Source organism: Paenibacillus tritici, assembly GCF_013204885.1.
Taxonomy (GTDB): domain Bacteria; phylum Bacillota; class Bacilli; order Paenibacillales; family Paenibacillaceae; genus Paenibacillus_AQ; species Paenibacillus_AQ tritici.
Genome location: NZ_JABMKX010000011.1, coordinates 57,075 through 114,745 on the forward strand (window position 1 = coordinate 57,075; position 57,671 = coordinate 114,745).

The following is a 57,671-nucleotide window of genomic DNA, read 5'->3' on the forward strand; positions in this document are numbered from 1 at the left end:
CCGCGCTTGATTTCGAGAGCATCCGCCAGCTCTTCCGTGTGCTGTTCCTGGTGCCGGATCGGGATGATGATGACCTCGTTGAGCCGGCACAGCTGTATCACGGGTACGCAGAGCTGTTCGAGGAGATTAAGACCCGTTCCCCGATTCCTGCACAAGGACAGGCTCTCTCCGGCAATCCGAAGGAATATTTATGGAAGTCCGACAGCGCCATCAAGTCGGCCATGGACGGAATGATGAAACGGCTGGGCCACCTGAGCAGAGCGCAGCGGGATGCAGTGCAGAATATGCTGCTGATCGCTGCAATTTCGGTGCAGACCTGTTATTTTCAGGCGATGGCCCGCCAATATTTCAATGCGGTGTTATTCCTTGATTTTTGAACCATCCGATTCTAGAATGTGTAAGAGAAACTAGTCCGAGGTTGCAGGATTCGGGAATTAGGGGAGAGGGGCCTTAAGTCATGTTCAATCAAATGTCGCTGCTGCAGAATCGGAAGCAGAGAAAGCTGCTGTTCAGTGCAGGGCTTAGCTGGATGTTCGACGCCATGGATGTCGGGATGATCTCTTTTGTCGTGGCTGCATTAGCCAAGGAATGGTCGCTGGGACCAGAGAAGATCGGATATTTAACCAGTATCAACTCGGTGGGAATGGCGGTAGGTGCGGCAGCCGCCGGGATTCTGGCGGACCGCTTCGGACGCAAATCCGTGCTGCTGTGGACGCTGCTCATCTTCTCCGTAGCAAGCGGGCTATCCGCCTTCGCCGCAGGTTATGCTGTACTGTGTGTGCTGCGCTTCATTGCCGGCTTCGGACTGGGCGGGGAGCTGCCGGTAGCTTCAACTCTGGTATCCGAGAGTATGCCGGTACAAGAAAGAGGAAGGGCCGTTGTGCTGCTGGAGAGCTTCTGGGCGTTAGGCTGGATTCTGTCAGCGCTGATCGCTTATTTCGTCATTCCGGATTACGGCTGGAGGATTGCCTTCGCCATTGGCGCGGTACCGGCGCTATACGCGCTCTATCTGCGCAAGGCGATTGATGACTCCCCGAAGTTCGCGGAGATCAAGAAGGCTCCTCCGGTGCCGCTGAAGGCGCGTGTGGCGGCTGTCTGGTCCGCAGAATACCGCCGCTCGACCATCATGCTATGGATTCTGTGGTTCACCGTGGTGTTCTCTTATTATGGAATGTTCCTGTGGCTGCCGACGGTGATGGTGCTTAAGGGCTTCAGTCTGGTCAAAAGCTTCGAGTACGTGCTGATCATGACACTCGCCCAGCTTCCGGGATACTTCACCGCCGCCTATTTCATCGAGAAATTCGGCCGCAAGTTCGTGCTCGTCATCTACCTGCTGCTGACAGCGGTCAGCGCGGCGTGGTTTGGGAATTCCAGCACCGAAGGCATGCTGATGGCCGCCGGGATCTGTCTGTCCTTCTTCAATCTGGGAGCCTGGGGCGGGATGTACGCCTATACGCCTGAGTTGTATCCGACCACCATCCGCTCGACAGGGGCCGGACTCGCCACCTCCTTCGGACGGATCGGGGGCATTATCGCGCCTACGCTGGTCGGCGTAATGGTCGGCAATTCGGTCGGGATCGGCTCCATCTTCATGATATTCTTCGGGACGATTGTGGTCGGCGCACTGGCGGTGCTGTTCCTGGGGAAGGAAACGAAGGGATTGGAATTACAGTAGGCAGTTAGTGAAATAGAGCTGTTTTATCGGGCCAGCCGGAAGAATCCGGCTGGCTTTTGCCTTACTTATTTGATATAACACCTTACTTTTCTGGATTTACCCTATGGCAAGGCATCCGTATAATCAGTGATGTAACCGCTTACTTTCGTGTGAATCGCACGGGAGAAAATGATGAGGAGGCAACAGATGACAATCAAAAGGATAAAGGGGCTTGTCATGTTCGTCCAGTGGGGCGAATTCACCGCAAGGGACTGAAGCCACAGCCAAGACGGAGGGCTCGGCATCTGCGGTTGAGCTGCGTATGACCTGGTGGGGCTCACAGACCCGCCATGATCTGACCACCAAGATGATCAAGCGGTCCGAGGAGAAGAATCCCGGCATCACGATTAAGCACCGGGCGCAGCCCGGCGGAATTTCTGAAGCACTGACGGGAAAGCCTCAGCACGCAGGGCATCCTTTACTCTGCTATTGCAGCCCGCAGGGTGAGTATAGTATATTCTTATGGAGACACAAACGAACGTTCTCATTGCCCGTCATGATGCGGTGCGGTGACAGACGGTCTATTCCAAGATCTTGAGGAGCCGGTCTCTCAAGGTCTTTTTCCCGATGATAACGGGAGAACGATCAGAGACGGCTGCATTGCCGGATAGGGCATATGGTATAATGGTACAAATTATAATGACACACTAATGGAGCGGGTAAGTATGGCTAAAGACAGGCAGGGTCTGCATTTCTCGGAGCTGGTCTGGGAGAGTACGGAGCAGAATATGGCGATTCCGCCGCGCAGTTCCGCAGATGCGGTTAACCCGAAGCCTCCGGCAGATCCGGGCAAGAAGAAACCTTCCCAATACGGAACCGTGCAGCTTCAGCTATGGGATATGGAAGAGACTGCGGAGCCGGTTACCACGACAGAGAGCCAGTTCGTCCAGCGTGCCCATGAGCTTGTGGAGCGTAAGGAGCCTGCGGCGCTGTTCGTCCCGTTCAAAAGCTATTGGCCGACCTACGGGCATATGACTGGCGCGCAGAGCAGGTGGTATTTCTTCTGGCGGGATGAAGTCCGGCAAGGGAGATACCCGCAGACAGATCTCTCTTATATCTTCCTGCATATCTATGAGCTGATTAATGGTGTGGGCTGGGATGAGCCTGCGGAGGGCTGCCGTCAGCTCTGCTTGCTGTGGGAAGCCTACCGCGACAAGTATAAGCGCCTGGATCAGTACCTGGGCGGATGGATTGCGGATTTCTCTTTTGTCCATAAGCTGGATATCCCGCTCTCGGAGATTGTGGCCCGTTCACGCGGGCTGGCGGGGGATCTCGCGGAGCTGGAGCTTGTCCGCTGCCTGTCGGCTGCTCCGGAGCAGCTCAGCATAGAGGTCCTGAGTGTGATGTCAGACTATGATATCAGCAAGTCGAAGTTCTATACCGGTGAAGGCAAACGGGCTGCGGACCGTTACATCCCCCAGGTTGTAGCCTTAATTGATGCTTATGTCGCACGGAAGCACGGCTCGAATCTGCTTACAATGTTCCCTCCCGGCCCACCGGTGGTCCGTGAGCGGTATTTATTCCGCAGCGCCGTATATGATATCTCCCTGTATGGCTATTCTGTTCTTGTGCCTGTCATCCGGGTCAGCAAATCCCCGCCGCTGCGCAGCCTGATTACCCGCCTGTTCCGGCTGACCGAGAACAAGCTGCGGGCGCTAATGGGGTACCGGGGAAGGCTCAAGGATGTGAGAGTCGATGCCGACATGGAGGATCTCGTCACCCGGTTCCTGCAGCGTGAATTCCGTAAGGCGGAGCAGGAAGAGAAGGGTCCGGCGGTGGTCATTGACCAGCGGAAGCTGGAGCAGCTGGAGAGCGATTCCGAGGTTGTGCGTTCCCTGCTCACAGTGGAAGAGACCGGGGATCCGGGTCTTGAAGATGAAGCGGACTGGGGAACTGAGGCTCTAGGGGAGTATAAAGGAGCTGAGTCAGCGTCAGCCGTTACCGGAAGTGATACAGAGGCACTTGGACAAGCTGAAGAGCAGGCGGGCCGTATGGCTGGTGAGGAGAGACAGAGCCCTGAAAGGCAAGTCCAGCCAGATGAATCTCCGGACAGTTCTGCCGGGCAGCGGCTGTTGCCTGCCTCTGATGGTGAAGCGGACAGCTGGACACTCTTCGCTTCTGAACTGACCCCGCTTCAACGTGAAGTGGTGCTTGCCCTGGCCGGGGAAGATGGCCTCTTGAAGGCGCAGCGGCTGGCCGCAGGCGCCGGAACTATGGCGGTGCTGCTGTTCGACGAGATTAATGAGCTTGCCATGGACAGCCTGGGAGATCTCATCATTGACGGTGAAGAATTGACTGAAGAATGCCTATCCATGCTGGACTATCTAAAGAGGTGAAATTCGGAATGAACGCACTCAAAATACCGAAACGGATGACCACCGCGCTCGTCAACTCGCTGACAGCGGGAGTAGTACCGCGGATCGGTCTTGAACATATTGCCGTCGGCCGCCGGCCGGAGGTGGAGGCGATTCTCCGCGATATGGATAATATCGCCGACGGGGGAGCCGCTTTCAAGCTGATTACAGGCAAATTCGGCAGCGGTAAAAGCTTCCTGCTGCAGATCATCCGCAATTATGCAATGGACCGTGATTTCGTGGTAGCAGATGCCGACCTGTCGCCGGAGCGGCGGCTGGTCGGCACGAAGGGCCAGGGGCTTGCCACCTACCGCGAGCTGATGAGCCATCTCTCGACCCGGACACGCCCGGATGGAGGGGCGCTGGAGATTATCCTGCAGAAGTGGATCATGACCCTGCAGCAGGCCGTGATGCAGGAGAAGGGCTATGGGCCTGACGCGCCGGAGCTTGGTGAAGAGGTCGGGCAGCGGATCTACGCTGTGGCCTCCGAGATGCGCGGGCTGGTGCACGGCTTCGACTTCGCCAAGGTGCTGGCCTCCTACTGGAACGGGCATAAGCTGGCCGATGACGGGCTGAAGCAGGATTCCCTGCGCTGGCTGCGGGGAGAATTCTCTACCCGTACGGAAGCGCGGAAGGCGCTCGGCGTTGGGGTTATTATCGACGATGACAACTGGTATGACTATATGAAGCTATGGGCGGAATTCACCGGAACCATCGGCTATAAAGGCTTGCTGTTGTTCATAGATGAAGGGGTGAACCTCTACAAGATTACGAACAGCATCTCGCGGCAGAGCAATTATGAGAAGCTGCTGACCATGTTCAACGATACGATGCAGGGCAAGGCTGAGCGGCTGGGCATCTTCGTCGGCGGCACCCCGCAGTTCGTCGAGGACCACCGGCGCGGATTGTTCAGCTATGAAGCCCTGCGCTCCCGGCTGGTGGCCGGGCGGTATGCAGGTAGCGGACTGAACAACTTCACAGGGCCGATTATCACGCTTCACATGCTCTCCCATGAGGAGATCCTGATCTTGCTCCAGAAGCTGCGGGATATCCATGCACTTCACTACGGATACGAAGCTAGACTGACGCAGGAGCAGCTGGTGCATTTCATGGAAGAGGCGGTTAACCGGCTGGGTGCCGATGAGCTGCTGACCGCGCGTGAGGTGGTGCGCGACTTCATGGATCTGCTGCATACCCTGCACCAGCACCCGGAGATTTCATTCGAGAAGCTCGTCGGAGAACGGACTTCGCGGCCTGCCGAGCCGGAGCAGAATGAGCTGGACGGGTTCCTGGCGGAGTTCGATCTATGAGCGATAACCCGTTCTACCGGCTGGCCCCGTTCATCAAGGAATTCATCTACAAGAACCGCTGGGATACGCTGCGCGAGGCCCAGGTCGATGCCTGCCGCGTACTGTTCGATACGCCGCATCATCTGCTGATTGCTTCAGGAACCGCTTCGGGCAAGACCGAAGCGGCCTTCTTCCCTGCGCTCACGGAGCTATATGAGCGTCCGTCTGCCTCGGTAGGTATTCTATATATCGCGCCGCTGAAGGCGCTGATTAACGATCAGTTCACACGGTTGAATGACCTGCTGCGTGAAGGGAATATCCCGGTCTGGCACTGGCATGGCGATGTGCCGCAGGCGGACAAAACCAGGCTGATGCAGAACCCTTCCGGGGTGCTGCAGATTACGCCGGAATCGCTGGAGGGTCTGCTGATGAACCGCCCGAATGCCATTCCGGCCCTGTTCCATGATCTGCGCTTCATCGTCATTGATGAAGTTCATGCCTTCATGGGTGCGGACCGCGGCATTCAGGTGCTAAGCCAGCTGGCGCGGATCTCGCGGATGGCGGGCTGCCATCCGCGGCGGATCGGCCTCTCGGCGACACTGAGCGACTATGCCTCCGTCACGGAATGGCTGGCAGCGGGTACTCGTGAGAGCGTAGAGGTCAGCGCCCCGCAGGGCGGGCGTAAGCTGCGGCTGAGCGTGGAGCATTTCTCGTTCCCGGATGCGCGGGACGAGGTGCAGGCCGAACACCTGGAGCGGGCGCGGCAGGCGTATTACGGCTTCATCTATGATCATACGCATGTGAAGAAGGCGCTCATCTTCACGAACAGCCGCACCGACGCCGAGGAGGCGATTCTGGAGATGCGGCGTATTGCCGCGAAGCGCGGCGAGCGGGATGTCTTCCATGTGCATCATGGAAGCATCTCGGCTATGCTGCGCGAAGAGACGGAGGCCGCGCTCCGCCAGGGTGCGGGGCCTGCTGTGGCTGCAGCGACGTTAACGCTGGAGCTGGGGATTGACCTGGGCGAGCTGGAGCGGGTGCTCCAGCTCGGCGCGCCTTACAGCTGCGCGAGCTTCGTGCAGCGGCTGGGCCGCTCGGGCAGGCGCGGAGACGCCGCCTCCGAGATGATCTTCGTCACGCCCGAGGAGGAGGACGAGGAGGCGCAGCTGCCTGCGCGGATGCCGTGGACGCTGCTGCGGGCCATTGCCGTAATCGAGCTGTATGTGCGCGAGAAATGGGTGGAGCCGCTGGTTGTGCGCCAGCTGCCGGTCGGGCTTTTGTATCATCAGACGATGAGCATCCTGAAGAGTATGGGGGAAGCGGAACCGGAGGAGCTCAAGGAGGCCGTGCTGAGCCTGCCATCCTTCCGGAGTATCGACTCTGCTGATTATGATGACTTCATGGAATATATGCAGGGCATGGGCCATATTGAGAAGATGGATGAGGGCAGCCTGCTGATCGGCATGGCGGGGGAGAAGATCGTCAATAACTTCCGTTTCTATGCGGTATTCAAAGACGACGAAGAGCATGTAGTCTACAACGGCACAGAGGAGATCGGGTCCATTACCACAGTGCCTCCTCCAGGCTACTGCTTCACACTGGCAGGCAAGCTGTGGAAGGTCGAAGAGGTGGATAACCGCCACAAGGCCGTCTATGTCAAAGGCTCACGCGGCAAAGTGGATACCTTATGGCTGGGTGCAGGCGGGGATGTCCACACCAGAATCATGACGAAGATCCGCGAGGTCCTCGGGTCCACGGCCTTGTATCCCTACCTTGCGCCAAGCGCGGCCGCTAGGTTGGAGCGGGCCCGGAGGCTCGCCAAGGAGAGCGGACTGCTGACGCGTTCGGTTCTGCCTGCCGGAGGGGACTCCATGTTCATCCTTCCCTGGGCCGGCAGCCGCCAGTTCCGCACCCTGGAACGCCTGCTGAAGAACAATCTGAAGGGTCCGCTTGGCCTGCGTTCCGTCGTGCCGATGGAACCGTACTATATGGTAGTCACCGGCAAGGCGGATGCCGAGAAGCTGGAGGAGGAGATCATCGCCGAAACGGCTGCGTCCACAGATGCCATTGCACTGCTTGGCCCGGATGAGGCGCCTTACCTCGGCAAATACGATGAGTTCATCCCGCATGACCTGCTGCGCAAAGCCTTTTCACTCGACGGCCTCGATGTTCCGGGTCTGCTCAGCGTAATCAAACAGTGGAAGCAGCCGCCGGCGTAATAGATATAGCGATACCCAAATAACGGAGGTGAAATCATGAGCGAGATTGCTAAAACACCACAAACACCTTATTACGCGGTGATTTTTACATCGGAACGAACAGATGGGGATAGCCAATATGCGGAAATGGCAGATGAAATGGAGAAGCTTGCATCCGTCCAACCTGGATTTCTCGGAGTAGAAAGTGCCAGGGAAGGTGTAGGTATTACTGTGTCTTATTGGGATTCTCTCGAAGCTATACACCAATGGAAACAAAACGAACGACATTTAGTAGCCCAGAGCAAAGGGAAATCTGATTGGTATCTCGCTTATAAAACAAGGGTTTGCAAGGTTGAACGGGATTATGGATTTGAAAAGGGTTGAATTCGCCGAGTATGGGAATTCACCAAGAAGCAGCCGATCCTATAGGGACCGGCTGCTTCTTGGTGAACGGCGGGAACTATAACTTTTGCACCACATAGATCAGATTCATTCCACAATCAAGAGTGCCAGGTAATTTGGTGAACGCAATTTCTTTTTCGACGATTAGCTTCCAGAATTCTTTGTCGTTGCGGGCGTTATCTAAGGCAGAATCTCCTGCTTGCGTAAATAAACCAGCGGAGCTTCTCTCTTGAACCGTGACAGGAAACTGGGCAAATAAAGCATCCATTTCACTGCTTCTCATCATATGAACGTAATGCTTGCTCTCCACGGGATAATGCTCTTCATCCTGAACACCTGTATCCATAATCCACCTTGTAGCTTCAAGCCCGAATAAGTCCTTTTCATACCTGATCCCTTCAAGATAATGGAGTGAAGCGCCAATGAAACTCATGGACCCAACAATTAATACGCCATCCGGTTTCAAGACTCTGAGAATTTCTTGTATTCCGTCCTTCTCTTTGTCCAAAAGATAATTGATTACACCGCCAATACAGACCACACCATCGAAAGAAGAATCTTCAAAAACACTCATATCCAGCACATCTAAAACATGGTATGCCTGTATTCTGTCAATCAGTGATAGCTCGCGCATTTTGGACTTGTTGAACTCAATCTGATGACTGGACAGATCTGCAACGGTCAATTCAGCGCACATGGGAACAAGATCCTTGGTATATCTTCCTGATCCTGCACCAATCTCCAAAACTTTATCGGAAAGTTTAATATAACGCTTCAAAATATCAAGATGCACCTGGTACAAAAGCTCGCCATGCCCATCTTTTTCAAGTCGTGTCCATTCACGGTCACCGTAGTTATCATACCGGGTTCTTGGAATTTCGGGGTTGTAACTCATGCAAGCATCTCCCTTTAAATTTTGATTTTATAATCGGGGTAATATCACTAATATCGCTTTCACTCATACAACCACCTCCAATTTGGTCCCGCTTGTAACCCATTATACTAGAACTCGCTGCGATTATGACCCTTAATTTTCCAAACTATAATATTGAGCATTTCTGAACTCAAGAAAACAGGGATACCGGAAATAATCACCCTCATCATTCGCTTTGCATGTCGAGGGCGGTCAATGTTTTAAATGGTTAACGGGGACAATGAATCTAATTAATCTCGTTGCTGCACACCCTTGAACCACACGGATTTGATTGACAAGGTATCCGAGATGTTGATTGTCGGATCACCGGTTACTAAAATAAGGTCAGCGCGTGCACCTTCGGCAATACGACCGCGATCATTAAGACCAAAGCAACGGGCCGGTTTTGCGGTAGCTGACTGAAGCGCTTCTATCGCAGTGAACCCGGCCTTCACCAGCAATTGCATCTCATGATGGACGCTGGCTCCATGAGCAAGGCCGCCAAGATTCGGAACAGGGACCGGCGCGACATCCGTCCCAACCAGAATATCAACTCCGGCACGGTGTAGGTCCATCACATTTTTAAAGCTGTTGTCCATATTGCCTTGCGGAAACGTATTGAAGCTTGAATTCAAAATATCGATCCAATCCGAACTTAGTTTGGAATGAACACGAGGATCATTCGCCAATTCCGAAGCCGGATTTCCAATGATAGATGAATTCAACACTAAGCACGGTGTAACAAAAGCGCCTGAAGCCGCTATGGACATTACTAACCTGGACGTATACTCGGGTCTGTCGATAAACAAGTGTCCCAAACCGTCGACTCCTAGATCAATGGCCTCTTGCGATGAAAGAGCCGTCAATACGTGGGCGATGACCAGCTTATCGAACTTGTGGGCTTCTGTCACGGCTGTTTTTAGAATCTCGTCGCTTAGTACAGGCAGGCCGGGCACACCCATGACCGTTCCTTCTTCAATCATGATTTTAATATAGTCGGCGCCATTCTCCACTTGGGTATGCACATGTTTAACCGCTTCTTCCACCGTCGTCACTTGCGGTATTTCTTCGTGATCGTGAGCGTATGCGGCCAACATCGATTCCCGGTCTTCCTCTGATAACTTCGCTAGTTCCTTTAATACGAATTCCGGTATTTCATCTCCATCTGGCAATAATTCATCCGGGTGTCCGCCCGGAGCAGTGATCGCCATGCCAGCAGAACGGACGTCTGCGACGTCATTCACATTTTTCAACTGAATCTCGCGCCCTCTTTTAGTAAAATCGCCGTTCATTTCGAGTTCAGTCGTCACGCCAAATTTTAGTGCATCTCGTAATCCGCCGATCGAGGTGTGGACATGTGCATCAACGAGACCAGGCAATAGAGTCGCATTTTCTCCATCAATAATCGTTGCATCGGCCGGAAGCTCTCCGCCCACTGATATTATGGACTCCCCCTTAACGACAATATGTCTTGGCGCAATAATTTGATTTCCATCAAAAATACGTATATTCGTAATTGCCGTAACTTGTTCTAACGCAGCATTTTGTGTGACCTTCTCCATTTGAATTCCTCCCAAGTGTTTGTAATCTAAACAATTAGAATAATAACTATTAGTTAACTAACTGTCAATTGGCTAATATTTATTTTGACAAGCCTATAGGATCACAGTATAGTTTAGTTGCTTAAAGTTAGATTGCTAACAATCACAGGGGGGACGATCATGCAATCCCGAGAGATTACGCCTTATCTGGATTTGTTTCAGATTATCGGTCTTAAGTTAAAGAAAAGAGCGGACGAAAGTATAAAAGAGCAGGGGTTAAACGCTCAACAAGGAAAAGTAATCGATTATATTTACCAGAACCAAAATAATCATATTATTCAAAAGAATCTTGCCGATCGGTTTCACCTACGTGGGGCCAGTATTACAACCATGCTTCAAGGTCTAGAACAAAAAGGGTTCATCGAGCGCAAAATCCCGGCCAATAATGAACGGCAAAAAAATATATATGTATTGCCAAAAGCGATCGAACTGATTGAGGAATTTCAAGATTCGTTCCGAAAGGTAGAGGAAGAAATTGTTCAAATCCTTACCGAGGAGGAGAAGCAAATCTTGAAGGAAATATTGATCAAAATTAATGAACGATTATCATAAAGGAAAAACCATCCTATTTTAGAACTTAATTATCAATCTTTGTTGATATTTCCTTGTTAATTGGAGGACTTTGTAGGATTTAACGAGGACGAATGGTTACTCTAGTTGTGCAATGAAAGAAGAAAGGGTGAGCATCCATGGAAGCAAATGTGTTAGAGCGTCTACCAGATCCAGCAATGTTACAAAAGCTAATGAAAATCCAAGCAGCACTGAATATTATTCTTTGTCAGGAGGAATGGCTTCGTTACCATAGCTATGTTCAAGATTGGAATGAGGGCGTTGCTATGGCGAAAATAGATAATGGATCAGGGGATCATCTATTTATTTTATTCTCTCCTGAAGGCTCCATCATAAAAGGCTTCGATCATGAATCTGGATTAAGCCCATATGCGCAGGATGAGCATAAAGTATGGCAAGGGATTTATGATGATGTCCCCAAGGAATTATTATCATTACTCGAAGACGATGCCATTGAAAAAGACGATGTGACTTTTTGTATTTGGTGTAAAAACAGTGACACGAACTGGCACAAGGGGAACGTTGAGATTCCAGAAGGTGCAAGCGATGGTTCTGATTTTTTACTGGGCTGTATATTCCATACACCAGAGGATTTTGAGGAATTTGCATCAGATTATTTTGATTTACCCCTATCCTTAGAGGTTGTTGCAAAAATCTACGATGATGTCCCCATTACGGAAGAGATGATCCATATCTTGAATTCCAGCTGTGATGTAAAGGAAGTTCTTCAAGAATTAGCGTTATTATGAAGCAGCAACAGTCGAAGACTTCATAAAAAAGTCTTGGAAGGTGGCATAGCGTAAGGAGAAGTGCTCTTTGAATGATCCGGAGGCCGCATGAGTAAATGAGGAGCTTAGAATGTATGCGGAAAACCGAACACAATTGGACCGGGTGAGTAGCGTAAGCCGAATGTAATCGGAAAACCGAACACAATTAGACCGGGTGAGCAGCGTAGACCGAATGTAATCGGAAAACCGGACACAATTGGACCGTGAGCGCAACCGTAGGCCGGATGCCCCGGAAATGGTTAGATGGGTACGGTGGAGGTTAGCCAACGAGTTGTATGAACCGCAGAGGTATATACATTATCCAACCGAAGGGTGATTCTGTCCTTTCATGTGTTCCTCCCAGAAGAGGACAACCTGTCGGCCTGCCCCTTGTTCCGATATTAAATGTTCACCGCAGTGCCGACGAAGCTTCAAGTTCGAAATTTAAGTGTGTCTTATAGCTTATATACATACAATATACGAGGTGACCCAAGATGGATTCTATGGCAAAAGTAAGGCTTGCATCCTCAACCGATGCTGAACATCTTTCCATACTCAATCAGGAATTTAACGGCGGTGTACCAAGACCCGCAGCTAAGATCAGGGAACAGTTGAATATAAACCGTAATGAACTGATTGCCGTAGCGGAGATGAACGGTAGAATCGTGGGTTTCGGCTGTGGTCAATGCTATTCTTCCTTTTGTTATGATGAGCCCTATGGAGAAATTACCGAACTCTACGTAGAAGAAGCCGCTCGAAGACAAGGAATGGCCCGTGCTCTTATTGCTTGCCTGGAAGCAAATTTCAGACAACGCGGAGTGAAGAGTATAAAGGTACTGACCGGCAGAAGCAACATTGCAGCCATTTGCACCTATGAACAGTGCAGCTATGTTAAAGATGACGAACAGATGCTAGAGAAACATCTTACCTAGAAAAAACAAACCTTATTTCTGCAGTTCCCACCTTGTTGGAACCCCCCGGCATGATGATAATTAGCTTATCACGACATAGGGGGCATTAATGAATGGTCAACAGAAAAATGAAGCAAACCGCCACCATCACGTTCGCAGCAGTTATGGCAATGAGCCTGGCCGCATGCGGCAACTCGAACAACACCTCCGGCACGAACACTAAGGACAATGCGGCACCGAATGCGGCCGCAGGCAGCGGCAATGCCGCCGCTACAGACGCACCCAGCGACAAGAAAGTAACGATTACCTTCCAGAACATCTATCCCGATCCCGCAACCCCGGCTTACAAAATGATCAACGAGCTGTCCGAGCAATATCAGAAAGAGCATCCCAATGTAAAGATTGAACTCGACACGCTGAACACCGACCAGCAGAAGGTGAAGCTCAAAACACAGGCGGCGTCCAAAGAAGTGCCGGACATTACGATCGTTAACCCGGCTGCGCAAATGAAGCCTTTTGTCGATGCCGGATTGTTCGCCCCGCTGAATGACATGCTGGAGCAGAACGGCCTGAAGGACACCTACCAGGAGGGCTTACTGGATTATTACAGCTTCGACAATAATGTGTATGCGCTTCCAGACGGCAATAACATTGAAGTGGTCTACTACAATAAAGATCTGTTTGCACAGGCAGGAATCGCTGCCCCTCCAACAACCTTTGAAGAGATGCTTAAGGATGTCAAGATCCTGAAGGATAAAGGCATTACTCCGCTGGCCATCGGCGAAAAGGATTCCTGGACCGGCTCTTTCCTGTTCATGAACATTCTGCTCCGCACCAACGGCGGCCCCGGCTTCCTGCAGGATGTGCTTGACGGCAAAAAAACCTTTGAAGATCCTGCCTTCGTAGAAGCAGTAGACGCCTTCCAGGCACTGGTTCAAGCGGGCGCTTTCCCTGATGGTGCAACCTCCATTGATGCCAATGCCGGCGGTAACATTTTCAAAACAGGCAAAGCGGCGATGTGGTCCATCGGTTCCTGGGAGACCGGCGCGATTGATGCTTCCCCTGTAGCCGGTAAAGTCGGAGCGTTCCAATTCCCTACCGTGAACGGCAAGGGTGATCCTAACGAATTCATGCTTGCGCCAGGCAGTGCCTTTGCCGTATCGGCCAATAGCGAGCATCTGCAAGAAACCAAAGACTTCCTGAACTTCTTCGCCTCCGAATATCCTAAGAAACAGTTTGAACTGAAGAATGCGGTAGGGATCGGTCAAAAGGTAGACGGCGACCTTAAGGCAGCCGGTTACTCGGATCTGGCCGTTAACATTGCCGGTCTGTTCAACCAAGTGAAGGGCGGTGACCTGGCATTCGATAACACTATGAACCCGGCAACCGCACAGGTTCATCTCAGCAGCATTCAGAACCTGTTCGTCCAGAAGATGGATTCCGCCGCAGTCGCCAAAGAGCATCAGGCTGCTTTTGAAGCCAACAAATAAGCCGCAAGGCACTGAACAGTCTATACCCTTACAGTAAACGTTAAGTGGTCCTTCCCGGTGCGAAGCAAGCGGACTAAGGCTTCTTCGCACCGGGTTTATCTATGAATAGACAAAGAATCTGCTTGATTTAGGAGGCGGGAAAGATGAAAGTACTTAAGGTGCCGGCACGCACAATAGCCGTCTTCATACTGCCATGTCTGCTCTTGTACGTGTGTCTGGTGTTTGTTCCCATACTGGTATCATTATATACGGGCTTATTGAAGTGGGATGGTCTGACCTCTTCGCAGTTTATCGGCTTCGGCAATTTCAAAGACATGTTCCTGAATGATCCTGTGTTCTGGCCTTCCGTAAGAAGAACCCTGCTGTACGCAGTGGCGTCCATGCTGGAAATTCCGCTCTGCCTGGGCATGGCGATCCTGCTTAACCGCTATTTGCGCAGAGCGAACACACTGGTGTCGGTCTACTTCACACCGGTTATCTTGTCGGTAGTTATTATTGGACAACTCTGGAAAACCATCTATAACCCTACCTCCATGGGAGGCATGCTGAACGGGGTGCTGGTGTCACTCGGTCTGGACAGCTGGACACACAACTGGCTGACCGAGCCGAATATTGCAATGTATTCTCTGTACCTGGTGTCACTGTGGCAGTATTTCGGCTACCATCTGCTTATCCAGTATACCGGGGTGCAGAATATTCCCGATGAGCTGTATGAAGCGGCAAAAATTGACGGAGCGGACGGATTCAAAGCGGATCGTTACATCACACTCCCGCTGATCGTTCCGATCTTCAAAATATCGATTATCCTGGCGTTTATCGGTTCCCTGCAGGCGTTCGATCTCGTCATGGTGATGACGGGCGGCGGTCCGGCACATGCGACCGATGTCATCTCCACGCATATGTATAACAGTTCCTTCATGTCCTTCAAGTATGGCTATGGCAGTGCGATTGCGACGTTCCTCGTTGTGGTTTGTCTTGTTTTTACCGGCATCATCAACACGGTCTTCAATCGGCTTGAGCGAAAATACAATTAGGAAAGGAGTGCGCGAGCCATGCGTAAATTCAAAAAAGGAATCGTGTATCTTCTTTTTGCCATTCCTGTGATCACCCAGCTCTACCCGCTGTTATGGCTGCTGCTCTATTCACTGAAGACCAACGAAGAGATTCTGGACGGGAGCTTCTTTTCCTTTCCGAAGAAATTTCAGTGGCATAATTACTATGAGGCGTACACCTCAGGCAGCTATCTGAAGTACCTGTCGAACAGCGTGTTCGTTACTGCGCTTACGATGATCTGTGTCATTCTGCTGGCCTCGATGGCAGCGTATGCCATCTCCCGGTTCCGCTGGAAATACGGCAATGTCGTGATGACCATTTTCCTGATGGGGATGATGATTCCGATGCAGGCTACGCTGCTGCCGCTGATGATTATTTTCAAGAACATGCATATTCTCAATACCCACTGGTCGCTGATTCTGCCTTACATCGCGTTCTCCACGCCTATCGCCGTGTTCATCCTGAGCGGATTCATGAGAGCCATCCCGCATGAGATTGAAGAATCGGCGTTCATCGACGGGGCGAGCGTGTACCGGATCTTCCGCAGCATCATCCTTCCCGTGTCGGTACCTCCGGTTATGACCGTATGTATTCTGACCTTCATCAATATCTGGAACGAGTACATTCTGGCAGCGACCTTCATCTCTTCAGAGAGGCTCAAAACCCTTCCATTCGGGGTCTACACCTTCGTCAGCCAGTATTCGGTCAACTACGGGAACATCGGTGCATTCCTCGTTATGGGCGCGCTGCCGGTGATTCTGATCTACTTCTTCCTGTCCAATCAGATTACCAAAGGGATGGTGGCCGGGGCTGTAAAGGGATGAGCTGAAGATCCACAAATTCATGCATTGCATATAAAATTGGTAAAGATTTATAATAGGAAACGGCAGGACAAGGTGTTGAAAGGAGAGAGTCCTATGAAGAGCGGCTTTCATTCCATCCATCATCGGTTGTTCTTGCTGTTTCTTTTTTGCATGTCCAGTATTCTGCTTATTGTCAGCCTGCTGTACTATAACCGGACTACGGACCAGCTGCATGAGAAGATCAGCGATTTGTCGCAAAAAAACGTCGCCCAGACCGCAGGCCTGTTCACGCTTCTGTATAAGGGCTATGACGCTTTGTCCAAATCGCTCAGCAATAACTTCGAGATGATTCGTCTGATTAATGAGAAGACGGATGAGCCGGCGGTGGCTTTTATCAATGAGCAGACCGTGACGAATATTATCGGCTCGATTTTTTATTCGCGGGATGATCTCGTGGGGATTCATGTCATTACAGACAGCGGCAAGATTTATAACTATGGCAATTATATGAATGTGGTCGATCCGGATTATGCCCAGGAGGACTGGTACCGGCAATTGCAGGCGTCTTCGGGGAAAATGGTCTGGCTCGGGGTGTATCAGCACTCCCTGATCGACCAGGTGGAGGATAGCCCTGTATTCGCCTTCGGGCGGCAACTATATGATCTGAATGAGCATAAGCCCATTGGCATTGTGCTGTATGAGACCAACCCGCAGCCGGTGCTGGATGCCCTGGAGAATCTCAAGCTCGGAGAGCATAGCCAGGTCTACCTGATGTCCCCGGATGGACGGTTTGTCACCTCCGCTACAGACCCGGAGCCGGATGCTGCCCGTCTGCCTAAGCTGCCCGTCTCGGATCATGTGATGGTTCAGCGTGAGAACGGCCAGCTGGTCGTAGCCTCCAAGCTCTCCTTCTCCGGCTGGTGGGTGATGAGCATTACCCCGGATCAGGATCTGAATGTTGAACTGAATGAGATGAAGCGTTATCTGCTGATTGTGATCTCGGCCCTGATCCTGGTCTCGACGCTGATTGCTTCCATTGTGTCGCAGACGATCTCATCACCGCTGAAGAAGCTGATCCGGGAGATGCGGCAGGTAGAGGTCGGTAACTTCCGCGGAATGGTCAAAGTGTCATCGTATCAGGAGATTAATATTCTCGTCGCTTCCTTCAACCGGATGGTCCGGCGGATCGAGGAGCTGATTGAACGGGTCAAGCTCTCGTCGGTCAGCGAGAAGAATGCCGAGCTTCACGCCTTGCAGTCCCAGGTGAACCCGCATTTTCTCTACAATACCCTGGATATGATCTATTGGATGCTGGATGAGGAGGGCAACGAACAGCTGGGCGAGCTGGTGCTCTCCTTGTCTTCAATGTTCCGATACAGCAGCCAGTGGGAGGACGGGGCCGAGGTGAGCCTGCGTGATGAGCTGGAGCAGATCGGCCATTATCTGAAGATCATCTCCATCCGGCTGGAAGGCCGGCTGCAGATTATTACCGATATCGACGAACGCTGGCTGACGATCCGTGTCCCGAAGATGACGGTACAGCCGGTCATTGAGAATGCGGTTAAGCATGGACTGGAGTCTCTGGGACGCCAGGGGATTCTGAAGGTCTACACCCGGCAAGAGGGAGCCCGTCTCCGGTTGATCGTTGAAGATAACGGAGACGGAATGAACGAAGAGCAGCTGGCGCGGCTGCAGGAGTCTCTGAACGGGGACAAGCCGGGTCTCAGTACCAGGGAGAGCGGCAAAAGCGGAATCGGGCTGCAGAACCTGCACCGCCGGCTGCAGTTCATGTTCGGTGAGGGCTATGGACTGCAGATCCAGAGCTTCCCCGGGGAGGGGACACAGGTTGCCATTGTACTGCCGATTTCAGTGGAGGGAGAATAGCCGAAGTGAATATTCTTATAGCCGACGACGAACGGGTCATCCGTGAAGGCATCAAGCGCACCATCGGTCAGATCAGCCCGGAGCATCAGGTATTCGTTGCCTCCCGGGCGGAAGAAGCGGTCAAGATTCTGGAAGAGCAGCGTATCCATATTGTACTAACCGATATTCTGATGCCCGGCATGAACGGTCTTGAATTCATGAGAATCTCCAAGCGCCGTTACCCGTACGTGAAGTGGATCGTCATCTCTGCCCATAGCGAATTCTCTTATGCCCAGGAAGCAGTCCGGCTGGGTGCCCGTGACTACCTGCTGAAGCCCATCGGCAAAAGCAAGCTGACCGAACTCATCGACAGCCTGAACCATGAAATCCAGCAGGACAACAAAATCTCGCGCCAGGGTGAGCGGCTGAAGACCAGTCTGAGATTCCTTCGTGAGGGTGTCTTCCAGCGGCTTGCTTCAGGGCTTGATATCGGGAATCTGGATATTGATGCATTCATCGAAGACTATAGTCACTTCTATCTGGTGATGATTCAGCTGGAGCCCGGGGACCGAAGTGTCCGGCTGGAGCATTTCATCGTGGAGAATGTGCTGTCAGAGCTGATTGAGCGGTATGGACGGGGATTCGTGGTCAGCTATGACCGGCAGAACCTGCTGGGCCTCATCACCCCGGGGGAGAATGTCCGGGTGGAGCAGTTCCAGGAGGAGGTCAAGACTCATCTGACCCATTATTTGAAGATCCCTTTTCAGATCATTCATTCGGGGCTTAGTTACGATTTCCATACTGTGCCGCAGGTGGTGAAGCGGATGCGTGAGGCTTCGGCCTCCCAGGGGCCCTTGCTTGAGCCGATGAAGGGCAGCGGCGAGAAGGCGATTGAGGTTGCGCTGCACTATATCAAGGAGCATTTCTATGAGGAGCTGTCGCTGGAAAAAATGGCCTCAGTCGTATTCCTCAATCCGGCCTACTTCAGCCAGCTGTTCAAACAAAAGACGGGGCAGGGCTACAAGGAATATGTCACCTCGCTCCGGCTGGAGCAGGCGAAGCTGCTGCTGCTGAACCCCAAGCTGAAGCTGGCTGAAATTGCTGAACGGGTAGGATACCAGGACATGCGTCATTTCACCCAAATGTTTCGTAAGAAATACCACCTGACACCGACAGAATACCGCCAGCAGGAGCAGATTAGCATTCTTATGAGCAAGGGCGGTGGAGACGAAGCCGCAGACCAGCCTGGCAATCGCTAACCCTGCCCGTGCTCATCAATAATTAATCCAGTGCTCCAGTGTTACAGCGCGGGTAAGTCCAATGGATTCGGCCAGGCGGATGGAGGCGAGATTGTTCTCCAGCACCTGGTACCTTGGGATGTATCCTCTTTGCAGGGTATGGAATACCGCTGTACGGACTACGCGCTGAGCCAATCCGCGTTGTCTTGCAGCTTCTGCCGTATGTACGCCGCCAATCTCCCAGATTCTCTCCTCGTTGCGGTACACCATACATGTACTGAGTGGGGTATTACCGTCAAAGAGGGATACCGAGAAGGCCCCGTCCTGAAAATATTGCCTGATCTCCTCTAACGAATAATCATTCGCCATCCATAGCGGCAGCAGACGTTCATCTATAGATTCACTGAGAATGCAGGCCTCATCAATGCTGAACAGCGGGGCTTCGTCTGTGGAGTAAGAGTAGAGACTACGGACCCGGTGCAGCGTGAAATACGCTTCCAGTGCCTGGCGGTAAGCGTCCTCCTGGAGCTTGAAGACGAGCTTGGCGTCCCGTGGCAGCAGCTTCAGCAGGGCAGGGAAGACTTCAGGGCTGCTATAGTCCATAAGCACAACGGTGTCAGCTTCCGGGTAGGTCCGGTGATCATAACCGAAGGTTGTAGCAGGCATCAGCAGCAGCACACCCCACTGATCCTCTTGTTCAACCAGAACGCTGTCTATTTGAGCATGATAAGCAGTCATCATTTTGAGCAACGTTACATTCTTCAGGGGATTCCGGCGCAACCTCTCCATTATTGCTGTATAGTGACTCATTGTAATATCACTCCCGTTTCTCAATTTCATCGAGCCGCTTGAACAGACTGTAATATTTAGCTAGTGTAGCGGGATCGTCTACTTGTACATTGGATCTGAAAAAGAGGATCTCCCCCGTACCCTGGTTCACCTGATCTTTAGCTTCAAGGAGGTGTGCCAAATGCCTGGCTGTTCCCATGCTGCCGGAGATGAAATTAACCCCCGGAGGGAATACCTGCCGAAGACTCTCTACGAAATAGGGGAAATGGGTACATCCGAGGACCACCGTGCTGTACCGTTCAAGCTCCAGATGAGCCAGTTCCTTGTACAAATAGGGAATGATCGTCTTGTCGTCAAACTCAAAGCGCTCTGCAAACTGAACGAGTCCGGGAAGCGGCAGGCTGTCTACAATTTCCCCGTGATCTATGCGGTGAACCAGATCATGATACTTCTTCTCCTGGAGCGTTAAGCGCGTCGCTAAGACCAGGACCTTCTTCTGTTTGCCTTCCGATTGTTCCACCGCAGGCTTCACTGCCGGCTCGATCCCCAGGACCGGGAAGTCATACCGCTGCCGCAGCTCTTCGATAACAATACTGGTGGCTGTATTACAGGCAATCACCAGAGCTTTTATATTATGCCGGGCTATGAATTCTACAGCTTGAAGGATGTATGCTCTGACTTCAGCCTTAGTCTTGTCCCCGTAAGGAACATGTGCAGTGTCTGCATAAAAGAGGTAATCTTCTTGCGGCAGGAACTTCAACGCCTGATGAAGCACCGTTAGTCCGCCAATCCCGGAGTCAAAAAATCCAATTCGCATACGTCCACTCTTTCCGTGATTATTAAAATGATTCCACTATTCTACCATTAGAATTATAGTATAACTATACCCGCCCAGACAAAAGACCGGGCTCCCGCCTCTGTTGCAAGAAGGGGAAGCCCGTTCCTCGGGACCTGTAATAAGCATGGGTTTCAGACAGTATCCTTAGCTCTCGTTCTTGGTAACGCCATTCAGACTTGGCACCACATCCTCCGCTTTATCCGGATTCACCATCTGGGGAATTTCGGTAATGCTGGAGTGGTTCTGCTGGTTGTTCTTGGAATCGGCACGGTTGTCAGCACGGTCATGCTTCGGGTCTGCACTGTTCTTGGGCATACTGTTCACCTCCATCTCTACGGGGTAGTATGAGATAGTGGTTTGTATTTTATGCCAGCAGCGCGAATCGCTTAGGGTTCAAAGGAGGAGAAAGATCATCGCAGAGAGAACGAAGGTTATTGAAGTGGTTCCCTATGACCCGGCCTGGAAGGCCGAATATAGGAGAATTGAAGCCCGGATACTGGACATTGCCGGAGATCTGATCATTGGCTCAGAGCATGTGGGCAGTACCTCAATCGAAGGCCTGTGGGCCAAACCGGTCATTGATCTGGATCTGGTGATGGAGAGTTATGATAAGCTGCCGGAGATCATCCGGAGACTGCAGCAGTTCGGTTATGAGCATCAGGGGAATCTGGGAATCGAGGGAAGGGAAGCCTTCCAGAGCTTGCAGGATGACGGATTCATGAAATACCACCTTTACGTATGTCCTAAGGACGGGAAAGGCTACCGGGAGCATATTGCTTTCCGCGATTATCTGCGCAGCCATCCCTCGGCCCGGGACGAATATCAGGCGGTCAAGCAGCGGCTGGCTGAAGAATTCCGCTATGATATCGACGCTTACTGTGAAGGTAAAACTGCGTTCGTACAGTCTATTTTGCAGAAGGCGGCACAGAATCGGAATACCATATAAGGAAATACTTGTATTAATGAGATTTTTAAGGTAAATTATAGGTATGACTTTCGGATGAAGTTCTGCCGGAAGCGCAGCTTAACTAATGGCATATGCAAGCCGAAGAGGAGCATTTCCCCCAAATGCTCCTTTTTGGTGTGAACTGCGGTTCTAAGGTGCGGACGAAACTGTCTGAAGAACATACCGGATCACGAAGAAGGCAATGATCAGGATGGAGAAGGCCCCCAAGAGCAAAGAAACAAGGTCCCTGCCTGAACGTCTGAATCGTCTCATTACGGTCACCTCGGAGTAGTGAATAACCATAGTATACATTATTATACAGTAAGTAACGAGGAACCGCATGGAATCCGGCAACCTTACTTGAGCGGAGTAACCTGCCTGATTGTGAATGAGGCCCAAAGTAAGATAGAATAAACCTACGTGTAAATAGGCTTATAAATCATTTACTTCATGGGAGGTCCCACACATATGGCAGATTTCAAAGCACAGAATGAGAATGATCCGCTCAACCGGACCTTGCTGAACGACGAGGGACTGGACCCGCTGAATCCGCTGGATCTGGATAACTGTGAGAAGGAGCCGATCCATATCCCGGGACTTATTCAGCCGCATGGTGTACTGCTGGCCGTAACTCAGGACACAGGCAATCTTATTGTCCAGGCCAGCCTGAATACGGACGTACTGCTGGGCACCGCTTCTGAAGCCCTGCTGGGTACCCCGATGGCTAACCTCGTAGGCCAAGACCAGCTGGACATGCTGCTGGAACGCAGTGTGAATGCGAAGGAGACAGCAGATCTGCAATATATTGTCTTACAGATTGAAGTTGCCGGAGAACTACAGGATTTCTTCTGCATCCTTCATGAGAGTGAAGGCCTGATGATTGTTGAGCTGGAGCCTGCTTCCATAGATCAGAGCGACAGCGCCAATGATTTCGACTGGATCCGTACGTTCTTCGGACGGCTGAAGCAAACGGCGAACCGGCTTGAAGCCAGCCAGGCCGCTGCGGAGCAGGTGAAGGAGATGCTGGGCTATGACCGGGTGATGATCTATGAATTCGACGAGCAGTGGAACGGCAAAGTGATCGCCGAAGCGAAGGAAGAAGGGCTGGAGCCGTTCCTGGGACATCATTATCCGGCCTCTGACATACCGAAGCAGGCGCGTGAGCTCTATCTGCGCAACTGGCTGCGGACCATTGTAGATGTTAACTATGTTCCGGTTCCGATCCTCCCGGTGCTGCAGCCGCTGACCGGTAAGCCCCTGAACCTCAGCTTGTCCATCCTCCGCAGCGTTTCTCCGCTTCATATCGAGTATCTGCAGAATATGGGGGTTGGCGCAACCACCACAATCTCTCTGATTCAGAATAATCAGCTATGGGGACTGATTACCTGCCATCACCATTCTCCCAAATATGTGCCTCACCGCATCCGCAACCTCTGCAATTTCCTGGGGGCTTTCTTCTCCAGCGAACTGTATCGGCGCCAGCAGCTGGATAGCTATCAGACGGAGCTGGAGCTTCGGACTAAGGCGATGCGGATTGTCGATATATTTACTGTGAACACCAGTTCTACCCGTGTCATTGAGCAGCTTGGGGAGGAAGAACAGACGCTGCTGGATCTGATGGAAGCCTCCGGTGCAGCGGTGTGTTACCAGGACAAGCTCATGCTGTATGGAGCAACCCCATCGCAGGAGCAAGTGCGGGAGCTGGCCGGCTGGTTTGCCGGCCAGGCCAAGGACTACACCTATTGCACTTCCCGGCTAAGCCTGGAGTACGAACCCGCCAAGGCCTACAAAAATATAGCCTCCGGTGTCATCTATCTTGCCCTGACTCCAGGAGACCAGAATTATATGATCTGGTTCAGACCGGAAGTCGTGGAGATTGTGGACTGGGCCGGAGACCCGGCCAAGGCTGTCATTCAGGAGAAGGATGGGATGCGTCTGTCTCCCCGCAAGTCTTTTGAGAAATGGCGGCAGGTGGTTCAGTCCACCTCCCTACCCTGGAGGGAGCAGCATCTTAATATTCTGCCTCAGCTCAAATCCATTCTGCGCGGACAGACCGAGAACCAGCTGCGTCAGGCAGAGGAGCAGGCTCTGCAGAATGCCCGCAGCCTCCGCCATAATGAACAGCGGTATTTGCAATTGATGGAGCTGTCCCCGGTAGCCTTCTTTATGATCACCGGTGATGTTATCACCTACTGCAATAACCGTGCTCAAGAGCTGATGGCAGGGGAGCAGGGCAACACCCTGACAGGGGAGCAGGGCAACACCCTGACAGGGGAGCCGTTCCTGAACTATGTGCAGGAATCCTACCGCCCCGTCCTGAAGCAGCACTTCTTGGAGCTGAGCCGGAATCCGAGCCTGTTTGTATCCAGCCGCGGCCAGTTCATGAGCGCAGACGGAGCGGCACTGGAGCTTAACCTCAGCCTGGCTTCCGTTATTCATGGCGGCAGACCGTCAATTATGGCTGTCTTAAGCCCGGGGAGCACCACGGATGCGTATGCTAGTGCTACCACGAAGCTGCGTAGTTACCTGACCACCGATTCGCTTACCGATCTGCCGAACCGGCAGGCGCTTGAGCATGAACTGGAGCAGCGCTGGTCGGCTCCTATCCACCAGCAGGAGCCGCTGCTGATGCTGTCTATTGATATTGATGACTTTCATTCGTATAATGCGGTCCACGGATTAAAGGGCGGCGATCTCTGTATTCAATCGGTAGCCGATGTGCTGAATATCATCGGCAGGAGTTATGGCGCGTTCGTCGCCCGGTTCAGCGGTGCGAACTTCATCCTGACGATGGCCGGAGCGTCTGCCGCCCAGGCAGAGCAGCTTGCTGAAGCCGTCCGCCAAGGGGTCTATGATCTGCAAATTCCCCGCGACCGATTTGAAGAGGAGGGTGTAGTCACCATAAGTATCGGCGGCTTGCTGAAGGTGCCTCAACCCTCTGACCGCCCGTCTGACTTCATTGCGAAGGCTGAGAAGGCACTCTACGCGGCGAAGTCGGCCGGGAAGAACCAGGTCGTTTTCTTTTAAAATATAAGAATTTATAGGTTTCACACGATAATTTATCCTTCTATGTCCCGCTATAACGGCTACGCTGTCCATCCAAGGACGGCGTAGCCGTTTTCAGCTTGGGGTGCTTCCTATTCGTCCAATCCCCTGAAGGTAATCCGCATACATTACAGAATGATGCAATATGCATCGCCGTATTTCATGGTTCTTCCGGTTTGGGTAGAATGATGAGTGCGGTATCAGTGAGGGCGGAGGTGAAACGTAAATGTCTGTCGAGAAGCATATGCTGGCAGCAGGGACTCCCTATGCCACACCTTATTATGTGATAAGCAGCGGAATCCCCGGTCCTGTATTTATGATCATCTCCGGCGTTCATGGCAATGAACCGGCGAGCAGCCGTGCTGCCCAGGGGATCGCCAGCCGGTTCAGCCGGGGTGATATGGCTCTGCGCGCAGGGAGGCTGATCATCGTCCCGCTCGTGAACCAGAACGCACGGCGTAAGGGGGTCCGCGGGAAGCCCGATCTGAACCGTACCTTTCCCCGGAGACCCGGCGCAGAGGCCAAACATCCGCTGTCTGCAGCCGTATGGCAGCTTGCCTTGCGCTACAAGCCGTCCTGGGCTCTGGATCTGCATGAAGCGAACGGGCTGTCCCAGCTGAATCCGAAGCGGGTGGGCCAGAGCCTGCTCATCAGCCCGGCCAGCCGGGCGGAAGGTGTGGCGAAGCAAATTGTGAAGCGGATGAATCTGAACATTCCCAAACAAGCGTACCGCTTCAACATGAGGTACAGGGAACGTGCCGGAACTTCCCGGATGGCCTTTCAGCGCCTGCTCGGCGCAAGAGCGGTGACCGTAGAAACCTGCTGGAGCCTGGATTATGCCTTAAGGGTAAGGCTGCAGAGCGAGATTGTCTGCCATTTCCTGCGGGCGGCAGGAATGATTAGCTGAGGTCAGGCGCTCAGGATTCGCTGCGAATCTGAAATACACTTCCGTAGGACCCTTTATAGACAGGAGTGCCGAAGGCCTGCACCCAGCCGTGATACAGCCTCCCGGAGCTGCCATTCCGCACGATCACAACATCCGGATGGTCCATATTTACAATATATGGCAAATACTCGGAGAATCCGTACATGGAGCGTTCAAACGCAGTCCAGCCCATGACTCCAACCGAAGCCTTGGTGATAAAAGGGTCCTGGCGTCCGTCACAGAGCACATCCCCGCCGCGAAACATCACATATCCCGAAGATCCATAGCTGGACAGCACCTTAGGCCGGGTACCGGCAGGTGTATGCTCCAGTACATAGTTCATCTCCTCTACCGGATAATCTGCACGGACTAACTGCGGCGGCGCTGCGAAGATAGATCCCGTGTTGATCAGCAGCCCGGCTGCGAGTCCAAGCGCAATGGCCTTGTTGCCCATCTGCCGTCTGAAGCGGGCGGGAAGCGGCAGGGCTTCCAGGAAGACGGCGGCGAAATAAGGAATGAACAGCCACATGAACAGATTCTGCTTGAAATTCATTACCCCGAGATAGAGGATGCCGGTCATCACGAAGAAACGGAACGGCTTCCGGTGGAGGGAGAAGGGCAGCGTCACCGCGAAGAAGAGCAGCAGGAGCAGGATGGGCAGCTGATCAAGCCGGCTGAAGGATAGAGGCTGCCATTCATTAATCAGCAGATTGAAGTGGCTCTGCGTCACCGTGAAGATGAACAGCAGTCCCTTCAGACCCCCCCGGATTCGGCAGACCTGCCAGCAGCACAAGCAGGAAGACGGCGGTTCGCTTCCAGTCAAGCTGGCGTGCAAGCAGCGACTCCAGGGCAGCCATGCCGGTGAAGACGGCAATCACCAGCCATACACCGGTGTGCACACTGGCAACGGCCCAGGAGAAGGCAACCATTGCAGCCGCATATCCGGCCTGTGGCTTCAGCTGGTATTCCCGTAAGGCGATGAAGAACCAGACGATGAGCGGAGAAGACATGATCTGCGGCCGTCCCTTGAAATAGTTATAGTAGATCCAGCAGGAGATCAGCAGGACGAACGGGAGCAGCAGCACATGCCCCTCTTCAAGGCCCAGCTCTCTGCGGGAGACTTGTCCAAGCCGCAGCAGCCCCATGATCAGGGCGAACAGGCAAAGTCCAGTCAGCAGATAGAGACCCGGCCAGCCAAGCCATTGATAGAGCGGGGCCAGCAGGAGCTGGAACCCGGCTTCATGCGGGATATAAGGGAGCCGGTCATCATAAAAGGTATGAATCGCATGATAGAGGATCTTCCCGTGCTCCAGCATATAACGCCCGACCTCCAGATGCCAGAAGGTATCCGGGTCATTATATGAATAATCAGGCCGCATGAGCAGGATAGCAGCGGTTGCCAGCAGCCCGCCAGCGAGCGGGTATGCGGCTTTTTTGTTATACATCGTAACACTCCTTCCGTATCATCACCACTTCCCATAAGTAGACAGATCAATACGTTGCTCTAGCTGAACCGCAAATCAGGTATTGACACAACTGCGTATAGTGTATATATTACATATATACATTAGTCACAACAAACACAAAGGACGCTGATGCTGCTACATGAATATTTTGATATCCAGTACGTCCGGTGAACCGATCTACGCCCAGATTGTAGGACAGGTCCGCCAGATGATTCTGCAAGGGGAGCTGGTCTCGGGTACGCCGCTGCCGTCCATCCGCTTATTGGCCAAGGACCTGCAGATCAGTGTCATTACCACGAAGCGGGCTTACGAGGAGCTGGAGCGGGAGGGCCTGATCAACTCTGTTGTCGGCAAGGGATCATTTGTCTCGGGGGCCGATCAGGAATATATCCGGGAACAGCGGCTAAGGATTGTAGAGGGCAAGCTGAAGGACATCATTGACGAGAGCAGACTGCTGGGCATGGAGTACGCCGAGCTGGCGGAGATGCTGAAGCTGCTCTATGAGGAGGAACAGGAATGAGCGATGTAATCCAGTTAGACCATTTAACCAAGAGTTATGACCGGTTTGAGCTGCGGGATATCTCATTGACCATCAAGGAGGGCTTCATTACAGGACTGATCGGCCCGAACGGCGCAGGCAAGACTACGCTGATCAAAATGATGATGGGCATGGTCTACCCCGATCAAGGCAGTATCTCGATGTTCGGCCAGAATAACCAGCTCTCTCAGGCGGCAGCCATTAAGGAGCGTATCGGCTACGTCTCGGATGAGAGTATCTATTATGAGCACCTGACCGTCAAGCAGATGAGAGCTATCATCGCCCCGTTCTATCCCCGCTGGGATCAGGATACATATATGAAGTTCCAGGAGCTGTTCAAGCTTCCGCCCGGCAAGAAGATCAAGGAGCTGTCCAAGGGGATGAAAATCAAATTCTCGCTTGCCATCGCCCTGTCCCATGGAGCCGATCTGCTGATTATGGATGAGCCTACCTCGGGCCTTGATCCGGTATTCCGCAGAGAGATGCTGGAGCTGCTCAGCGAGCATATCCAGGATGAGAAGAAGTCGATTCTGTTCTCTACCCATAACACAACAGACCTTGACCGGATTGCCGATTACATTGTGTTTATTAATGACGGCAAGATTATTTTCAATGAGATGAAGGAGAGTCTGGGGGAGCAGTACCTCTTGATCAAAGGCGGGAAGGAGCTGCTGGACCGTGATGTGCGGCGGTGGTTCGTCGGTATCCGTGAGAATGGGCTGGGGTTCGAGGGTCTGATCAGCAACCGTGCGGAGGGCGAACGGTATTTCAAGGATACCGCCATCTGCGAGACGCCTACGCTGGAAGAGATTATGTACTATACGGTAAAAGGAAGTGAAGCACATGTATAGCTCCCTGCATCTGATCCGCAAGGACTTCATGCTTACCCGGAAATTCTTACTCCTAATGGTTCCTTATTACTTGCTTATGGGATATTTAAATGCGGAAGCTTATACGGTATTCTCCTTGTTCCCGGCGTTACTGCTGCTGATTAATTCCTGCACGATTGATATGCAGCATCATAATCAGAAGTTTCTGGTCACTCTTCCGGTACCCCGGCAGCGGCTGATTCTGGCTAAATACCTGATGCTTATTCCGTTCTCGCTGTTCAGCCTTATTTGTACCCTGGTGCTCTACGTGTTTGCTTTTAAGATAGGGAAGCTGGATGCTCCGCTGCGCTGGAGAGAGCTGGGTCTAACGACTGCTATATTTCCGCTGATTGCTTCCTTCTATTTGCCGGTCTATTACTGGCTTGGCCAAAAAGGAATGCAAATAGTGAACATGGTATTTATGCTGCTGGTTATGCTTAATTTCTCAGCATTAACAAGCTTGAGTGAAAGTTATCCAGATCTTGCGTTATGGATCAAGAGCGGCAAATTTGACAATGCTCTGCTGGTGGTCATCGGCATTCTGGCCTATCTCGTTATCATCTATGGCTCTTATCTGCTCTCATTGCGGATTTTTGTGAAAAAGGATATATAGCCCGCTGCTCTGAACAGGCCGCAGCACAAAAATGACCTCAGCGCCCACATCCCCGTGGAAGCCTGAGGTCATTTCCTTGTCTCTCCATTCAGCGGAACGTTCCGCCTTGCTCCAGAGACTCTACGAAGTCCTTGGCATCCTTCAGGGACAGATTCCGCGCTTCACGCATCACCTTAATCGCCTGAATCTTCTTGCCTTCGGCAATCAGCAGACGGATTCTCCGCTCCAGATCCGGGGCAATCTCCGGGTTCTGTACAAACATGGGGGTCGGAATATCGGTTGTTCTGCTGCTGGCCTGAACGGACGGTCCTCCGTAAGTGTCTCTTTGGGCCAGCCGGGATTCCAGCTCATGTACACGCCGCTTCAGGCTAAATACACTTAACATGAGCAATAACGCAAGCACCAGGGCCAGAATAGCAATGAGATCCATCGTCTCCATATTATCCATAGGGTTTGCTCCTTTCATGAACAGGTAATCTGCGAGGGTGCCGGTGCTACTATACACTACTACCCGCCAGGGAGAAGAATGAACACTTCAGACTCCATTGTTGATTGTATCCCCAAGGCCGGAACCCTACAATTGGTTACATAGAATAGTTGACGCGTTGTACAGACGGGGACGCTAGTTCTCACACCACCTGGAGGAGAGATGGAAATGAACCAGAACACACAGAACACATTTATGAAGGCCATTCGGATACATCAATTTGGAGGAATCGGGGAACTACGCTATGAGGAGGCGCCTATTCCTGCTCCGGCGGCCGATGAGATTCTGATTAAGGTGGCCGCAAGCGGCTTCAATCCGGTAGATGTCAAAATCCGCATGGGTTATCTGCAAGCCTTCTTCCCGCATCATTTCCCCTATATTCCGGGCATTGAGGTCTCGGGTATTGTGGAAAGAGCGGGCGAAGCGGTTACGGAATTTCAAGCAGGCGATAAAGTGTATGCGGCTCTGGATATGTCGCAAGACGGCGGAGCTGCCGAATATGTGGTCACCAAGGCGCAGTATGCGGCTCTGGCACCGGCTTCACTGGAGCTGGCGGATGCTGCCGCTCTCCCGGTAGGGGTGTTAACTGCATGGCAGGGATTATTTGAACATGGCAACCTGCCCGCAGGCGGGCGTGTGCTGATTGCCGGAGCCGCAGGCGGAGTAGGTTCCTATGCAGTGCAGCTGGCCAAGCTTCATGGTGCGTATGTAATCGGCACTTCCTCTGCGGCCAGTATACCGATGCTGCAGGAATTGGGGATTGACGAGATCATCGACTATACCCGGGAGAGCGTAACGGAGAAGCTGAATACGAAGGTGGATCTGATCCTGAATCTGTCCCCGGAGAATACGGAGGAGCTTAACACATGGCTGCCGCTCTTGAAGGAGGGAGGTGCACTAGTCTCTGCGGTCAATCCGGCAGACGAGCAGCTGGCGGCGCAGCTTGGCGTAAGAACCCATCAAATTTACGGTCATGCGGATCGTGAGCAGATGACCCGGATGGCGGCTCTGGTGGATGAAGGCAAGCTTAAGCTCCAGATTACCGCAAGGCTGCCGCTTGCCGAGCTGGCCTCAGCACATGCGATGAGCGAGGCCGGCAAGATTCGCGGCAAGGTGCTGATTACCATCTAACTCCTTCTTACCAGCTCTGGTTGCATAAATAAGATCCGGATATAGATGACGGACAGCTCATCCGGTGTATAAGGCATCCCGCTGCGCAGCCATTCTTCCGTAATCCCGAGAAATATCGAGGCGGAATGCGCAGCGAGATACTCTGGAGGAATCTCGGGATGCTCTGCAAATACACCGTTGACCTCCAGCTTCCGGTAGAAGCTGCGTCTGATGACCTCCTTGAATTGCCCCGGGAATCCCGCCTCTCCTTTAGCCCCGAGGAATAATCCGATCCGTTGTCCATGCTGCTGCAGGTATTCGAAGATGTGCACCAGCGGCGGGTAAGGGGCTGAATTCAGATAGTGCTCTAACATCTCGGCATGTACGATTCTCACAACCATAATCTGCTCCAGGCCGGTCAGAATCTCGCTCTGCAACTGCTCCAGCAGATCATATTTATCTGTAAAATGCAGATAGAAGGTTCCCCGGTTAATATGTGTCCTTTGCGCCAGATTGCGTACACTCACCTTATGGAAGCCCTCTTGCTCCATCAGCTGGAGAAAGTTCTCTTCGATTAAAGCCCTGGTTCCCGCTGTTATCATCTCGTGTATTTTACCGGTCATGCTGCTTTCGCCTCTTCCGTTAGTAATTTATGGTGTATAATGGTGGAAAAGGGAGGCGATCTGATGTCTGAATTCTCTAATAGCGGTGGACCACCCCCCATCCAATCGAATGATCCCGGCGGGCACAAGGCCAACCATGACGTCAATGTGCAGAAGCTTCATGCCGAAGGACCTCCGGGTTTCTGGCGGCAGATATCCGATTTGGTTATCGCAGTCGCGGTTATTGCCATTTTCATTGTTGTGATCATGTGGATCTTTTGATGAGCTTTTCCCAAATTAGCGGCTGTCCCGAACGGTTTATAGGGTTCCGGGATATCCGCTTTTTGGTTCGCTCTGGGGCCTTCCTCGATATTCACTTGGAGTCTGCCCCGCGAATCTCTTGAATTGCCGCATAAAGTGTACATCATTCTCATAGCCGCAGGTGGCGGCAATCTGGCTGATCGAGTGCGTCGTGTTCTTCAGCAGATAAGAGGCATACCCCAGCCGGTTACGGATGATATCGTTCACCACCGGCAGCCCGAAGAACTGCTTGTAGATCTGCTGGAAATAGGACTTGCTCATGTTCATTCGCTCGGCCAGGTCTTCGACAGAATACCAGGTTGAGGGCGAGCTGAGCACTTCATTTCTCATGTTCAGGAAGTCGTCATAGTATTTGCTGATCTGCTGGCGGGATTCCACATGATGCCTGATATCGCTAAGCTTCATGAACAGGCAACGGATGATGGAGTCTATAATCTCATGACGGAAGGTGCCGTTCTGCAGATTCTCCCAATGCAGCTCATTTACCTTGCGGGAGATATAAAGAGGGTCACGGGCCTTCATTAAGGTATCCAGCGGAAGCTTCAACCGGCCGAAGAACTCATCCGCAGCCTCCAGCTCGAAATGGAACCAGTCATGCACCAGCGGAGCTTCGGCGTCCTTGTAGGAATACGGGCTGGTTCTGTTATAGATAATAAAGGTATTCGGTTCAGCTAACAACGTCAGTGCTTGAATCCTCAATTCCATTCTGCTCCGAAAGAATACGAAGACGTAATCGCCGGAGCCTTCCGGGCGGTCAATCGTCATGCCCTCCGGATGAATCACATTAGAGCCGCACCGCTTCAGGGATATCACAATTATTTCCGCCTTTGGATTAGAGAATAGATCAGTCAATAGATAGGATAAATCATTTTCTTTCTTGAAGCAAGGGAGTACTCTGTGATAGTAAATATAGAGAATACTTCAGTTACGAGAGAGAGGATTCCCAAGATGACTAGAGCGACGACGAAATTCTATATTCCGGGCTACCCGAGACCCCAGTTTGTCCGCAGCCAGTGGCTGGATCTGAACGGCGAATGGGATTTCAGCTTCGATGATAACAAGGCAGGCGTGGCTGAACGCTGGATGGACCATTTTCCGGCCACACACACGATTAACGTTCCCTTCACCTATGAAACAGCGGCAAGCGGCATCGGTGAGGAGACCTTCCATCCGCAGATCTGGTACCGTAGGAAGCTGATTCTGTCACCGGCAGCGGAAGGGAAGCGGACCATCCTTCATTTTGAAGGCGTGGATTATCAGGCGGTCTGCTGGGTGAACGGCGGCTTCGCGGGGGAGCATGAAGGGGCATATACCCGGTTCTCTTGCGATATTACCGATCTGCTGAATGCGGACACCGAGAACGAGATTGTGCTGATGGTGATAGACAGCGACAGTTGTCTGCAGCCCCGGGGGAAGCAGCGCTGGGCCGGCCGGAACCATGATTCGTTCTATGTGCAGACAACAGGTATCTGGAAAAGCGTCTGGCTGGAGCATGTCCATGCCCTCCGGCTGGAGAAGGTCAAAATGACCCCGGACATTAACCGCCAGATGATCCGGTTCGATTACAGCGTGCATGGTCTGACAGATTCCGCTGATCTCCGGCTGGAGACTGAAATTACATTTAAGGGCGAGCGGGTAACCAGCTTTAGCCTTTCTGCAGATAGACCTTCGCTCACAGTGGAAGCCAGCATGACGGGCGGCATTAACGGACCTTGGCTGCAGAACCTGTGGTCACCGGGCCATCCGAACCTGTTCGACGTAGAGTTTGTGCTGTATGCAGGCGAACAGGAGATGGACCGGGTGGGCTCTTATTTTGGCATGCGCAACATTTCGATCCGGGACGGCCAGATTCTCCTGAACAATATCCCGTTGTACCAAAGGCTGATTCTGGACCAGGGCTACTGGCCTGACACTCATCTGACTCCTCCGTCTGAAGAAGCACTGGTGGAAGATATTGAAACGATGTTGGAGATGGGCTACAACGGCCTGCGCAAGCATATGAAGGTGGAGGACGCCCGCTTCCTGTACTGGTGCGATGTTAAGGGGCTATTGGTCTGGTCTGAAATGGCAGCGGCTTATGAATTTAACGACGAAGCTATGGAACGTTTCACCAGGGAATGGCTGGAGGTTGTGCAGCAGCAGTACAATCATCCCTGTATCATTACCTGGGTGCCTTTTAACGAATCCTGGGGTGTACAGAATATTCTTCATGATGTCCGGCAGCAGAAATTCACGGAAGGCATTTATCATTTGACCAAATCTATTGATCCCTATCGTCCGGTAATTACGAATGACGGCTGGGAGCATACCGTGTCTGACATTCTGACCCTGCATGATTATGTGGAGCGGGGCGAAGCGTTATACACTAATTATAAGGATAAGGACTCTATTACGGGCGGCAGCGGCACGTATAATGAATGGAAGTTTGCTTTTGCAGAAGGCTACAGCTATAAGGGACAACCGGTTATGATCAGCGAATATGGAGGGATTGCCTTTAAGAGCGGGCATGGCTGGGGTTATGGTGATCAGGTGGATACGGAGGAAGCTTTCCTGGAGCGGTTCGGCAGCTTAACCCGTGCGATTCAGGAGATTCCCTTCATCTCCGGTTACTGTTATACACAGATTACGGATGTCCAGGATGAGGTAAACGGCTTACTGAGCGAAGACCGCAAACCGAAGGTACCGCTGGAGAAGATCCGGGAGATTAACCTGAAGCGTGGGATGTAAACTCTTTCAAAAATCAGTGAAGGGGTTGACGGACTAAGAATATTACACTATCATTCATATTAGTTACAAAAAATTAATATTTGTCAGGCGGCATGAGCCGGCAAGAAAGGAGACTGAGTTCTTTTTGAAGAAAGGTATCGTATGGCTTCTGGGTATTGTACTATTGTTCTCCATAGGATCTGAAAGAGCATCTGCGGATGATCGCTCCAAGCTTGACCAAGAGGTTAGTGAGGTGATGGGAACTCCTTATAAATGGGGAGGAACCAGGGTATCTGAAGGGTTTGACTGTTCCGGATTTATTTTATACATATTTGGTAAGTTCAATCTGGATCTTCCGAGAACATCCAAGTCCCAGGCATCTGCTGGCGATTATGTAGCCAAGTCCGATTTGCGGCCGGGTGATCTGGTCTTTTTCGAAACCGGGGGTAATGGAATCTCACATGCAGGAATCTATGTGGGTGACAACAAATTTGCACATTCCTCAAGCAGCAACGGGGTTACCATCACCAAGCTGTCTTCAGGCTATTACAAGGACAAATATGTTACCGCCAGAAGAATCGCTTCAGAGACTAGTTATCTGAAGATGACTGGCAACTAAATATAGGGATACACAGAGCCTCTAGACTTTCTAGAGGTTTTATTTTGTGAGTTGACACGCCAAAGAAGTGTAATTATAATGGTCGTAGCAACTATAATCACGACTACTATATAAGAGGTTAGAGGAGGTCAACCTTGGAGTTAGAACAATATATTGGTGTCAATGTGCAGCGTGCGGCACTTAAGCTGAATAATTATTATCAAAAGGTAGTCAATCCGTTCGACATCACAGTAGATCAGTGGGAGATACTAATCGTGTTGTGGGAGAAAGAAGGGATTACGCAAAAGGAGCTTGCCGAGAGGCTGTACAAGGACCAGACGAATGTCGCACGAATGCTGTTCAAGCTGGAGAAGAAGGAATTTATATATCGTGTGGTTCATGAGGCGGACCGAAGATCGTTGCGTGTGTATCTAACTCCTAAAGGACGGGAGATCAAAGAAGAGATTCTTGCCCCATCCATGGATGCCTATAACAAAACCATCCAGGGGTTATCCCAGGAGGAAGTTGACACGTTTAGAAGGGTTCTTACTGTAATCTACAATAACGTAAAAGATTTATAGCCTAAAGAAGAGACTCTCTATAATCAAAAGGAAGAGAGTTCTTCGGCTATATACTTGCTTTAGCAACTATGGCTATGACTACTATAATTGTAAAACTTATTTTTAGAAGGAGAGTTGACGGATGGAAGTATCATCAAAAGAAGCAGGGGTTTTCGACTCCAGGTATAGAGCGTTGACAATCGGAATTATTCTTGCTGTAACTACCGTTGCATTTGAAGGTTTAGCTGTGGTTACAATTGCTCCAAGCCTGGCTCAAAAATTAAACGGGCTCCATTTGTACGGCTGGATATTCAGCTCTTTTCTGTTGGCACAAATCCTGGGCACGATGATCATAGGGGCGCGGATCAACAAAAACGGCGTATTTGCCTCGTTTGGCCTATCCATACTTTTTTTTGTGATCGGCATCGTGATTGCGGCCACTTCCGTGAATATGATTACTCTGCTCATAGGGAGAGTGTTTCAAGGTTTTGGCGGAGGGGCTATCATTACATGTGTGTATTACAGCATTACCTTGGGTTATCCCGATAAGCTGAGAACGAGAATACTGGCTTTGTTTTCCGGTGCATATATTCTGCCGGCATTAATCGGCCCTTATATTGCCGGGCTTCTAGCGGAGCATATCTCCTGGAGAGTTGTTTTTTGGCTTGTGCTTCCCTTCATAGGTTTGGCTGTCATGCTGACGCTTCCGGCTTTCCGCAAATTTACAGTTAGAGAGAGCAATCCTTCCAATGGAAGCCGAAAAGAAGGTTTTGCCGTACTCCTGACTATTGGAGCGGGAATGCTGCTGGCAGGGCTAGGCTTCATAACCGACTGGAAAGGAATGGTGCTGTCGGCAGCAGGACTCATTATCATGATTCAGCCCTTGCGGAAGCTGCTGCCTGAGGGTACTTTAAGTGTCAGGAGAGGGCTTCCGGCTACGATTGCTTCCAGAGGGTTCTTTGTGGCCAGTTATAACGCGACCGAGAGCTATGTCGTCCTGGCTTTGACAGATGTGAAGAAGCTGCCTGCAGATCGGGCGGGACTAATCGTAGCTGCGGGTGCCTTAAGCTGGTCAGCGGCAGCCTGGCTTCAGTCCAAGTTAGATGCCAAAGACCATGGGACGGGCCGGAAGAAGCGGGTAACCGTGGGTATTGGACTCATGGTCATTGGAGTTGCGGCAGTCATCCTCGCGGTTAGCCTCGCCGAAGGGGGAATTGTATTTGCTGTAATTTCACAGCTCTTCACCGGATTCGGCATCGGTCTGGCACATCCTACGACTGGAGCGATTGCCCTGCAGCATACTAAGACAGGTGAAGAAGGGGAGATTGCCGCCAGCCTTCAGTTTACCGACGCCTTTAGTCCGGGACTAAGCATCGGAATCGGCGGCGCCCTCATTGCTGTTAGCCAATCCCTGAATTTGGGGCTGTTGACGGGGATTATATTGGCTTTGTCACTTCAATTGTTATTCGTTCTTGTGAGCTTTACGCTTTCCTTCCGCATTAAGCAGGCGAAGGCCGCGGATATGTGAGAGCATCACTTTGTAAAAGATTCTTTAAACCGGTCCTTCCACCAGCGTCTGCGAATTTCCTTTCCCCATTGGTTACCGTGAACTCTTAATGTATTTACCCGCCAGTACATTGGCGGGTGATCCATGATTTGAAATTCCAAGAATCTTAAGAGCCAAGGTGACCTGGCAAGGGATGACCTTCCTTCTTTTAGATCCTCTTTTTTCATGCTGTACGTAGCTGTTTTTTGCATGGCTTCATCTTGAGAGGTAGCGAGAGCCGCCAAGCTATCAGCCATTTGCAGCGTTCCTCCATCAAGAAATGAAGCGCCCAGATGATCTGCCCTTACTTCCATCAACTGAGAACAAAAGGATTGAAATACTGGAAATAGAATGATCAGCAGCCAAACTAATAAAAATATAGGAATAGCAAAAGCTTCAATATCAGAAACTTGTTTGAAGATCAATAAGAGACCACCAGCAACAATTAACATTAATAGAACTCTATACAGTTGCCCGTATAAGATATCTCTTTTCTTAACATGAACTGCTTCGTGGGCTAATATCCCTTCAATGGCATCTATGGGCAGATTTAATGTGGCGGTTGTTAAAGTTACCATCGACCGTCCAATATTCATACCTGTTGCCAGCCCATTGTATTGTGCGGAATCTGTCTCATAAACCTTCACGTTGGGAATACCGGCTTTTGCAAAGATCTTGTCAGCTGCTGAGATCACTTTAGGATCGGTTACAGCCTTAGCATCCATGGCAACCTTTAGTACACGATCAGAGATATAGATATTGAATAACCAATACATAATCGCCATAGTAACCATCAGCCACGCAGGAGTTCTAAAGTAGTACAAGAGTAATAAAACGCCCGTATAAGCAGATACACCCTTTACTGTTATCGCAAAATAGAACTTGCCAAGAAGCCGTTTGATATTCCTTTTATGATAGAAGGGTAGAACGAAAACCTCATTTTCAATTGTGCTTTCAGATTTCGTTTCCGTCTCCAATGCTGCTTTCCATTGTTCTGTTTCTTGGATGGTCAGATAGATGGTTTCTCCTGGTAAAAGAAGCCGTAATACTTTGTTAAAGCTGGTTGTAAAGTCGGTATTTGATGAGAACAGGGTAAGATAGGGATGAAGTTTTAACAGGTCTACCGTTGATTCAATGGTTGTCTCCTGTATATCCTGGATGGAGAACTTTCTGGAGGCCAAGCGGGACAGGATATACAGGTTACCTTGTTGTTTAGAATAATACAGACGAGTTGTAAAATAGGTGACAAAACGTTTGATCATTTCGGTAATAGCAATGAGCATCCCGTATACGATAAAGTATTTCAGTAAGCTAAACTCTGGTCCATAGATCAAAAAGAAGGTGGCCCCCGTAAATACAAGGATTGAAATTCCCAATTCCGCGAATATCCGTTGACTATTTCGAACAATTTCGATTTCCGTTACTTCCAGTTGCCTGATTTCTTCCAGTAACTCTCCATACTTTCCCTGACCAGCCATCAAAAGAGAGATAGCCAAGTATCCGGCCGAAACAAACGAGAAATAGATGAAACCTTCCGGAAAGCCATGCTGATAGAAGATGAACCCAATGGCTGCAATAGCACCGGCAATTTCACTCCCATAACCCAAAGAACGACTCCATTTTCCGGTAAAGGTACCGAGCAAATATATGCTAGAACCCATTAAAAGATAGAATATAGCTTCAAAGATACTAGGAAATATGATAATAACCTCCTGTCTAATAGAAATTGCCGGTCAACGTTTCTTGTTTAGAAGTGAACCAAATAACGAGTAGAGAATGACAACAAGACTTACAATAGCAGTCATATAGGCAGCACCATCGTGAAGAACAAGAGAGGGGCTGGCAGGCAGTATACGACCCGACAGAAGGAAGAATCCGACATATACAAGCAAAACGAAGGTTCCCAGCCCGTACATCATCCAGAAAGAGTTGCGCTTAGAAGAGAAAGAGCCGGCACGAAGAATAATGAATAAAACATAGAACAAGGCTAGTGAGAGTACCAGATACACGATATTCTCATATAGCGAAATGGTGAGTTCTCCGCTAAAACCGTAGAGAAAACGCCACATAAGAAGCAAAGGGACGATGGGGGCAATGATTTTGATTTGTTCCCACTTCGATGTTGCAGGAAGCTCCTGGATGATCTCATTACAAAAGGACTTAGGGTCTTGACCAAATACTTGTTCGAACGATTTGCCCTCTTGCTGAGCCGTTAATAAATGATCTTCGAGTTCCATGAGGATCTCACTTGCTTTTGTATCGGATACGGAAAAATGACTCTGAATGTAGAATCTCATTTCGTTTAAGAGAGATTTATTTTTTTCATTCAACATTTAGGCATCATCCTCTTTTCTGTAATTCCTATCCATAATATTGTTCACTGATTGACTCAGTTCATTCCAATTTTCACGGAATAATTGAAGCTGCTGTTCCCCTTTAAGGGTTAGATGATAATACTTACGGTTAGGTCCCGAAGGAGAGGGGCGTTGTGTACTTGCGATAGTTCCTTCCTTTTCTAGACGAAGCAAGAGGGGGTAAATACTACCTTCCCTTGCGAACACGAAGCCACTACTAGCAAGTTTCTCCATAATTTCGTATCCGTAGGTTTCCTCTTCACCAATAACTGCAAGAAGACAGCCCTCAAGCACCCCTCGAACCATTTGAGTAAACACGAAGCAATCCTCCAATCGTAGATTTCTGGACTATCTTGCACAACAAGGTACCGGATTGAAAAAATAGCTATCTTGCATAACAAGGTAGCGATTAGAGTATATCTTAATCCTATTTGTAATGCAACTTAAGCGGACTTGCACTAGCTCCTAATTACAGGTTTAGTTAGCCATAGTAGGGAAGAGTATGCACACAGTGTTGAAGCAATGTCCGGTTATAGAAAATGAGAAATTTCTGGTTCGTCTGGTTTCAGAAGCCGATGCAAATGATCTGCTAAGAGTTTACAGTGACAAGAATGCTTTGCCGTTTTTTAATAGCGATAATTGTAATGGGAATATATTCTATTATCAATCAGAAGAGGAGATTGTTGAACTTATCAAATTTTGGATATGGGAATATGAATGTAAACGTTATGTACGATTCTCAATTGTTGATAAAATATGCAACGAGGTAATTGGAACTATAGAGCTGTTCAAAAGAATCTCAAATGATCACTTCAATGGATCGGGAATTATGAGATTAGATGTCCGAAGTGATTTCGAAAATAAGCAAGCGTTGTACGAGATTATGACGATAATAACCAATCCGGCATTTGAGCTTGTTCAGTGTTCAATGATAGCCACTAAGGCAGTTAACTATGCAGTTGAACGAATCGAAGCTCTTGAGACAATGAATTATGTTAAAACAAAGGATAGGTTATTAGCGGCTGATGGAGAAAGCTATAGTGATTATTGGGTAATTACACAGGGGGTAATAACACAACAAAATTAATGTGTAATGAACCGTGTTGGATTATTTATTATATACTTCTTCACAAAACCCGTATTTTGTACATATGTATGTAAGAAGACTAACAGCCTTTTGCATCAAGACTTGTCTGTGTTTTTTCGGCTATGCTTGAAGACTTCAAACCCTGCGTTACAGATCAGCCTTCACTCTAATGGTATGTCACAATTGTTCAGTCAAGGACATAAGCCTTTCGAGCAGTTGCATCCGATCATCCATCACTGTGAAGCAAAAAGAAGCCCCTTCAGCTAGGCTGAAGGAACTTCTAATTTGATCCAACTGTAATCCTCATCACCTCTTACAAGCTTGATTCTCCTAATCTACGAAAACACGTTACATGCAATTTTAGTCAGCTATTTAAAAGCCCGACTTATTTTAAATTTCAGGATAATTTTGTAATTCTCTTGATCTTCAAATGAAGAGAATTGTCCTATCATTCGATGCATAACTTTTTCTATGATTTTTTCACCCAATTTATAACTTTCTACAGATTCATTATTTATTTTTATTTTGTTTTCTACACAAATCACAAAATGATGATCTTCTACATAAGTTAATAAATTAATTTTTTGTTCTCGATCTGCATACTTTAGTATGTTCGACAGAAAATTATCAAATACACGTCCGATATTTTCCATATCCACAATAATTATGACATCCGTAGGGGAAGCATTTACAAGCACCTGAAATCCTTCCGCTCTAAGTACAGCTGTAATATCTGATAATATATCATGAATTGATTCCCGAACTGAAAGGGTTACTAAGTCTGCCTCCCGCTCTTTATCTAATAAAAAATATGAAAACAGATCGTCTGTACGATTCTTAAGTTGGAGAGCCTTTTGATACGCGCTCTCGATTTGATGCCTTGTTTCTACACATAAATCTTCTGGGGTATTACGGGCAAACTCTAAATACATGATGAGAGATGTCAGTGGCGTACGCATATCGTGAGACATTTCGGTTGCAAGATTTCTACTCTCATTTTGCAAATTATCTATCCTTTCTAACCGGCCTAAAAATGCTTTACGTAGTTCCTCTATACTTTCCGCAATCATCGCCAATTCATCATATCCTCGAACCGTTATAGAATAGTCTAATGAGCCGCCTTCAAGGATATGGATTTCATTATTAATTGTGCGCAAATATTTGATCCCTCTACGTATTCCAAATAAAACAATGGTTATAAATAACATTGCGGACAGCAATATTTCAAGCATGTAGGCCACATTATAGTAGTGGGAAAAATAAAATCCATAGATTGAAACGTTACCTGTCCCATTCTTAAATTGTACTGGGTAAGAGTTCCGACGATCATAATCAGTTTCAGGCTGACTTCCATATGCTCCTTCGTCATCATCATGGTACAAGGAATCATATTGAAGCACCTGGTTCTGAAATACGTATAATAATAAATTACTCTTCTGACTTTTAATCCAGTCTGAAAACGCAATACGATCTGTCGTTGACAGATCGTTTGCTGAAACATATTCCGAAAATTTTTTGGCGTAAACTTGAGATTCGGACTTTAAACGCTCATCAGAAGTAAAATAATGATCCATAACCCGATTGCTTATGGACTGCAAAAGTAAAAAACAAAGAACACTTATGGTGAGAGCAATAATTATTAAAATTGTCAACTTTTTAGATATAGTAAGTTTATGAGTGGCCAAAACGGTAACCTCTTCCCCATTCCGTTAAGATATACGCTGGTTTTGCTGGATCTTCTTCGATTTTCAATCGTAATTTTCGGATGTGTACTACTACCGTATTATTTGAACTGTAGAAATAAGGTTCCTTCCAGATACTCTCATAAATATTTTGGGCAGAGAAAATTTTATTTCTCCTCGTCATCAACAGTTTTAGTAGACCGTACTCCAGATCGGAAAGCTCAATCTTCTGACTGCCTTTCCATACATCGTTAAATTGTTCACTTACTTTTAAGCATCCTCCGATAAGAAATGTTTCGCCATAATCCTTTTTATCTTGATAAATCGTATACCTACGCAACAAAGCAATAACTCTTGCCAGAAGCTCCTGCTCAGAAAAAGGTTTAGTTAAGTAATCATCTCCACCAGCAAGCAAACCTTCCGTTTTGTCCAAAGTTCCGGATTTAGCAGTTAGAAAAAGAATAGGAACATTGTATCGTTCTCTGATTCGTATACAAGTCTCCAGTCCGTTTATTCCAGGCATCATAATATCCAGAATCACCAAATCCAATGACTCATTTACTAATTCAATTCCCTGTTCTCCATCTTTAGCTGATGATACTTCATAACCTTCACGGACAAGAGACATACGTAGCAGATCACGAATTTCCTGATCATCTTCAACCACTAAAATCCGGCTTGTCATAGTTCACCTCATACTTGATTTAACTTTTAGCTATCCGTGCGAAGCAATGGCTGGGTACTGCAACGGAAAGCTCCGCCGAAAGAACGAGAAATTTTGTAATCAATATATTCTACTTTGATTCCTCTTATCTCAAGCTCTTTTCCAATTGTGCTTTTGAATGCAATGTCCGTAACATATACTTTGCTACTGATTGGCAATCCATTTACTGCCAAATCCTGAGCATCCTTGTAACTCACTTTGATTTTGTCCCACTTTTTAAGTTCTTCCGGGAGCCCATTGGCTAACGAATCCATGCTAACAATCATTAATCCATCTCTTACAAAACTGATAGCACAATCCAGGTGCAATGTGCCAGGTTCTAGCTTCACCTCAACCACCTTATAACCTGATGGTGTCAAATAGTTTCTGAGCCAATCAATACCGGCTTTGTTTGAAGCTAGACCAGAATTACCGACGAATACAGTCTTTCCATACACGAGGATATCTCCACCTTCAAGGTAAGGACCGGCAGCAGAGTTGATTCCTTTAGAAACGTCTGGTTGTGGGACAGCTACATGCGGAACTTTATTTTGGGCTGCTTCCTTATCCAGTATACTTCTAACAGGTAAAACCTCAAGTCTCCGGTAAGCCGATTTAAATGAACCTTCAATTAGATGATTTCCGATTGTGAAGAATGGATCTCTAACAAAGAAATTAGTTACTCCTTCGCCACCTGTAATGCCATCTTTCACAGCCCCTAGTTGTTTTTCTTTTTCAGTTAAAAGGCGTGGACGTTGAATCTCAACCCCGTATTTTTCAAGAACCTTTTTAAGGTCTTCTCGCTCTTTTTCCCACTTTTTCTGTGCCTCTGCCGGATCCGTATTCATTATAGACATGCCTCCTTCAGGCATAGGCATGTCTCCTTCTGGAAAATCATCAAAATTGAAATGCATAAAAGCTTCAGATTGTGTCAATACAACTCTTTTTAGCGTGGCGAATTCACTCTCTACATATACATTGTTTTTCTTGCTTTTTGTAGTCACAGTCCCATTCACTTCCGTAACTTTATTAACTTTAGACACACCAGTCGCCCCTGCCCCTGGTAATATGCTAGTTACCAGTACAATTGATAATGCTGTTGATCCAACCCACTTCCAACTCTTTTTTTTCATATTAATGCCCTCCAATTTGTTTTATTGCTTACAGATTGAATTATGGAGAGCAATTCTTAACAGTTTATGAAGGCATACTATTTTAATTTAAGCAGGGTGGGATTCGGATATATTAACAAAAAAAGTTCAGAATGACCGCGACCCGCTGGTGCTCAGGCAAACTTTGTACCGCCAGCCTGACCTTATCATTCTGAAGCCGTTTATAGAATATGTTAGTTTGTCAGTAAAAAGTATTTTCGTATAACTTCCCCGTATGCGCATCAAGCACTTCGGGCGTCCTCTCGTGCTCGTTACCAATCATTCGATACACTAGTTCGTACTGGGCCTCTTCCGCCCTAGCATTGTGCATCCGTTCCCATTGCAGACGCAGCTTGGCCTGTGCCGTCCATCGGAGGATGGCTGTCTGGGAATCAAATGAAGGCACGGTCTCCAGCTTCTTTAACTGTTCTGGCCTTATGGAGGGGGACATCAAACTTTTGACCCTCCCATTAGAGCGGTCAACCGCTAGTTGATAGCATTCATCCCTGACAGGTACGTCTTGAACATATACACCAAAGCGAATGATTTCCAAACGAGCTTCGTCGTCGGTCTCTTCAGTTAGAAGCTTGAGATATGGCAACATTTCGGCTGATAGTCCTCGGACATAGTCCATAGCTACTTCTATACATGCGTCTCGATCCCAGGTTAATGGAGCTAGTTGATCTGGCTTACCATGCGAAACAAAGTCAATCAGTTGTCCGGTTTGACTGTCTACTCGCGCCTTGACCGCTCCCTCCATCTGCTCAGCCCAATAGGTCTTCCAAGACCGGTCATTCTTGGCTGGACGCTCTTCATTCTGTTGCTTCCACACCATTAACTTGGTGTTCGAGCCAATATTGTCGTCTTGTACTAACTGAAATTGGTCGTTGACTACGCCAATCCACTCTTCTAGGCTTCGTGCGGGCGGGAACTCACCTGGCCACTCGTCCAGAGTTCTTGGGTCATAGGGGACAACTTCTGCCCTATAGGCTGTCGGAACTTCCTCCTGTGATGATGCAGTATAGATTAGTCCTCTACTTCGGGGGGCGTAAACAAGATGGACCTGATCGTCACCATCCGTGTACACGGCTTTGTCCAATACGCAATATTCCACATGTAGCAAAAAATTCGCCTTCATACACGCCATCAGTTCCTCTTCTGGTGTGATCATGGTTGGGAGTGCTGGCCCTGGAACGGTTCCGTAGTACCTAAATCCGACCACGCGACCGCTGGGGTGAACCAAGATCATGCATCCCGTCTCAGGAAGCGGCAGCCCCATCGCCTTCTGCTGTCGTGTGTACCCAAACATCCCTTCCATCCACTCCATCTCACAATACGGAAAATCACGCAGTGCGCCGGGATAATGATCTTCCAGGAATTGCTCTGCCTGCTGTTTGAGCTCCTCCTCAGATATCCGTGTCTCGTTGTCCAATGAGGCCCAGGAAATGGCATAGTCTAGCAAGTTGCCGTCCCTGGAGAGCGTGGCAGAAACGGCGTCATCACTCCCCGTTTTCACCCATAAGAATCCCGCTTCTCCCTTGCTTGTTCCCCTCATGGTGTTCTCTTGATAGTCATTGACGATCAGATCATAATCCGGTGAAACGGCAAAATGGTGCTCTGCCTGTTGTCTTAACTGCAGGCGTAATGTATTCAGGTCTCGTTCGAGAAAATCTTGAGCCATTTCGTTGCGCAAATGTTCCAGCCCCTTCCGTAATTGTGTTTTTACAGTACCTAATGGCATATCCAGGAGATGGGCGATTTGCTGCTGGGTCAGGTCCTTCTTATATTTTAAGAACAGGAGCTGACGCAGCTTCGGATTCAGACTGGCCAATGCACGCTCCAGATCCAGGGTTTGATCGATATCATTAACGACCAATGGCTCTTGCGCCTGCGGGTCTTCGCTCAGGTGAACACGCTTGGATTTCTCCAAATGATTGAGCGCCCGATTCACCACAATTCTGGTAAGCCAGCTCTCAAACGCTTCGGCTTGCTGCAACGTTTGCAGTGACTCATAAGCCTTAAGCAGGGCATCCTGAACGATATCCTCCGCATCTTTGGACTCCCGTACATAATGGCGAGCCACTCGGTGCAGCTTATCCGTTCGATCCTTTATAAGAGAAACGAAGGCATCGTGATCTCCGTTTTGTGCGGCGTTGATTTGTTGCTGTGCATCGATCATTGTCGTTCACCTCCTGTTATATAGACAGCTAACTCGGGGGTTTGGATTTAATTAATGTAACATTATTCTGGAACTGACCGATCAAGTGACCACCCGCATGCGGCAAGCACGGGTGCCAAAGAGTACGTCACTCTTGGCGTGTTCCTGCTGAAGCTCCTTCATCCACTGAAGCAGTTCTTCCAGCACGGTACGGGTATTGGAGAACTCACAAGTCCTTTCCCGTTCGATCCCCCGGTAGTCGATGGCGCGAGCGAGCTAGAAATTGGAATTTAAATTAGATGTTTATCAAATCGGCAATAGTACTATGTTCTTGTCCACTGACATCACCTGTTGGTTGACAAGAACATGATGTCATAAATGACAAGAACCTTATCCCATTCCCGACAGCAAACAAGCGGATTTTCTATCCGCTTGTTTGCTTTACCTATTTTTCTTCATTATTTTTCCCATGCCGTTTCGGATTCATTCTCTATTCATAAGTTACTAACCTCAGTTGCCATTTTCATCGTCTGGACCATGTTATATTCTTTCTTCACAATCTCTTCGAGTTTTACGATAGCTTGATCATGAACACGATTAGATACGATCATTTTAATAACTGTCGTTCTATAAATTTCCCATAAATGACTTAGTTCCACGCTTTGTTCTGCTAACTTCTTATAGAGATTTGTATGGGACGATTTATCTTCTAGTAACTTAAAAAGCCTGTTATTCTTCTTATGATTCTGTGCAAAAGAACTGCTTCTCAAGGCAAATATGCTAGTATCGTTCAAATTACCTACAAGCTCTTCGAATTCCTCTACATAATCGGTCAACGCTTTTAGTCCCAACTGATAATTAAGACCATATTGCTCAAGAAAAACGACTTTATCATCCAATAGATTGCTTCTGAGTTCTGAGATAAACGAGTCCTGTACTGAAAATTCATGGTTAAAATTCCTTATCGATCCTTCATGCACAGAAACCATTATGAATCTGACTTTTTTGCCGCTTGTCATTAGATATTGGGTAGATTCCATAATGACTTCAAGTGGAGTTTGATAATCGTGCATTCGCCCTGGAGATAAACAATCTTCAATTACTGTGTATGCATCCCCACTCGCACATTTTTCATGAATAAATGTCGGATGGATAAAATGTATTTTTCCGGATTCTCTTCCACTGGAATAAAAAAAGCGGTCCACATCGAAAAAGACATATTTCTTCTTGTCTAAAGCGCTTTGAATCATCTCATCCAGGAAAGGTATATCAGATTGCTCAAGAAGCTGATCCTCAAAGCGAAGATAATGATAGAGCTGTTCAGTGTTATATTGAACTTTCGGCAGCATTAATCCTTGATGAAGCAAGCTTTCAAAATTGTCTTCGGGGAATGTCTGGTTGATGATTTTTTTCCAGTACTGCGTTTTAAAAGTCAGAGGCAGCTTCTCGAACGATGAATGATGACTAATGAGAATCGACATCAAGTTATTATTGACGCAATCAAGCCATATGTCATTATAAGGAAAAATCCGATGGGTAGGCGTCACATGATCAACTCCCTATGATGAACTCACTTATTTAGGTTGATAGCCAGCTCACATCATTTAACGTACCGTCAGGGCGAAGAATAACTTCCTTCGGAAGAGCATGAGACAGAAAATGAACATTGCCGCAGGTTAAGCCATATGCCCCCACATGGGGAAACGCGATCCAATCCCCCGGCTCTAGAGGGGGGAGCATGACGCTGCCTTGCAGCACATCTGCGGGAGTGCACAATTTACCGCAAACATTGTAGGAGATTCGACCTTCCCCTTCACCGGATTCGTATAGCTTGCGCTCCCCCGCCTTCCAAAGCTGAAGAGGCAGAGGCTGCTTGAAACTTCGTCCCATCAGGCTTGAAAAAGCCCGATGGTGGGTTCCCCCATCGACAATGGCGAAGGCTTTGCCTTTGGAGAGCTTGGTGTACAGCACTCTGACCGCATAAATCCCCATAGTTGCGGCAATTCGTCGCCCTGATTCTACGAATACCATTTCCAATTCCAGATCCCGGTTGCGCTCTAACTCCCCGGCAAGATACGCCCCGAAAGCTTCGACAGGAAACGGCTCATCGCCTTCAAACATGGGAACGCCGAAACCGCCGCCGAGCCCTAAGCATCGAAGCTGCAGGCCGAATTGGTTTTGCACCTGCCGGGTGAGACCGAACATCATCGGCACGCTCTCCCGATAAAAGTCGAGGTGAAAATTTTGCGTGCCCTGGTACGTATGCAATCCGATCAGCTCTAGCCCTTCAAGGGTAATGGCGGTTTGCACCGCTTCATTAATTTCACTGTCGTCGATGCCAAACTGGGAGGCAAGTCCGACCGATGACATACGCGAGCCTTTGGCTCCAGTAGACAAATTGACCCTTAACATAACGGGAGCGGCAATACCAAGCGCAACAGCTTCATCGTGAATGACGAATAGCTCCGGGATGGACTCCGCATTAATCGCGTAGATCCCATGGCGAAGCACATGATGAATCTCGTCCGCACTTTTGCCCGGTCCGGTAAACACGATGCTGTTCGGATTTACCCCGTTAGAGCGGGCAATCTCATATTCCCCAACCGATGCGACTTCGATCGGCGAACCCCAGCTGTTGATGAGACGACATACCTCCGGATTGGGGTTGACTTTCATGGAATAATATAGCGTCACATCCTTGGGTAAAGCGTCTCGCAGCGAAAAATAATCGGAGGCCAGCTTTCCCTCGTCATATACATAAACGGGTGATCCAAACTGCTCGACTGCTTCTAGCCAAAAGGGTTGGCTCACTTCCTGCTGATTAGACAGTCGTTGTGAAACCATAGTCATACGACAGCTCCCCTCCATTCCATGATTGCTTCCTCCAGCCCTTGACGGGCAAGCTTCTCAGCTTCATCGTCCACACCCCAGCTCAGAGTCGAGACCCTGCAAGGTAAGATACGGTCTGCCGATTCCCTATCATGGTGGAAACCATACACGAATGCCCCGCCTTGTTCGGCAGAGATCCTTATCGATGTCACCTTTTCGGCAAATTCTGCAAATTTGGCACCAGGGTGGAGCTTGAAATCATAGGATTGAGTCTCCATTCTAGGAAACCCGCGTTCGAGCAAGTGCTTGCGAATCTTTAGCAAATACGTGACCATGGTAAGACGGGCGTTGATCTCAATAACCGGTATTAAAGTTCCGTCTTCATCCAGTATGGAGTCTACCCCGATGAAACCCTCGTAGCCCCGGGAATGTAAAGATTTACCCAGCTGTTGCAGCTGTTCGGTATAAGCCGCCATCAAGGATTCAGGCAGGTCCGGGTGCAGACGGCTCCCCCTGTAAACTCCTGCATCTGTAATCCTCTGCTCGGTCATAGCCAGGATCTCGCAATCGGTTCCCCCCAGCCAGAGTTGTGCCGTCAGATGGCGCTCGACCTGATGCCAGCGTTCCACCGTCACAACGGGTTGCCCGCCTCCCCGGGAGATCTGCCTCTTTAAATATCCAAGCAGCGTCACCAAATCCGAGCCTCGATGGATATGGAACAGCGCTTTACCGGAAGAACCGTAAGCGGTTTTTACAACCAGCCGGGCTCCAGGATGCCGTCCCTCCAACTCGGCGCAAGTACGGCGGATCGCGTCAAGCCCCTCGCATATCCTACCGTCGCTGACTGGAAAGCCGATTTCTTCGCATAATTTACGCGTTGCGATCTTGCTGTTCAGTTCCACGGACAATCGGGCTGGCGGGCCGATCCATCTCCCTCCGTTTTCCTTGAGAAACTGCTCCTCCTGCTCGTCCATCAAGTAAGGAACAGCAATCCGGTTGCAAAACTCACCCGTATATTCAGACCGTGCGCCAATCGCGATTGATGGTATGGCTATCTTCTCTTCTTCCAAATAAGATAGGAATTCAGGATCCGGAGCCTTTTTAAGGAGAACAAGATCATCCCGGTCAGCCAAATAAATTTGGTAGAGATCCATTTGCGATACGAGCCGATCTCCGGACGCATTGTTAATATGGGGTAAGCGAATCTCTTGCGCGGCTCTTCCTTGTTCCCAATTAATATTGGAGTACCAGAGCTTCGGTGCGCGCGTTCCGGTCAGATGCTCCACATAAGGTGCGTTATTCATGATCCCGTCACCTTCACTTTCTCCAGCTTGAGATCGGACTCCAGCCCATTAAGCCAGCCTAGCTCCGACTTTAAGATTTTAAAGGGTATGGCTCCGAACCATTCCAGAGATACCGGGGCTCGGGTAGGGTCCAAGATAAGGCGCTTCATTATGGCTTGGCAGTCCATTTCTCCATCGGCCAAGGGTACGATACCTCTGCGGCTGCCGCTCGGAGAATATATATTGTTAGGAGAGAATACTTCGAGCCATTGCCGGGATTCCACATTCTTCAGATGGATATTGACAATCCATGGCTTCAAGCGTTCGTAGGCGGCAAGGGGATCAGCGCCCGATTCCCAAATGTGCAGAAAGTCCAAATTCAGCTTCAAGGCAGGGTGGCCGGTTTGCCTGAGCAGTTGAAGTGTGGAATCTAAGCCGTCGGCAGCGGTTCCCGGATGAGTCTCAACCACTGTATAGACCCCTTCCCTCTCTGCTACGGCGCAAAGGATATTTAGACGTTCGGTGCAAAGCTCCCAGTCCTTCTCATCAAGAGATTGACTGCCCAGGTTTCCGGCGAAAATCCTCAGCTTATCTGTGTGGAACGCTTTGGCCGCCTGTACGGTTTCCTGCCATTCCTTAAGCAGAACGTCCATTGGGATATTCCCCATGAGAGGGATATAATCGCTCAGCATGTTAATTTCGAGCCCGTAGCTGAACATTTCGTCCAGCATACCTCCCAGCTCCTTTCCCCGTTGGCGAAGCAAAGCCTTGGCATGCACGCCCCACAGTTCTATACCGTTGAAGCCCGTATCAAGAGCATAACGGAATAGCTCCCGGAAGGATACCAGCTCGTGTCGAAAAGAAATCGTGCATAGATTATACCGCAGTCAGATCACCGCCTATTCCATTCATCCAGGCCAGGAATTGAAGCTCCGCATCCCGAATTTCCCGCAGCCTGGCAAGAGCCGAGCGCAGCAGCGCTTCGTCCCCGATGTGCTTGCGGTATTTCACAAGCAAGAAATTCAGTGTCGTCCATAACTTCACGATCCCGCTGATTCGGTTCGTCCCTTCCAGCGCCTGCCCCTTGTCCATCACGCCCAGCTGGGCAAAGCTATTCCATATGGAAGATCGGAGCTTGGTTATGGAAGCAATGGCGATCGAGTTCTGGTTCAACCAGTTCGAGGTTTGTTCCGGGCTTAAAGCTAGAGATGCCTGCAAATCCCGGGCAAAGCTGTCCAATGCGGCGGTACCCGAACTATATTGAGAACGGACATACATTTCGTAGTTTCGCTTGGCTGCATAGGCGAAGATATCACGCTTGTCGGGAGACTCGAACATCTTCCCTTCTTGATCCGGCTGAAGCTCGTAGAAAATGATTTCCTCCTCTTCCGGCTCCGCCGATGCCCGCATAAGCTCTTCTCCGGTCAGGAATCCGTTGAAACCGACAATGGGATCGAATACTCTGAAGGCGTTACGCGCTTCATCGAAGCTATCTGCGAGGATATAATGCTCGAATCCACTCTCCGCCATGCTCAGCATATTGGGAGGGAAAAAATCCAGATCGGATGGGCGGCATTTCACTACCGCACGGTTCCCTGACTGAACAGACTGCTTTAGCGCTTCAGGTCCAGTTCCCTTGTAAACCAGATGGATGCCGTACAGAAAGGGTAAGCTTTTGTTCAATCGCACATGCTGGCTCGCCGTAATAATGCGCGATACATAATTGACATTCCAGTAATCCAGCAGAAACAGATCAGGGTTAGCCCCGGACCGGTATAAGTGGGTCAAGATGCAGGAAGCTGCACATTCCATCGCCGCCAGCTTCATCATTTCCGGCTTGGCATCCGGCGTATCCGTATGAGACGTCATCTCTTCATTCTCCTTCTTCATTTGAGGAAATACGGCAAACAAAGGACGGTATTTTGCCGCTGACAGGATCGGCTTCGAGCCTTGAGACGGTTTCTAGGGACAATTTCACCGGCTTGCCCGCCGCTTGGTGAAGAAAAGCGGATAGCCTGGTCTGCACGTCCTCGAACTCGCTTGGCGAGGCTTCAGTCGCCAGCCGGACGGAAAAAGAGGTGAATGTATTCTGCACGATCTGAAATTGGCGGACTCCTCTGGCTGCAGCAAGCTCCCAAAAAAACTTGTCCAAATACCGGAAGACGGCGGAATGCACCTGCGCTCCAGGCAGCCGAATCTGGGATGTTCGAACGGGAAGCAGTTGAAGAAGGAGACGGCCGGTTTCAGGGTCCCTGCGAATACTTCCGATATCCCCTGTCCGGTAACGGACATAAGGCAAACTCCTCATGATCAGCGAGGTGACCAACACTTCGCCGAATTCCCCCTCCTCTACATGGAGTCCGGAGGCCGAATCGATAATTTCCACATATACAGCGGACTCATCGATTTCCAGTTGGCCGCTCTGGCCTGCGAACGCGATACACCAGAACTCTTCCAAACCGTAATAGTCTACGCATGGAACGCGGAACACCTCCTCGATCCGTTCTTTCTGGGAGCCATGCAGCGTTTCGCCCCAGTTCTGGGTAAACAGGAGGGAAGACGGCAACGAATATCCCCCGTCACGCATATATTCGGCCAACGCGCAGAGAGCGGAAGCTCTCCCCTGGATGAAATGAGGATCTTCCCTGATCATCCGTTCTGCATAATGTCTAAGGGACCTGGGCTCTGCCAGCAGACGGTTGCTCAGCAGCAGCATCCGGTGCCTGGACGGCAGCCCCCACTTTTTTCTATGCTTATACAGGGTCAGCGAGAGTCCCCATATCTCCTCCGGGGTTTTCACGCAGCGGAACGGCACTCCGGTAGTTCCCGAGGTGAACGATTCGATCACCCGCCTTGCATCGGGATGTTCGAAAAGGGCGCGGTTGCCTGCGATCAAGTGTTTGTTTGTAATCGGCAGCTGATGGAAATCAACGTCCGTATAAGGGTTATAAAACGGGTACGTCCGGCGCAATTCGTCGGTCAGCTCTTGCAAATGGCCCGGGGTGAACACTTTCATGAAGCCACCTTGCGTTCTACAAAATGCAATACGGCCTGGACGCTTCGGAACGATTCCGGGCGAATATCGTCCACATCCAGCTCAAAGCCGAATGTATCCTCCAGAGCCGACAGAAGCTCCAGTATTTGAATGGAGTCGATTCCCAGATCATCTACCAAAGTATGGTCCAGCTCGACCTCGCTTGTTAGCCTCTTGGCCACAACGGCTATCGTTTCTCTCACCTTAAAGAATAGTTCTTCATGCTCTATGGACATGCTCTTCCTCCTTCACCATAGATTTCAGGGCTTTGCGGTCCAGCTTTCCGCTGGCTGTTCTGGGCAGAGCCGTAACGAAGCGGAATTCCCTGGGACGCAAGGCCGGGGATAGCCGCTTTACGCACCAGGCATGAAGCTCCGGGCTCTTGACAGGCTCTGTGGAAACATCGGATACGACCACGGCAATCAGACGATGTCCCCATTGAAGGTCTTCTACGGCCGACACGGCAGCGTCTGGCACCCCAGGAAAGCTTAATAGGACGCTTTCGACCGCTTCCGGGTATATCGTGTGTCCCCCGACAAGGAGAGCGTTGTCGGTTCGCCCGGTCAAGTGCAAATATCCATCCTCGTCCAGATATCCGGTATCCCGGGTATGCAGGCCGAGGGGGCCTAGTATCTCGCGGGTGCGATCCGGATCGTCATAATAGCCGATCATTACATTCGGCCCTCGAACGACCACCTCTCCACTCTGCCCTGTTGCCGCCTCCCTTCCGTCCTGAACGATGGCCAGCTCGACGCCGTTAATGGGTATCCCGGCGGATTGCGGTTTCGTCCTCAACTGAGTGTAGGGCAAATACGAGACGCGCGGAGAGGCTTCGGTCAGTCCATAGGAAGGCGTCAGCCGCACGTGAGGCAGACGGTCAGCCAAACGAAGCAGCATGACGTCAGGCATCGGGCCGCCGACAATGAGCAACTGCCGGAGCGTGAGCAGATCCTCCGCCGCCCATTTGGCGGAATGGATTAGAGGCAGGATCGCAGACGGCACAGTGCATAAGAAGGTCACCTTGTTCGTACGGACGCACTGGATCATCTCGAAGGGATGCACGAAGCCCCCGCTTAGAACAAGATTGGCTCCAGAGGCCATGGCGGCAAACCATTCCCCAACAATGGTCGAGCAATACCCCAGTGACTTCGAGAGCAGAACGATGTCCTCGTCGCACAGCGTCGTGTAGTCCAGGATTGCGTCCACATTGGACAGCATGTTGTGGTCGCTCAGCATGATCCCCTTCGGCTCTCCCGTCGAACCGGAGGAGAGGAATATCATACGCACGGCCTCTGGCGGCGTGTACCGGCGTACCGGCCGCGGAGCGGCGCTGATTCCTGCAATCGGTCCGCTTGCCATACCTCCATACAGGTAGAATGGCAACTCTTCCCCTTGTATGTTCCATTCCGCGAGGATTGGAAGCTTCTCTTCAGAGACGAACACAGCTTCGGGTTCAAATTTGCGGATGAGGCGAAGCATGTCCTGTTCTGGCATGTAGCTGTGGATGGGGAGCGGAATGCCTCCCGCCAAAATGACTGCCCCGATGACAGCCAGACACTCCGGCGTCGGAGCCATCCAGACGGCCCCGATAAAATTCGGACGCAGCTGCTCCTGCTTCAGCCGTTCAGCGAGAAGGTCCATGCGGTTTCCGAGTTCCGCATAGCTTGTCCAATCGGACTCGCCGCTTCGTGCCGCATAAGTGATTCCCCGGTCATGCCTTCGTGCACGTTGAAACAATTCCCTGAGGGTGCCTGTGCCATTCATGCCAGAACCCCCTCTTTATGAGATGCCTGTCCGGCCACAGATGTATCGCGCTCGAAGGTCGATGCCATAGCATAATACTCAGCCGATTGATTCATGAGCTCTTCGTGGCCGCCTTCCGCCACCAGACAACCGTTCTCCAACACCAGAATACGATCTGCGTTCATAATGGTTTGCAGGCGATGGGTGGCTACCAGAACCGTCTTGCCCGCCATGACTTGGCGTATAGAATCCATGAGTTCAATCTCCGTAAGCTGGTCCAAGGCGGAGGTCGGTTCATCCAGGATAAGAATATCGGGATTGTGCAAGAGGACACGCGCAATAGCCAGCCTCTGCCGCTGTCCGCCAGATAGCTGGAAGCCTCTGTGGTCAATCTTCGTGTTGAGTCCTTCCGGCAGTTGATCCAGCAGAGATCCGAGCCGCGCATTCAGGGCTGCTTGCATGACCATCTCCTCCGTCGCGTCCAGCTTCCCGACAGCAATATTTTCCATAAGGGTGCCCCGGAACAAGTAAGGCTCCTGGAACACGATGCCAACCTTGCGGCTGATCGCGCTGCGGGTCATCTCCTCCAGATTCTGTCCGCCGATTCGAATTTCACCTTCGAGAACGGGCATCATCCCAATAAGTGCCCGGAAAAGGGTGGATTTCCCAGAACCGCTTCGCCCGACGAAAGCATAAATCTTGCCCGGAGACAGCGACAGTGATAGATCCTTCAAGATTTCCGTTCCACCGTACCCGACGCGCAGACTGCACACTTCGATATCGGACGGCGTTGCTTCAAGCTGAGGCTCACTTGCAGGCGAAACCTGCTTCCTCTCGTTTTCCGAATAGGGATCGATCGGGGTCTGGATAAATTGCTCGATTCTGCCCATTGCAACTTCCGCGCCTTGAAGCTCTCTGAAAAAGTTATTAATCTGCTGTACCGGATTCAGAGCGTTTTGCAGATAGGTTACGGAAGCAACCATCATTCCAACGGTCAACATTTGGTGGAGCACCTGATAACTGCCGATCCAATAGATGGCAGCCAGGATCAGGCTAATCACGAAACCACTGATTTGAAACGACATAACGGCATACAGCGTTTCCCGGGTGCTGGCCTTCACCAGCCCCTTGTACATCGTTTCATTCCGCTTCCGCTCCCATCCCTCTAGTCCTAAAGCCCGGATTTCTTGCGAACTTTCGATCGCTTCATAGAGATAGGTTCCGATCTCTTCATTATGGGTTCGAACGGCGGACGAATAACGCGCCACAGGGTTACGGAACAGCCCTGGCACCCATAAGAGGAAGGGGATGCTAAGCGTTGCAACGATGCCAAGCCGCCAGTCCATATAGTACAGGATTCCGAGGGATATCAGCATCATAAACAGCTGTGAGGTAATCTCGACCAGGATGTGGTTGAGGAAATTTCCCATCGTAGCTGTATCCATCCCGAGCAAGGCCGAGAATTTCCCGGGTCCTTCCTTCTGAATTTCCGGAATGGGGATCTGCCGGACATGCTTCAACAGCTCGTTCCGGATATCCAGCATATTACAGATGCCCAGATAGCGGAACAAACCTACCCGGATAAACAGGAATACGATGGAGAGAACACCTATTCCCAAGGAAAGGCTAAGCAACGGGACAATCAGCTTACGGTTTCCGCCAATCAGCACGTGGTCGATCAGATAGGCGAAGATTAAGGGCTGAAGTATGACGAGTCCCAATTGCAGGAACGTGCAAACATAAGCGATCAAGGTTAAATTCCATTTGATCTTCACGTAGGGAGCAAGACGTCGGAACAGTTTAAACGTGTGCATGATTGTTCCTCCCGGCAAAATGTTGAATAAGCGGCTTCACCCTGCGCATCCATTCCTCCGTGTCACCCTGCGACTGCCAATCCAGAACCGACAGCGATGATTCACTCAAACAGCCTGTTGCTTCCAATAAGTTGCAATGATAGATTTCGTTCAGCGTTCTCATAGGAGATTCCAGCAGGGCGGTCTCCTCCGCCTCACCTGCTATCTGTCCAAGGGGAGCATTCAGGAGCTTCCTGATCTGCGGCATGATGGTTCGATAGTCGTACATTAGAGCGCCACGCCGCGCTCCTTGCGAGAGATTGTCGTGAAGCTTCTCATCCAGCAGAACCTCGGTGCAGCTGCGAACCAGCCCGTCCAGATCTATCTTCGGATGTTCACCGGACCAATCTACTTGGACGAAGCAACCGTCCTCGCCGTCAATAAGCAGCTCCCGGAAACCGTCCCAGTTGGTGCAGACCACAGGAAGACCGTGGGCTTTCGCTTCCAGGAGGTTGAAGCCAAACGTCTCTCCCGGATCGGTGGAGAGGTTGACCAGAAGCCTGGATTCCCGGAACAGGCGGTCTTTCTCACTCCCGTGGACGGGACCTGTAAACTCCACGGTTTGCTCCAGTCTATATTCCGCTACGATGGCTTCAAGCCGTTCTTTATACCGGTCCGCTTCATGCAAGGACCCCGTATATTCTCCGGCAATCGTCAATACAGTGTCCG

At 50.1% G+C, this 57,671-nt stretch carries 55 protein-coding genes (2 of these 55 cut by a window edge); 28 read left to right on the top strand and 27 right to left on the bottom strand.

The window, feature by feature from the left end:
* The 7 genes from HQN87_RS20155 to HQN87_RS20185 all read left to right on the top strand — a co-directional run.
* Window positions 1-377: the 3' portion of a DUF1836 domain-containing protein gene (locus tag HQN87_RS20155; RefSeq protein ID WP_173137017.1), read on the top strand. The gene continues 391 nt to the left of window position 1, outside the view; only the last 377 of its 768 coding nucleotides appear in the window; its start codon lies off the left edge, out of view; it ends in the stop codon at window positions 375-377.
* 80 nt (window positions 378-457) lie between these two features.
* A complete protein-coding gene (locus HQN87_RS20160; RefSeq protein ID WP_254075580.1) occupies window positions 458-1,675 on the top strand; it encodes an MFS transporter in 1,218 nt (405 codons plus the stop codon).
* Window positions 1,676-1,886: 211 nt separating this feature from the next.
* Window positions 1,887-2,252, top strand: a complete 366-nt coding sequence (locus HQN87_RS20165) for a hypothetical protein (protein ID WP_173137018.1) — start codon at window positions 1,887-1,889, stop codon at window positions 2,250-2,252.
* 127 nt (window positions 2,253-2,379) lie between these two features.
* Window positions 2,380-4,050 carry a TerB N-terminal domain-containing protein gene (locus HQN87_RS20170; RefSeq protein WP_173137019.1) on the top strand — a complete coding sequence of 557 codons (1,671 nt, stop codon included), beginning with the start codon at window positions 2,380-2,382 and terminating at the stop codon, window positions 4,048-4,050.
* An 8-nt stretch (window positions 4,051-4,058) separates the two neighbouring features.
* Window positions 4,059-5,378: an ATP-binding protein gene (locus HQN87_RS20175; protein ID WP_173137020.1), complete on the top strand. Its 1,320-nt coding sequence runs from the start codon at window positions 4,059-4,061 to the stop codon at window positions 5,376-5,378.
* Entirely contained in the window at window positions 5,375-7,576 is a 2,202-nt protein-coding gene (locus HQN87_RS20180; RefSeq protein WP_173137021.1) for a DEAD/DEAH box helicase, read from the top strand. Before HQN87_RS20175 ends, HQN87_RS20180 begins: the two co-directional genes overlap by 4 nt.
* A 36-nt stretch (window positions 7,577-7,612) precedes the next feature.
* Window positions 7,613-7,939, top strand: coding sequence for an antibiotic biosynthesis monooxygenase family protein (locus HQN87_RS20185; protein ID WP_173137022.1), 327 nt, complete (start codon window positions 7,613-7,615; stop codon window positions 7,937-7,939).
* A gap of 76 nt (window positions 7,940-8,015) precedes the next feature.
* Here HQN87_RS20185 and HQN87_RS20190 read toward each other — a convergent pair whose 3' ends face one another.
* Both HQN87_RS20190 and HQN87_RS20195 read right to left on the bottom strand, forming a co-directional pair.
* On the bottom strand, window positions 8,016-8,852 hold the full coding sequence (locus HQN87_RS20190; protein ID WP_173137023.1) for a class I SAM-dependent methyltransferase: 837 nt from the start codon (window positions 8,850-8,852) through the stop codon (window positions 8,016-8,018).
* A gap of 269 nt (window positions 8,853-9,121) precedes the next feature.
* Window positions 9,122-10,432, bottom strand: coding sequence for an amidohydrolase family protein (locus HQN87_RS20195; RefSeq protein ID WP_173137025.1), 1,311 nt, complete (start codon window positions 10,430-10,432; stop codon window positions 9,122-9,124).
* A 159-nt stretch (window positions 10,433-10,591) separates the two neighbouring features.
* Between HQN87_RS20195 and HQN87_RS20200 the strand changes: the two genes are divergently transcribed.
* The 8 genes from HQN87_RS20200 (at window position 10,592) to HQN87_RS20235 (ending at window position 19,187) form a co-directional block, all read left to right on the top strand.
* Window positions 10,592-11,023 (top strand): MarR family winged helix-turn-helix transcriptional regulator, encoded by a 432-nt coding sequence (locus tag HQN87_RS20200; protein ID WP_173137027.1) that lies wholly within the window; start codon window positions 10,592-10,594, stop codon window positions 11,021-11,023.
* A 137-nt stretch (window positions 11,024-11,160) separates the two neighbouring features.
* Entirely contained in the window at window positions 11,161-11,790 is a 630-nt protein-coding gene (locus tag HQN87_RS20205; protein ID WP_173137029.1) for a hypothetical protein, read from the top strand.
* Between the two features lie 512 nt (window positions 11,791-12,302).
* Window positions 12,303-12,740: a GNAT family N-acetyltransferase gene (locus tag HQN87_RS20210; protein ID WP_254075581.1), complete on the top strand. Its 438-nt coding sequence runs from the start codon at window positions 12,303-12,305 to the stop codon at window positions 12,738-12,740.
* Window positions 12,741-12,832: 92 nt separating this feature from the next.
* On the top strand, window positions 12,833-14,209 hold the full coding sequence (locus tag HQN87_RS20215) for an extracellular solute-binding protein (RefSeq protein ID WP_173137031.1): 1,377 nt from the start codon (window positions 12,833-12,835) through the stop codon (window positions 14,207-14,209).
* A gap of 143 nt (window positions 14,210-14,352) precedes the next feature.
* A complete protein-coding gene (locus tag HQN87_RS20220; RefSeq protein WP_173137033.1) occupies window positions 14,353-15,243 on the top strand; it encodes a carbohydrate ABC transporter permease in 891 nt (296 codons plus the stop codon).
* A gap of 18 nt (window positions 15,244-15,261) precedes the next feature.
* Window positions 15,262-16,086 (top strand): carbohydrate ABC transporter permease, encoded by an 825-nt coding sequence (locus HQN87_RS20225; RefSeq protein ID WP_173137035.1) that lies wholly within the window; start codon window positions 15,262-15,264, stop codon window positions 16,084-16,086.
* 93 nt (window positions 16,087-16,179) lie between these two features.
* On the top strand, window positions 16,180-17,949 hold the full coding sequence (locus tag HQN87_RS20230; RefSeq protein WP_173137037.1) for a cache domain-containing sensor histidine kinase: 1,770 nt from the start codon (window positions 16,180-16,182) through the stop codon (window positions 17,947-17,949).
* Window positions 17,950-17,954: 5 nt separating this feature from the next.
* Entirely contained in the window at window positions 17,955-19,187 is a 1,233-nt protein-coding gene (locus tag HQN87_RS20235; protein WP_173137039.1) for a response regulator, read from the top strand.
* Window positions 19,188-19,202: 15 nt separating this feature from the next.
* On the opposite strand, the gene HQN87_RS20240 is transcribed toward HQN87_RS20235, so the two are convergent.
* The 3 genes from HQN87_RS20240 to HQN87_RS20250 all read right to left on the bottom strand — a co-directional run bounded on the left by HQN87_RS20240 (window position 19,203) and on the right by HQN87_RS20250 (window position 21,108).
* Window positions 19,203-19,976: a GNAT family N-acetyltransferase gene (locus tag HQN87_RS20240; RefSeq protein WP_173137041.1), complete on the bottom strand. Its 774-nt coding sequence runs from the start codon at window positions 19,974-19,976 to the stop codon at window positions 19,203-19,205.
* A gap of 7 nt (window positions 19,977-19,983) precedes the next feature.
* Window positions 19,984-20,772 carry a glutamate racemase gene (murI, locus tag HQN87_RS20245; protein WP_173137043.1) on the bottom strand — a complete coding sequence of 263 codons (789 nt, stop codon included), beginning with the start codon at window positions 20,770-20,772 and terminating at the stop codon, window positions 19,984-19,986.
* Window positions 20,773-20,937: 165 nt separating this feature from the next.
* On the bottom strand, window positions 20,938-21,108 hold the full coding sequence (locus tag HQN87_RS20250) for a hypothetical protein (RefSeq protein WP_173137045.1): 171 nt from the start codon (window positions 21,106-21,108) through the stop codon (window positions 20,938-20,940).
* A 124-nt stretch (window positions 21,109-21,232) separates the two neighbouring features.
* On the opposite strand from HQN87_RS20250, the gene HQN87_RS20255 reads away from it, so the two are divergent.
* From HQN87_RS20255 to HQN87_RS20265, 3 genes are all read left to right on the top strand, one after another.
* Window positions 21,233-21,739: a GrpB family protein gene (locus HQN87_RS20255; protein ID WP_367272757.1), complete on the top strand. Its 507-nt coding sequence runs from the start codon at window positions 21,233-21,235 to the stop codon at window positions 21,737-21,739.
* A gap of 468 nt (window positions 21,740-22,207) precedes the next feature.
* Entirely contained in the window at window positions 22,208-24,766 is a 2,559-nt protein-coding gene (locus tag HQN87_RS20260) for a diguanylate cyclase domain-containing protein (RefSeq protein WP_173137047.1), read from the top strand.
* Between the two features lie 244 nt (window positions 24,767-25,010).
* Window positions 25,011-25,691, top strand: coding sequence for a succinylglutamate desuccinylase/aspartoacylase family protein (locus HQN87_RS20265; protein WP_173137050.1), 681 nt, complete (start codon window positions 25,011-25,013; stop codon window positions 25,689-25,691).
* Between the two features lie 10 nt (window positions 25,692-25,701).
* Here the strand turns inward: HQN87_RS20265 and HQN87_RS20270 are convergent, their stop codons facing one another.
* Both HQN87_RS20270 and HQN87_RS20275 read right to left on the bottom strand, forming a co-directional pair.
* Window positions 25,702-26,439: a hypothetical protein gene (locus HQN87_RS20270; RefSeq protein WP_173137052.1), complete on the bottom strand. Its 738-nt coding sequence runs from the start codon at window positions 26,437-26,439 to the stop codon at window positions 25,702-25,704.
* Window positions 26,408-27,154, bottom strand: coding sequence for a hypothetical protein (locus tag HQN87_RS20275; protein WP_173137054.1), 747 nt, complete (start codon window positions 27,152-27,154; stop codon window positions 26,408-26,410). The genes HQN87_RS20270 and HQN87_RS20275 overlap by 32 nt, the downstream gene beginning before the upstream one ends.
* A gap of 160 nt (window positions 27,155-27,314) precedes the next feature.
* Between HQN87_RS20275 and HQN87_RS20280 the strand changes: the two genes are divergently transcribed.
* From HQN87_RS20280 to HQN87_RS20290, 3 genes are read left to right on the top strand one after another with little or no spacing between them, the layout of a single operon-like run.
* A complete protein-coding gene (locus HQN87_RS20280) occupies window positions 27,315-27,695 on the top strand; it encodes a GntR family transcriptional regulator (protein ID WP_173137056.1) in 381 nt (126 codons plus the stop codon).
* A complete protein-coding gene (locus HQN87_RS20285) occupies window positions 27,692-28,564 on the top strand; it encodes an ABC transporter ATP-binding protein (RefSeq protein WP_173137058.1) in 873 nt (290 codons plus the stop codon). Before HQN87_RS20280 ends, HQN87_RS20285 begins: the two co-directional genes overlap by 4 nt.
* Window positions 28,557-29,195 carry an ABC-2 transporter permease gene (locus tag HQN87_RS20290; protein WP_173137060.1) on the top strand — a complete coding sequence of 213 codons (639 nt, stop codon included), beginning with the start codon at window positions 28,557-28,559 and terminating at the stop codon, window positions 29,193-29,195. The genes HQN87_RS20285 and HQN87_RS20290 overlap by 8 nt, the downstream gene beginning before the upstream one ends.
* A gap of 88 nt (window positions 29,196-29,283) precedes the next feature.
* Here the strand turns inward: HQN87_RS20290 and HQN87_RS20295 are convergent, their stop codons facing one another.
* Window positions 29,284-29,643: a ribosomal protein L7/L12 gene (locus tag HQN87_RS20295; RefSeq protein ID WP_173137062.1), complete on the bottom strand. Its 360-nt coding sequence runs from the start codon at window positions 29,641-29,643 to the stop codon at window positions 29,284-29,286.
* A 207-nt stretch (window positions 29,644-29,850) separates the two neighbouring features.
* Here HQN87_RS20295 and HQN87_RS20300 point away from each other — a divergent pair, with 207 nt between their 5' ends.
* Window positions 29,851-30,813 carry an NADP-dependent oxidoreductase gene (locus HQN87_RS20300; RefSeq protein WP_173137064.1) on the top strand — a complete coding sequence of 321 codons (963 nt, stop codon included), beginning with the start codon at window positions 29,851-29,853 and terminating at the stop codon, window positions 30,811-30,813.
* Here the strand turns inward: HQN87_RS20300 and HQN87_RS20305 are convergent.
* The gene (locus tag HQN87_RS20305; RefSeq protein ID WP_173137066.1) at window positions 30,810-31,415 is read right to left on the bottom strand and encodes a TetR/AcrR family transcriptional regulator; all 606 of its coding nucleotides are present in this window, start codon (window positions 31,413-31,415) and stop codon (window positions 30,810-30,812) included. The genes HQN87_RS20300 and HQN87_RS20305 overlap by 4 nt on opposite strands.
* Before the next feature lie 63 nt (window positions 31,416-31,478).
* Between HQN87_RS20305 and HQN87_RS20310 the strand changes: the two genes are divergently transcribed.
* Window positions 31,479-31,676, top strand: coding sequence for a hypothetical protein (locus tag HQN87_RS20310; protein ID WP_173137068.1), 198 nt, complete (start codon window positions 31,479-31,481; stop codon window positions 31,674-31,676).
* 36 nt (window positions 31,677-31,712) lie between these two features.
* Here HQN87_RS20310 and HQN87_RS20315 read toward each other — a convergent pair whose 3' ends face one another.
* Complete coding sequence (locus HQN87_RS20315; RefSeq protein ID WP_173137071.1) at window positions 31,713-32,498, bottom strand: helix-turn-helix domain-containing protein; 786 nt, start codon at window positions 32,496-32,498, stop codon at window positions 31,713-31,715.
* A gap of 165 nt (window positions 32,499-32,663) precedes the next feature.
* Here HQN87_RS20315 and HQN87_RS20320 point away from each other — a divergent pair, with 165 nt between their 5' ends.
* The 4 genes from HQN87_RS20320 (at window position 32,664) to HQN87_RS20335 (ending at window position 37,107) form a co-directional block, all read left to right on the top strand.
* Entirely contained in the window at window positions 32,664-34,442 is a 1,779-nt protein-coding gene (locus HQN87_RS20320; RefSeq protein WP_173137073.1) for a glycoside hydrolase family 2 protein, read from the top strand.
* Between the two features lie 124 nt (window positions 34,443-34,566).
* Window positions 34,567-35,040: a C40 family peptidase gene (locus HQN87_RS20325; RefSeq protein WP_173137075.1), complete on the top strand. Its 474-nt coding sequence runs from the start codon at window positions 34,567-34,569 to the stop codon at window positions 35,038-35,040.
* Window positions 35,041-35,174: 134 nt separating this feature from the next.
* Complete coding sequence (locus HQN87_RS20330; RefSeq protein WP_173137077.1) at window positions 35,175-35,600, top strand: MarR family winged helix-turn-helix transcriptional regulator; 426 nt, start codon at window positions 35,175-35,177, stop codon at window positions 35,598-35,600.
* Window positions 35,601-35,721: 121 nt separating this feature from the next.
* On the top strand, window positions 35,722-37,107 hold the full coding sequence (locus tag HQN87_RS20335; RefSeq protein WP_173137079.1) for an MFS transporter: 1,386 nt from the start codon (window positions 35,722-35,724) through the stop codon (window positions 37,105-37,107).
* Window positions 37,108-37,112: 5 nt separating this feature from the next.
* Here the strand turns inward: HQN87_RS20335 and HQN87_RS20340 are convergent, their stop codons facing one another.
* The 3 genes from HQN87_RS20340 to HQN87_RS20350 all read right to left on the bottom strand — a co-directional run bounded on the left by HQN87_RS20340 (window position 37,113) and on the right by HQN87_RS20350 (window position 39,785).
* The gene (locus HQN87_RS20340; RefSeq protein WP_173137081.1) at window positions 37,113-38,732 is read right to left on the bottom strand and encodes a M56 family metallopeptidase; all 1,620 of its coding nucleotides are present in this window, start codon (window positions 38,730-38,732) and stop codon (window positions 37,113-37,115) included.
* 126 nt (window positions 38,733-38,858) lie between these two features.
* Window positions 38,859-39,458 (bottom strand): DUF1129 family protein, encoded by a 600-nt coding sequence (locus tag HQN87_RS20345; RefSeq protein ID WP_173137083.1) that lies wholly within the window; start codon window positions 39,456-39,458, stop codon window positions 38,859-38,861.
* A complete protein-coding gene (locus HQN87_RS20350; protein WP_173137448.1) occupies window positions 39,459-39,785 on the bottom strand; it encodes a PadR family transcriptional regulator in 327 nt (108 codons plus the stop codon).
* 205 nt (window positions 39,786-39,990) lie between these two features.
* Here HQN87_RS20350 and HQN87_RS20355 point away from each other — a divergent pair, with 205 nt between their 5' ends.
* Window positions 39,991-40,566, top strand: a complete 576-nt coding sequence (locus tag HQN87_RS20355) for a GNAT family N-acetyltransferase (RefSeq protein ID WP_216857381.1) — start codon at window positions 39,991-39,993, stop codon at window positions 40,564-40,566.
* A gap of 368 nt (window positions 40,567-40,934) precedes the next feature.
* Here HQN87_RS20355 and HQN87_RS20360 read toward each other — a convergent pair whose 3' ends face one another.
* The 14 genes from HQN87_RS20360 to HQN87_RS20425 form a co-directional block, all read right to left on the bottom strand.
* On the bottom strand, window positions 40,935-42,251 hold the full coding sequence (locus HQN87_RS20360) for a sensor histidine kinase (RefSeq protein WP_173137085.1): 1,317 nt from the start codon (window positions 42,249-42,251) through the stop codon (window positions 40,935-40,937).
* Entirely contained in the window at window positions 42,238-42,933 is a 696-nt protein-coding gene (locus HQN87_RS20365; protein ID WP_173137087.1) for a response regulator transcription factor, read from the bottom strand. Before HQN87_RS20365 ends, HQN87_RS20360 begins: the two co-directional genes overlap by 14 nt.
* A 26-nt stretch (window positions 42,934-42,959) precedes the next feature.
* Entirely contained in the window at window positions 42,960-44,084 is a 1,125-nt protein-coding gene (locus tag HQN87_RS20370; protein ID WP_173137090.1) for a dimethylarginine dimethylaminohydrolase family protein, read from the bottom strand.
* A 220-nt stretch (window positions 44,085-44,304) separates the two neighbouring features.
* Window positions 44,305-46,281, bottom strand: coding sequence for a sigma-70 family RNA polymerase sigma factor (locus HQN87_RS20375; RefSeq protein WP_173137092.1), 1,977 nt, complete (start codon window positions 46,279-46,281; stop codon window positions 44,305-44,307).
* A gap of 473 nt (window positions 46,282-46,754) precedes the next feature.
* Entirely contained in the window at window positions 46,755-47,807 is a 1,053-nt protein-coding gene (locus tag HQN87_RS20380) for a hypothetical protein (protein WP_173137093.1), read from the bottom strand.
* Window positions 47,808-47,838: 31 nt separating this feature from the next.
* Window positions 47,839-49,110 carry a type III PLP-dependent enzyme domain-containing protein gene (locus HQN87_RS20385; protein ID WP_173137095.1) on the bottom strand — a complete coding sequence of 424 codons (1,272 nt, stop codon included), beginning with the start codon at window positions 49,108-49,110 and terminating at the stop codon, window positions 47,839-47,841.
* Entirely contained in the window at window positions 49,107-50,393 is a 1,287-nt protein-coding gene (locus tag HQN87_RS20390; RefSeq protein ID WP_173137097.1) for an ATP-grasp domain-containing protein, read from the bottom strand. The genes HQN87_RS20385 and HQN87_RS20390 overlap by 4 nt, the downstream gene beginning before the upstream one ends.
* Window positions 50,390-51,259, bottom strand: coding sequence for a sugar phosphate isomerase/epimerase family protein (locus HQN87_RS20395; protein ID WP_173137450.1), 870 nt, complete (start codon window positions 51,257-51,259; stop codon window positions 50,390-50,392). The genes HQN87_RS20390 and HQN87_RS20395 overlap by 4 nt, the downstream gene beginning before the upstream one ends.
* Entirely contained in the window at window positions 51,249-52,241 is a 993-nt protein-coding gene (locus HQN87_RS20400) for a hypothetical protein (RefSeq protein WP_173137099.1), read from the bottom strand. Before HQN87_RS20400 ends, HQN87_RS20395 begins: the two co-directional genes overlap by 11 nt.
* A gap of 4 nt (window positions 52,242-52,245) precedes the next feature.
* A complete protein-coding gene (locus tag HQN87_RS20405; protein ID WP_173137101.1) occupies window positions 52,246-53,388 on the bottom strand; it encodes a phenylacetate--CoA ligase family protein in 1,143 nt (380 codons plus the stop codon).
* Window positions 53,385-53,642: an acyl carrier protein gene (locus HQN87_RS20410; protein WP_173137103.1), complete on the bottom strand. Its 258-nt coding sequence runs from the start codon at window positions 53,640-53,642 to the stop codon at window positions 53,385-53,387. The genes HQN87_RS20405 and HQN87_RS20410 overlap by 4 nt, the downstream gene beginning before the upstream one ends.
* Window positions 53,626-55,170 (bottom strand): class I adenylate-forming enzyme family protein, encoded by a 1,545-nt coding sequence (locus tag HQN87_RS20415; protein WP_173137105.1) that lies wholly within the window; start codon window positions 55,168-55,170, stop codon window positions 53,626-53,628. Before HQN87_RS20415 ends, HQN87_RS20410 begins: the two co-directional genes overlap by 17 nt.
* Complete coding sequence (locus tag HQN87_RS20420) at window positions 55,167-56,963, bottom strand: ABC transporter ATP-binding protein (RefSeq protein WP_173137107.1); 1,797 nt, start codon at window positions 56,961-56,963, stop codon at window positions 55,167-55,169. The genes HQN87_RS20415 and HQN87_RS20420 overlap by 4 nt, the downstream gene beginning before the upstream one ends.
* Window positions 56,950-57,671: the 3' portion of a glycosyltransferase family 4 protein gene (locus HQN87_RS20425; RefSeq protein WP_173137109.1), read on the bottom strand. Its footprint extends 652 nt past the window's final position; 722 of the gene's 1,374 nt are visible here — the last part of the coding sequence; its start codon lies off the right edge, out of view — the gene reads right to left on this strand; the stop codon is at window positions 56,950-56,952. The genes HQN87_RS20420 and HQN87_RS20425 overlap by 14 nt, the downstream gene beginning before the upstream one ends.

Coding starts and splice junctions, on each gene's coding strand:
- HQN87_RS20300 (WP_173137064.1), top strand. CDS start 29,851: ATGAACCAGAACACACAGAACACATTTATGAAGGCCATTCGGATACAT.
- HQN87_RS20280 (WP_173137056.1), top strand. CDS start 27,315: ATGAATATTTTGATATCCAGTACGTCCGGTGAACCGATCTACGCCCAG.
- HQN87_RS20265 (WP_173137050.1), top strand. CDS start 25,011: ATGTCTGTCGAGAAGCATATGCTGGCAGCAGGGACTCCCTATGCCACA.
- HQN87_RS20230 (WP_173137037.1), top strand. CDS start 16,180: ATGAAGAGCGGCTTTCATTCCATCCATCATCGGTTGTTCTTGCTGTTT.
- HQN87_RS20170 (WP_173137019.1), top strand. CDS start 2,380: ATGGCTAAAGACAGGCAGGGTCTGCATTTCTCGGAGCTGGTCTGGGAG.
- HQN87_RS20285 (WP_173137058.1), top strand. CDS start 27,692: ATGAGCGATGTAATCCAGTTAGACCATTTAACCAAGAGTTATGACCGG.
- HQN87_RS20350 (WP_173137448.1), bottom strand. CDS start 39,785: ATGGTTCGAGGGGTGCTTGAGGGCTGTCTTCTTGCAGTTATTGGTGAA.
- HQN87_RS20305 (WP_173137066.1), bottom strand. CDS start 31,415: ATGACCGGTAAAATACACGAGATGATAACAGCGGGAACCAGGGCTTTA.
- HQN87_RS20335 (WP_173137079.1), top strand. CDS start 35,722: ATGGAAGTATCATCAAAAGAAGCAGGGGTTTTCGACTCCAGGTATAGA.
- HQN87_RS20310 (WP_173137068.1), top strand. CDS start 31,479: ATGTCTGAATTCTCTAATAGCGGTGGACCACCCCCCATCCAATCGAAT.
- HQN87_RS20370 (WP_173137090.1), bottom strand. CDS start 44,084: ATGAAAAAAAAGAGTTGGAAGTGGGTTGGATCAACAGCATTATCAATT.
- HQN87_RS20275 (WP_173137054.1), bottom strand. CDS start 27,154: ATGTATAACAAAAAAGCCGCATACCCGCTCGCTGGCGGGCTGCTGGCA.
- HQN87_RS20215 (WP_173137031.1), top strand. CDS start 12,833: ATGGTCAACAGAAAAATGAAGCAAACCGCCACCATCACGTTCGCAGCA.
- HQN87_RS20250 (WP_173137045.1), bottom strand. CDS start 21,108: ATGCCCAAGAACAGTGCAGACCCGAAGCATGACCGTGCTGACAACCGT.
- HQN87_RS20375 (WP_173137092.1), bottom strand. CDS start 46,281: ATGATCGATGCACAGCAACAAATCAACGCCGCACAAAACGGAGATCAC.
- HQN87_RS20290 (WP_173137060.1), top strand. CDS start 28,557: ATGTATAGCTCCCTGCATCTGATCCGCAAGGACTTCATGCTTACCCGG.
- HQN87_RS20385 (WP_173137095.1), bottom strand. CDS start 49,110: ATGACTATGGTTTCACAACGACTGTCTAATCAGCAGGAAGTGAGCCAA.
- HQN87_RS20175 (WP_173137020.1), top strand. CDS start 4,059: ATGAACGCACTCAAAATACCGAAACGGATGACCACCGCGCTCGTCAAC.
- HQN87_RS20240 (WP_173137041.1), bottom strand. CDS start 19,976: ATGAGTCACTATACAGCAATAATGGAGAGGTTGCGCCGGAATCCCCTG.
- HQN87_RS20390 (WP_173137097.1), bottom strand. CDS start 50,393: ATGAATAACGCACCTTATGTGGAGCATCTGACCGGAACGCGCGCACCG.
- HQN87_RS20345 (WP_173137083.1), bottom strand. CDS start 39,458: ATGTTGAATGAAAAAAATAAATCTCTCTTAAACGAAATGAGATTCTAC.
- HQN87_RS20220 (WP_173137033.1), top strand. CDS start 14,353: ATGAAAGTACTTAAGGTGCCGGCACGCACAATAGCCGTCTTCATACTG.
- HQN87_RS20190 (WP_173137023.1), bottom strand. CDS start 8,852: ATGAGTTACAACCCCGAAATTCCAAGAACCCGGTATGATAACTACGGT.
- HQN87_RS20295 (WP_173137062.1), bottom strand. CDS start 29,643: ATGGATAATATGGAGACGATGGATCTCATTGCTATTCTGGCCCTGGTG.
- HQN87_RS20210 (WP_254075581.1), top strand. CDS start 12,303: ATGGATTCTATGGCAAAAGTAAGGCTTGCATCCTCAACCGATGCTGAA.
- HQN87_RS20225 (WP_173137035.1), top strand. CDS start 15,262: ATGCGTAAATTCAAAAAAGGAATCGTGTATCTTCTTTTTGCCATTCCT.
- murI (WP_173137043.1), bottom strand. CDS start 20,772: ATGCGAATTGGATTTTTTGACTCCGGGATTGGCGGACTAACGGTGCTT.
- HQN87_RS20365 (WP_173137087.1), bottom strand. CDS start 42,933: ATGACAAGCCGGATTTTAGTGGTTGAAGATGATCAGGAAATTCGTGAT.
- HQN87_RS20415 (WP_173137105.1), bottom strand. CDS start 55,170: ATGAATGGCACAGGCACCCTCAGGGAATTGTTTCAACGTGCACGAAGG.
- HQN87_RS20405 (WP_173137101.1), bottom strand. CDS start 53,388: ATGAAAGTGTTCACCCCGGGCCATTTGCAAGAGCTGACCGACGAATTG.
- HQN87_RS20260 (WP_173137047.1), top strand. CDS start 22,208: ATGGCAGATTTCAAAGCACAGAATGAGAATGATCCGCTCAACCGGACC.
- HQN87_RS20320 (WP_173137073.1), top strand. CDS start 32,664: ATGACTAGAGCGACGACGAAATTCTATATTCCGGGCTACCCGAGACCC.
- HQN87_RS20410 (WP_173137103.1), bottom strand. CDS start 53,642: ATGTCCATAGAGCATGAAGAACTATTCTTTAAGGTGAGAGAAACGATA.
- HQN87_RS20420 (WP_173137107.1), bottom strand. CDS start 56,963: ATGCACACGTTTAAACTGTTCCGACGTCTTGCTCCCTACGTGAAGATC.
- HQN87_RS20160 (WP_254075580.1), top strand. CDS start 458: ATGTTCAATCAAATGTCGCTGCTGCAGAATCGGAAGCAGAGAAAGCTG.
- HQN87_RS20205 (WP_173137029.1), top strand. CDS start 11,161: ATGGAAGCAAATGTGTTAGAGCGTCTACCAGATCCAGCAATGTTACAA.
- HQN87_RS20400 (WP_173137099.1), bottom strand. CDS start 52,241: ATGACGTCTCATACGGATACGCCGGATGCCAAGCCGGAAATGATGAAG.
- HQN87_RS20195 (WP_173137025.1), bottom strand. CDS start 10,432: ATGGAGAAGGTCACACAAAATGCTGCGTTAGAACAAGTTACGGCAATT.
- HQN87_RS20180 (WP_173137021.1), top strand. CDS start 5,375: ATGAGCGATAACCCGTTCTACCGGCTGGCCCCGTTCATCAAGGAATTC.
- HQN87_RS20185 (WP_173137022.1), top strand. CDS start 7,613: ATGAGCGAGATTGCTAAAACACCACAAACACCTTATTACGCGGTGATT.
- HQN87_RS20200 (WP_173137027.1), top strand. CDS start 10,592: ATGCAATCCCGAGAGATTACGCCTTATCTGGATTTGTTTCAGATTATC.